This window comes from Streptomyces sp. Inha503 (genome assembly GCF_047215865.1).
Lineage (GTDB): Bacteria > Actinomycetota > Actinomycetes > Streptomycetales > Streptomycetaceae > Streptomyces > Streptomyces lycopersici.
The window spans coordinates 8953347-9011017 of record NZ_CP178360.1; the positions used below are offsets into that span (position 1 = coordinate 8953347).

At 72.3% G+C, this 57671-nt stretch carries 46 protein-coding genes (2 of these 46 cut by a window edge); 33 read left to right on the forward strand and 13 right to left on the reverse strand.

Annotated elements, in window-relative coordinates; translation table 11 throughout:
- On the reverse strand, positions 1-1772 hold the 5' portion of the coding sequence (locus ACJX2R_RS37965; RefSeq protein WP_413103761.1) for a glycoside hydrolase 5 family protein. The gene continues 214 nt to the left of window position 1, outside the view; the window shows 1772 of its 1986 coding nt (coding positions 1-1772); its start codon is at positions 1770-1772; its stop codon lies beyond the left edge, outside the window.
- A gap of 430 nt (positions 1773-2202) precedes the next feature.
- On the opposite strand from ACJX2R_RS37965, the gene ACJX2R_RS37970 reads away from it, so the two are divergent.
- The 14 genes from ACJX2R_RS37970 to ACJX2R_RS38035 all read left to right on the forward strand — a co-directional run bounded on the left by ACJX2R_RS37970 (position 2203) and on the right by ACJX2R_RS38035 (position 16858).
- Positions 2203-3882 carry an ABC transporter substrate-binding protein gene (locus tag ACJX2R_RS37970; protein WP_413103762.1) on the forward strand — a complete coding sequence of 560 codons (1680 nt, stop codon included), beginning with the start codon at positions 2203-2205 and terminating at the stop codon, positions 3880-3882.
- Between the two features lie 16 nt (positions 3883-3898).
- Positions 3899-4882 carry an ABC transporter permease gene (locus ACJX2R_RS37975; RefSeq protein ID WP_413103763.1) on the forward strand — a complete coding sequence of 328 codons (984 nt, stop codon included), beginning with the start codon at positions 3899-3901 and terminating at the stop codon, positions 4880-4882.
- Entirely contained in the window at positions 4879-5757 is an 879-nt protein-coding gene (locus ACJX2R_RS37980; protein ID WP_262699474.1) for an ABC transporter permease, read from the forward strand. The genes ACJX2R_RS37975 and ACJX2R_RS37980 overlap by 4 nt, the downstream gene beginning before the upstream one ends.
- Positions 5754-6860, forward strand: coding sequence for an ABC transporter ATP-binding protein (locus ACJX2R_RS37985; RefSeq protein WP_413103764.1), 1107 nt, complete (start codon positions 5754-5756; stop codon positions 6858-6860). Before ACJX2R_RS37980 ends, ACJX2R_RS37985 begins: the two co-directional genes overlap by 4 nt.
- Complete coding sequence (locus ACJX2R_RS37990; RefSeq protein ID WP_413103765.1) at positions 6857-7843, forward strand: ABC transporter ATP-binding protein; 987 nt, start codon at positions 6857-6859, stop codon at positions 7841-7843. The genes ACJX2R_RS37985 and ACJX2R_RS37990 overlap by 4 nt, the downstream gene beginning before the upstream one ends.
- A gap of 111 nt (positions 7844-7954) precedes the next feature.
- Positions 7955-8722 (forward strand): GntR family transcriptional regulator, encoded by a 768-nt coding sequence (locus tag ACJX2R_RS37995; protein ID WP_413106042.1) that lies wholly within the window; start codon positions 7955-7957, stop codon positions 8720-8722.
- 284 nt (positions 8723-9006) lie between these two features.
- Positions 9007-9999, forward strand: coding sequence for a sugar ABC transporter substrate-binding protein (locus tag ACJX2R_RS38000; protein ID WP_413103766.1), 993 nt, complete (start codon positions 9007-9009; stop codon positions 9997-9999).
- Positions 9996-11048 (forward strand): ABC transporter permease, encoded by a 1053-nt coding sequence (locus ACJX2R_RS38005; protein ID WP_413103767.1) that lies wholly within the window; start codon positions 9996-9998, stop codon positions 11046-11048. The genes ACJX2R_RS38000 and ACJX2R_RS38005 overlap by 4 nt, the downstream gene beginning before the upstream one ends.
- A complete protein-coding gene (locus ACJX2R_RS38010; RefSeq protein WP_413103768.1) occupies positions 11045-11902 on the forward strand; it encodes an ATP-binding cassette domain-containing protein in 858 nt (285 codons plus the stop codon). Before ACJX2R_RS38005 ends, ACJX2R_RS38010 begins: the two co-directional genes overlap by 4 nt.
- Before the next feature lie 319 nt (positions 11903-12221).
- Complete coding sequence (locus ACJX2R_RS38015; RefSeq protein WP_262699479.1) at positions 12222-13376, forward strand: ROK family glucokinase; 1155 nt, start codon at positions 12222-12224, stop codon at positions 13374-13376.
- Positions 13373-13999, forward strand: coding sequence for a hypothetical protein (locus ACJX2R_RS38020; RefSeq protein ID WP_413103769.1), 627 nt, complete (start codon positions 13373-13375; stop codon positions 13997-13999). The genes ACJX2R_RS38015 and ACJX2R_RS38020 overlap by 4 nt, the downstream gene beginning before the upstream one ends.
- 65 nt (positions 14000-14064) lie before the next feature.
- Entirely contained in the window at positions 14065-15351 is a 1287-nt protein-coding gene (pcaC, locus tag ACJX2R_RS38025; RefSeq protein ID WP_413103770.1) for a 4-carboxymuconolactone decarboxylase, read from the forward strand.
- Positions 15352-15388: 37 nt separating this feature from the next.
- Positions 15389-16036 (forward strand): MBL fold metallo-hydrolase, encoded by a 648-nt coding sequence (locus tag ACJX2R_RS38030; protein ID WP_413103771.1) that lies wholly within the window; start codon positions 15389-15391, stop codon positions 16034-16036.
- A gap of 42 nt (positions 16037-16078) precedes the next feature.
- Positions 16079-16858: an exodeoxyribonuclease III gene (locus ACJX2R_RS38035; protein WP_262705343.1), complete on the forward strand. Its 780-nt coding sequence runs from the start codon at positions 16079-16081 to the stop codon at positions 16856-16858.
- An 84-nt stretch (positions 16859-16942) separates the two neighbouring features.
- On the opposite strand, the gene ACJX2R_RS38040 is transcribed toward ACJX2R_RS38035, so the two are convergent.
- On the reverse strand, positions 16943-18757 hold the full coding sequence (locus ACJX2R_RS38040) for an SGNH/GDSL hydrolase family protein (protein WP_413103772.1): 1815 nt from the start codon (positions 18755-18757) through the stop codon (positions 16943-16945).
- A gap of 154 nt (positions 18758-18911) precedes the next feature.
- On the opposite strand from ACJX2R_RS38040, the gene ACJX2R_RS38045 reads away from it, so the two are divergent.
- From ACJX2R_RS38045 to ACJX2R_RS38065, 5 genes are all read left to right on the forward strand, one after another.
- Complete coding sequence (locus ACJX2R_RS38045) at positions 18912-19352, forward strand: DUF6278 family protein (RefSeq protein WP_413103773.1); 441 nt, start codon at positions 18912-18914, stop codon at positions 19350-19352.
- Positions 19353-20209: 857 nt separating this feature from the next.
- Entirely contained in the window at positions 20210-20956 is a 747-nt protein-coding gene (locus ACJX2R_RS38050; RefSeq protein WP_413103774.1) for an amino acid ABC transporter ATP-binding protein, read from the forward strand.
- A 101-nt stretch (positions 20957-21057) separates the two neighbouring features.
- On the forward strand, positions 21058-21936 hold the full coding sequence (locus ACJX2R_RS38055) for a glutamate ABC transporter substrate-binding protein (RefSeq protein ID WP_413106043.1): 879 nt from the start codon (positions 21058-21060) through the stop codon (positions 21934-21936).
- Between the two features lie 10 nt (positions 21937-21946).
- A complete protein-coding gene (locus tag ACJX2R_RS38060; protein WP_262705347.1) occupies positions 21947-22591 on the forward strand; it encodes an amino acid ABC transporter permease in 645 nt (214 codons plus the stop codon).
- A complete protein-coding gene (locus tag ACJX2R_RS38065) occupies positions 22588-23460 on the forward strand; it encodes an amino acid ABC transporter permease (protein WP_413103775.1) in 873 nt (290 codons plus the stop codon). The genes ACJX2R_RS38060 and ACJX2R_RS38065 overlap by 4 nt, the downstream gene beginning before the upstream one ends.
- Before the next feature lie 49 nt (positions 23461-23509).
- Here the strand turns inward: ACJX2R_RS38065 and ACJX2R_RS38070 are convergent, their stop codons facing one another.
- Entirely contained in the window at positions 23510-25138 is a 1629-nt protein-coding gene (locus ACJX2R_RS38070) for a CocE/NonD family hydrolase (protein WP_413103776.1), read from the reverse strand.
- A 509-nt stretch (positions 25139-25647) separates the two neighbouring features.
- Positions 25648-26358 carry a TetR/AcrR family transcriptional regulator gene (locus ACJX2R_RS38075; RefSeq protein WP_413103777.1) on the reverse strand — a complete coding sequence of 237 codons (711 nt, stop codon included), beginning with the start codon at positions 26356-26358 and terminating at the stop codon, positions 25648-25650.
- A 90-nt stretch (positions 26359-26448) separates the two neighbouring features.
- Between ACJX2R_RS38075 and ACJX2R_RS38080 the strand changes: the two genes are divergently transcribed.
- Positions 26449-27228, forward strand: coding sequence for an ABC transporter ATP-binding protein (locus ACJX2R_RS38080; protein ID WP_413103778.1), 780 nt, complete (start codon positions 26449-26451; stop codon positions 27226-27228).
- A gap of 65 nt (positions 27229-27293) precedes the next feature.
- The gene (locus tag ACJX2R_RS38085; protein ID WP_413103779.1) at positions 27294-28046 is read left to right on the forward strand and encodes an ABC transporter permease; all 753 of its coding nucleotides are present in this window, start codon (positions 27294-27296) and stop codon (positions 28044-28046) included.
- A 55-nt stretch (positions 28047-28101) separates the two neighbouring features.
- Here ACJX2R_RS38085 and ACJX2R_RS38090 read toward each other — a convergent pair whose 3' ends face one another.
- Positions 28102-28857 (reverse strand): hypothetical protein, encoded by a 756-nt coding sequence (locus ACJX2R_RS38090; protein WP_262705352.1) that lies wholly within the window; start codon positions 28855-28857, stop codon positions 28102-28104.
- 160 nt (positions 28858-29017) lie between these two features.
- Here ACJX2R_RS38090 and ggt point away from each other — a divergent pair, with 160 nt between their 5' ends.
- Positions 29018-30964 carry a gamma-glutamyltransferase gene (ggt, locus tag ACJX2R_RS38095; RefSeq protein WP_413103780.1) on the forward strand — a complete coding sequence of 649 codons (1947 nt, stop codon included), beginning with the start codon at positions 29018-29020 and terminating at the stop codon, positions 30962-30964.
- 86 nt (positions 30965-31050) lie between these two features.
- Here ggt and ACJX2R_RS38100 read toward each other — a convergent pair whose 3' ends face one another.
- The 3 genes from ACJX2R_RS38100 to ACJX2R_RS38110 are packed head-to-tail and all read right to left on the reverse strand — an operon-like array spanning position 31051 to position 33681.
- Complete coding sequence (locus ACJX2R_RS38100) at positions 31051-31608, reverse strand: isochorismatase family protein (RefSeq protein WP_413103781.1); 558 nt, start codon at positions 31606-31608, stop codon at positions 31051-31053.
- 49 nt (positions 31609-31657) lie between these two features.
- The gene (locus ACJX2R_RS38105) at positions 31658-33223 is read right to left on the reverse strand and encodes an MFS transporter (RefSeq protein WP_413103782.1); all 1566 of its coding nucleotides are present in this window, start codon (positions 33221-33223) and stop codon (positions 31658-31660) included.
- Complete coding sequence (locus tag ACJX2R_RS38110) at positions 33220-33681, reverse strand: MarR family winged helix-turn-helix transcriptional regulator (RefSeq protein ID WP_413103783.1); 462 nt, start codon at positions 33679-33681, stop codon at positions 33220-33222. Before ACJX2R_RS38110 ends, ACJX2R_RS38105 begins: the two co-directional genes overlap by 4 nt.
- A 164-nt stretch (positions 33682-33845) precedes the next feature.
- Here ACJX2R_RS38110 and ACJX2R_RS38115 point away from each other — a divergent pair, with 164 nt between their 5' ends.
- The 9 genes from ACJX2R_RS38115 to ACJX2R_RS38155 all read left to right on the forward strand — a co-directional run bounded on the left by ACJX2R_RS38115 (position 33846) and on the right by ACJX2R_RS38155 (position 46115).
- On the forward strand, positions 33846-35633 hold the full coding sequence (locus ACJX2R_RS38115) for a hypothetical protein (RefSeq protein ID WP_413103784.1): 1788 nt from the start codon (positions 33846-33848) through the stop codon (positions 35631-35633).
- Positions 35634-36242: 609 nt separating this feature from the next.
- Positions 36243-37085 (forward strand): nitrilase-related carbon-nitrogen hydrolase, encoded by an 843-nt coding sequence (locus ACJX2R_RS38120; protein WP_413103785.1) that lies wholly within the window; start codon positions 36243-36245, stop codon positions 37083-37085.
- A 5-nt stretch (positions 37086-37090) separates the two neighbouring features.
- Positions 37091-38452, forward strand: coding sequence for an aspartate aminotransferase family protein (locus ACJX2R_RS38125; RefSeq protein ID WP_413106044.1), 1362 nt, complete (start codon positions 37091-37093; stop codon positions 38450-38452).
- Positions 38449-39852, forward strand: a complete 1404-nt coding sequence (gene hydA, locus ACJX2R_RS38130) for a dihydropyrimidinase (protein ID WP_413106045.1) — start codon at positions 38449-38451, stop codon at positions 39850-39852. The genes ACJX2R_RS38125 and hydA overlap by 4 nt, the downstream gene beginning before the upstream one ends.
- 14 nt (positions 39853-39866) lie before the next feature.
- Positions 39867-40868, forward strand: coding sequence for a TIGR03842 family LLM class F420-dependent oxidoreductase (locus tag ACJX2R_RS38135; RefSeq protein ID WP_413103786.1), 1002 nt, complete (start codon positions 39867-39869; stop codon positions 40866-40868).
- A gap of 217 nt (positions 40869-41085) precedes the next feature.
- Positions 41086-42123, forward strand: a complete 1038-nt coding sequence (locus ACJX2R_RS38140) for a methyltransferase (protein ID WP_413103787.1) — start codon at positions 41086-41088, stop codon at positions 42121-42123.
- 118 nt (positions 42124-42241) lie between these two features.
- Positions 42242-43672, forward strand: coding sequence for an MFS transporter (locus tag ACJX2R_RS38145; RefSeq protein ID WP_413103788.1), 1431 nt, complete (start codon positions 42242-42244; stop codon positions 43670-43672).
- A gap of 155 nt (positions 43673-43827) precedes the next feature.
- Positions 43828-44655: an inositol monophosphatase family protein gene (locus tag ACJX2R_RS38150; protein WP_413103789.1), complete on the forward strand. Its 828-nt coding sequence runs from the start codon at positions 43828-43830 to the stop codon at positions 44653-44655.
- Positions 44656-44702: 47 nt separating this feature from the next.
- Positions 44703-46115, forward strand: a complete 1413-nt coding sequence (locus ACJX2R_RS38155; RefSeq protein WP_413106046.1) for a phytoene desaturase family protein — start codon at positions 44703-44705, stop codon at positions 46113-46115.
- Between the two features lie 61 nt (positions 46116-46176).
- Here the strand turns inward: ACJX2R_RS38155 and hemC are convergent, their stop codons facing one another.
- The 5 genes from hemC to ACJX2R_RS38180 all read right to left on the reverse strand — a co-directional run bounded on the left by hemC (position 46177) and on the right by ACJX2R_RS38180 (position 55514).
- Positions 46177-47109, reverse strand: coding sequence for a hydroxymethylbilane synthase (gene hemC / locus ACJX2R_RS38160; RefSeq protein WP_413103790.1), 933 nt, complete (start codon positions 47107-47109; stop codon positions 46177-46179).
- Positions 47110-47139: 30 nt separating this feature from the next.
- Positions 47140-51744 (reverse strand): SAV_2336 N-terminal domain-related protein, encoded by a 4605-nt coding sequence (locus ACJX2R_RS38165; RefSeq protein ID WP_413103791.1) that lies wholly within the window; start codon positions 51742-51744, stop codon positions 47140-47142.
- Positions 51745-51747: 3 nt separating this feature from the next.
- Entirely contained in the window at positions 51748-52755 is a 1008-nt protein-coding gene (locus tag ACJX2R_RS38170; RefSeq protein WP_413103792.1) for an AAA family ATPase, read from the reverse strand.
- Positions 52756-52837: 82 nt separating this feature from the next.
- On the reverse strand, positions 52838-55063 hold the full coding sequence (locus tag ACJX2R_RS38175) for a trypsin-like peptidase domain-containing protein (RefSeq protein WP_413103793.1): 2226 nt from the start codon (positions 55061-55063) through the stop codon (positions 52838-52840).
- A gap of 4 nt (positions 55064-55067) precedes the next feature.
- The gene (locus tag ACJX2R_RS38180) at positions 55068-55514 is read right to left on the reverse strand and encodes a CU044_2847 family protein (RefSeq protein WP_413103794.1); all 447 of its coding nucleotides are present in this window, start codon (positions 55512-55514) and stop codon (positions 55068-55070) included.
- A gap of 176 nt (positions 55515-55690) precedes the next feature.
- On the opposite strand from ACJX2R_RS38180, the gene ACJX2R_RS38185 reads away from it, so the two are divergent.
- The gene (locus tag ACJX2R_RS38185) at positions 55691-57166 is read left to right on the forward strand and encodes an AlkA N-terminal domain-containing protein (protein WP_413103795.1); all 1476 of its coding nucleotides are present in this window, start codon (positions 55691-55693) and stop codon (positions 57164-57166) included.
- Between the two features lie 16 nt (positions 57167-57182).
- Positions 57183-57671 carry the 5' portion of a methylated-DNA--[protein]-cysteine S-methyltransferase gene (locus tag ACJX2R_RS38190; protein WP_413103796.1) on the forward strand. It continues 15 nt past the right edge of the window, so only the first 489 of its 504 coding nucleotides appear in the window; it begins with the start codon at positions 57183-57185; its stop codon lies off the right edge, out of view.

The following is a 57671-nucleotide window of genomic DNA, read 5'->3' on the forward strand; positions in this document are numbered from 1 at the left end:
GCGACCCGGGGGTCCGCCACGGTGACCGGGCGGCGGACGACCGCGTGGGCGGCGAGCGCGTCGTAGAGGGCGCTGGTGGCCTCGGGGTTGACGCGCGGGGTGACCGCCGCCATGTGCTCGACCGGATAGGTGCAGAAGACCACCGACCCGGCCCCGGTCCGGCGCAGCAGCAGTGCCGGGCGGCCGCGGCCGTCCACCGCGAGGATCTCGGCGCCGTCCGGTTCGACGGGGAGGAAGACCCGGCCGTTGCCGGTGTCCGCGGTGCGGAAGGTGAGCCGGGCCCCCTCGGCGAGGGTGCCGAACGCCCGGGTGAGGGTGAACGTCACCTCGTCGTCCTCGATGGGGTTGACCAGGCCGTAGTCGAGCTGGTGGCGGACGCCGAAGAGCGCTCCCAGATGCGCGTACCACGGTCCGCGCTGCTCGTCGTGGGCGCCGGGGGAGTAGGAGACATAGACGGTGGCGCCCTCGTGGGCCAGCCGGTCCAGCGCGTACCAGGTCGGTGAGAGCAGCTGTTTGGTGGAGGGGACGAGCCACAGCCGCACCCCCGACGCCTCCTCGGAATCCAGCGTTCCGTCACTCTCGCGGACCACCGCCGCCGGTGCGTCCGCCAGCCGCGCGGCGACCCACGCCTGACGGCAGGTCCGCTGGACATGGGTACGGTCCTCGGCGCGGGTGAACGGGTAGACGGTGTCGAGGTACGAGGAGACCAGGAGGGCGGTGTCGGTTCCGGCGCGCGTACAGCGCTCGTAGTCCACCGCGCGCAGCGTCCCGGCGAACGCCCGTACCTCCTCCAGCTGCGGTTTCGGCTCGCCCTCCGCGGTCGTCAGGCCGAAGTGCAGCTCGAAGGCGTGGTGCCGGTAGGGGTCCTGCTCGCGAAGCTGGTCGTAGTCGGTGTTGTTCCAGGCGATCCAGCCGGTGGCCCCGGCCAGCAGGCTGTTGTGCAGCGTCTGCCGGTAGTAGCGGGCGGCGCCGCGGTCGGAGGCGAAGTCGGAGCTGACCCCGAACTCCTCCAGGACCACCGGCCGTCGATACGTGCCGGTCAGCTCGCACACCCAGGCCGCCGCGTAGTGCTGGCGCACCGGGTCGTCCTCCATGCGGTAGACGTGCGGGCCCAGGAAGTCGCACAGTTCGGCGGTGTCGCGGAGCCGGAAGCCGTTGTCCTGGCCGGAGTTCTCCAGGCCCCACGCGCCGTCGCCGAGCGAGACGGGCTGGGTGCCGCCGCCGGCCCGTACGGCGTCCACGACGAGCTGCGCCCAGGCGGCGACGGCCTCGCGCGCGGCCGGGGGTTCGCCCGGCGGGCGGCCGTAGATCGGCATCTCGTTGGAGACCAGCCAGGCGGCCACGGCGGGGTGGGCGGCGAAGCGCCGCACGGTCTCCCGGATGAACCACGCCTGCCGGGCGACCAGCCAGACGTCGCCGTACAGATCGCGGTCGCCGCGCCAGGCGGGATCCCAGTTCTCGCCGGACATATGGCCGACGAGGAAGGTGGGCACGGTGGTCATGCCGAGGGTGTGGTGGCGGTCGAGGAAGTCGGCGAAGCGGGCGCACATCTCCTCGTCCAGCCGGTCGGGGGCGGGCATGAAATCCGGCCAGTAGAAGAACGACCGGGTCATGGTCATGCCATGGTCGCGCAGGACGCGCAGTTCGGCGTCGACCACCTCCCCGTCGTACGACCGCCACATCAGCGGACCTCCGGTCCGGGACCAGTAGTTGGCGCCGAGCCAGATGACGGGGCGGTCGTGCGCGGTGAGCCGGGCGGAAGGACGCTGCATCGGCGGAGGACTCCCTCGGACGGGGGCGACGGCGAGACGGCGAGACGGCGAACCGGCGGACGGTACGAACCGGTGAACGGTGCGGACGGTGCGGACGGTGCGAACCGGTGAACGGTGCGGACGGGCATGCCGCTGGCTCAAGCAGTGAATTGCTTTACCGGTTTAGTGTCAACCTCGCCGACACCCTCCGTACCTTTCGCGATCCGGGGCCGAATCCAGGAGACAAGCCCCATCAAGTGGCCGTTCTACGGCCGGACCTGGGGATTCGACATATTCGACTGTCCCGGTTCAGTGATGAGGCCGTGCGAGCTCTCTTGACACCCTCTTCCGGCCGCCCTTAATTTCACGGCGCCGGGGTGTGCGGACCACCGTCCGGCGGCCGTCCTTCGCTCGCGTAACGCCACATCGCGTCAGGAAACGAGGGGACACCATGACCGTGGGAACAACGGCCGGTCCGCGCCGCGCGCTCGCCGCGGGGGCCGCGCTCGCCCTCACCGGAACGCTCGCCGCCTGCGGCGGGGGCGGCTCGGGCGGCGGTGGAGCGGGCGGCGTGCTCACCGTGTCCACCGGCTCCACCGGCAACTTCGTCCGCAACTTCAATCCGTACGCCCCACAGCCGCTCCAGGCGACCAACGGAATGATCTACGAGCCGCTGTTCCACTTCAACGCGGCCAGAACCGGGGATGTCGACCCCTGGCTGGCCACCAAGTACACCTGGTCGGACGGCGGGAAGTCGCTGCGCGTCCAGTTGCGGCCCAAGGTGACCTGGAGCGACGGCAAGCCGTTCACCGCCGAGGACGTGGCCTACACCTTCGAGATGACGCGGGACAACAAGGCGCTGAACCAATACGCCCTCCCCGTGGCCACCGCGACCGCCGAGGGCCGGAACACCGTGGTCATCACCTTCACCAAGTCCGCCTACGCCAAGGAGTATTTCGTCCTCGGCAAGCTGAAGATGCTGCCCAGGCACATCTGGTCCAAGCTCTCCGCCAAGGAGAAGACGACCACACTCAACACCGATCCGGTGGGCACCGGCCCCTGGAAGGTGAAATCCGTCAAGGGCACGACCATGGATCTCGTCGCGCGGAACGACTACTACATCAAGGGCCTTCCACACTTCAAGATCATGCGGTATCGCAACTTCACCGGGAACAACGCCGCCAACGCCGCCGTCACCTCCGGTCAGATCGACTGGGCGGGCGGCTTCATCCCCGAGATCAAGAAGAACTATCTCGCCAAGAACAAGAAGTACGACCTGGTCAATATCCCACTGGCGACCACTTCCCTGGTGCCCAACGCCCAGCGCGGTCCGACCGCCGACGTCCATGTCCGCAAGGCGATCAGCGCGGCGCTCGACCGGGACTTCATGAACCGGAGCGTGTACGACGGCCAGGCGCCCGCGGCCAACCCCATGGCGCTGCTGCTCCCCAATTACCGGGCCGTTCTCGACCCGTCCCTGAAGGACGCGACCATCGAGACCGGCCAGGACGAGGTCGACCGCCAGCTGACCGCCGCCGGATACGCCAAGGGCGCCGGTGGAATGTGGCGGAAGGACGGCCGTAAACTCTCGGTGACCGTTGAACTCGTCTCCGGCTGGACCGACTACATCAGCGTGGCCCAGATGGCCAAGGACCAGCTGAGGAAGGCCGGTATCGAACTCGTCGTCAAACCCGAGTCCTACAGCCAGTGGTCCAACAACCGGGCCCGCGGCCAGTTCCAGCTGCTGCTCGACAACGCCGGATACACCCCCGATCCCCGCGCCTACTACGCCCAGATGCTGGACAGCTCGATTCCCCCGAAGATCGGCGAGTCCACCAACGTCGGCAATTTCGGCCGCTACGCCAACCCCGCGATCGACAAGGCCCTCGACGAGATCGGCGCCACCACCGATCTCGAAAAGCAGAAGCCCTGGTACCACCGGATCCAGCGGGAATTCATCAAGGACATGCCGCTGATCCCGCTCTTCTCCGCCCAGAACGAGCAGGAATTCAACGGGAACCGGGTCACCGGCTATCCCACCGAGGACGATCTCTACGCCGCGCCCTCCATCTGGCTCGACCCGGACGGCGGCTGGGTCGCCGCCCGTATCAAACCGGCCACGGGCAAGTAGGGAGCGAGGCGACCGCGTGCGCTACGTCCTGCGCAAGCTGGGCTTCTACGCCATCGCCGGATGGCTGGCGATCACCGTCAACTTCTTTCTGCCCCGGCTCATCCCGGGCGACCCGGTGCAGCTGATGCTCGCCCGCATGGCCCAGTCCGGACCCGTACAGCCGGGCCAGGAGGAGGCCCTGGCCAATATGCTCGGCCTCGGCCACGGCAATCTGCTGATCCAGTACGGGGAGTATCTGAAGGCCCTGTTCCATGGCGAGTTCGGGCTGTCCGTCACCTACTTCCCGAGTCCGGTCACCGATGTGCTCGACGACGCCGTCCCCTGGACCCTCGTCCTGGTCGGCGGCGCCACCCTCATCAGCGTCGTCCTCGGCATCACCCTCGGCACCCTGGCCGGCTGGCGGCGCGGCGGCTGGTTCGACTCCCTCGTCCCCTCCACCACCTTCCTCGCCGCCATCCCGTACTTCTGGCTGGCGCTGCTGCTGCTCTACCTCTTCAGCCAGGTGTGGGGCGTGCTGCCGCTCGGCGGCGGCTACGACGAGACCCTCGACATGGGCTGGAACGGCGCCTTCCTCTCCTCCGCCGCCGAACACGCGGTGCTCCCCGCCGCCACCATCGTGCTCAGCTCGGTCGGCGGCTGGATGCTGGGGATGCGCAACATGATGGTCGCCACCCTCGCCGAGGACCATGTCATCGCCGCCGAGGCCAAGGGGCTGCCCCCGCGCACCGTCATGGTCGGCTACGCGGCGCGCAACGCCGTGCTGCCGTCGGTCGCCGGATTCGCCATCTCGCTGGGCTTCATCGTCAGCGGATCGCTCGTCATGGAGATCGTCTTCTCCTATCCGGGCATGGGCTTCACCCTGCTCCAGGCCGTCCAGAACACCGACTATCCGCTGATGCAGGCCGTCTTCCTCGTCATCACCTTCGCCGTGCTCGCCGCCAACTTCCTGGTGGACCTGGTGTACGGCCTCGTCGACCCCCGCACCAGGCAGGCCCGATGACCGCGATCGCCACCCCGCCCCGCCCGGCCGCCCCCGGACGCGGATGGCTGCGCCCCGCGCTGCGCTCCCGCCGCTTCACCGCCGGGCTGGCCGTGCTCACCGCCTTCGTCCTCACCGCCCTGCTCGGCCCCTGGCTGGTGGCCGACCCCGACCGCTTCAGCCAGGATCTGAGCGTGGGCCCCTCCGGGGCGCACTGGCTGGGCACCACCCAGACCGGACAGGACGTCTTCGCCCAGCTGGTGGTCTCCGCCCGGGGCACCCTGCTGATCGGCGGCGCCGCGGCGCTGCTCGCCACCGCCGTCTCCATCGTCGTCGGCATCGGCGGCGGCTTCCTCGGCGGGCTCGCGGACGAGACGTTCTCCCTGATCAGCAACGTCTTCCTGGTGATCCCCAGTCTGCCGCTGGTGATCGTGGTCTCCGCGTACGTCAAGGGCGACGGCTCCTGGGCCACCATCCTCGTCATCGCCCTCACCAGCTGGGCCGCCTCGGCCCGGGTGCTGCGCGCCCAGACGCTGTCGCTACGCACCCGCGACTACGTCCTGGCGGCGCGGGTCTACGGGGAGAAGCGGTGGCGGATCGTGCTGGTGGAGATCCTCCCCAATGAACTGGCCATCATCGTCTCGCAGTTCGTCTTCGCGGTGATCTTCGCGATCCTCACCCAGGCCGGGCTGGCCTTCCTCGGCCTCGCCGACCCCGCCACCCTCACCTGGGGCACGATGCTCTACTTCGCGCAGAACGCGGAGGCGCTGACCGGCGGCGCGTGGTGGTGGTTCATCCCGCCGGGCCTGTGCATCGCGGGGCTCGGCACGGCGCTGTCGCTGATCGGCTTCGGCCTCGACGAGGTCCTCGACCCACGGCTGAGGGGCACCCGATGACCGATGACCTGGTGCTGCGCGCCGAGCACCTCGACGTGGTGTACGACGGGCCCCGCCCCACCCGGGCCGTCCGCGACGTCGGCTTCGACCTGCGCCGGGGCGAACTGCTCGGCATCGCCGGGGAGTCCGGCTGCGGCAAGTCCACGCTCGCGTACGCGGTGGGCCGGATGCTGCGCCCGCCCGCGCGGCTCACCGGCGGGCGGGTGATCCACTACGGCCGCGACGGCACCGAGACCGATGTGCTGGCGCTGGAGGGCGACGCCCTGCGCGCCTTCCGCTGGTCCACGCTCTCCATCGTCTTCCAGAGCGCCATGAACGCGCTCAACCCGGTGACCACGGTGGGCCGGCAGTTCGACGACATCTTCCGCGCCCACCGGCCCGCGATGCGGCGCCCCGAGCGCTACGAGCGCGCCCGCGCGCTGCTGGACATGGTCGGCATCGACCCGGCCCGGGTCCGCGCCCATCCGCATGAGCTATCGGGCGGGATGCGCCAGCGCGTTGTCATCGCCATGGCCCTCGCGCTCGAACCGGACGTCGTGATCATGGACGAGCCCACGACGGCCCTCGATGTCGTGGTGCAGCGCGAGATCCTGGACGAGGTGCAGCGGCTCCGCGACGAGCTGGGCTTCAGTGTCGTCTTCATCACCCACGATCTGTCGCTGCTGCTGGAGATCAGTGACCGGCTGGCGGTGATGTACGCGGGGGCGATCGTGGAGCACGGCCCCGCCGAGCACATCGCGTCCTCCCCGGCCCATCCGTACACCCAGGGCCTGCTGCGTTCCTTCCCCGACCTGGCGGGGGAGCGCCGCGCACTGCGCGGTATCCCCGGCTCCCCGCCGGACCTCCGCGAGGATCTGCCCGGCTGCCCTTTCGTGGCGCGCTGCGACCATGCGCACGGCCGCTGCGTCACCGACCCGCCCCGGCCGCTGCCGGTGGCCCCTGCGGGCGCGGCGGCCTGCCATCTCCTGGCCCCGGCGGACGCGCGGGGAGCCGCCGCCCCCGCCGACGCGCGGGGCCCCGCACCCGCCGACGCGCCGGGCCCCGCCACACCCGCCGACGCGCCGGGCCCCGCCGCACCCCGCGAGAAAGGGCGCAAGCCGTGACCGTGCTCGATGTGACGGACCTGACGGTCGACTATCCCCAGCGCGGGCGCGGCACCTTCCGGGCCGTGGATCGCGTCTCGTTCTCGCTGGTGGCGGGGCGGACCATCGCGCTGGTGGGGGAGTCCGGGAGCGGGAAGTCGACCGTGGTGCGGGCGCTGGCCCGGCTGGTGGCGCCCACCGGCGGCGAGATCCGGCTGGGCGGGGCGCGGCGCACCCGCGGCGCGGCGTACCGCAGGGCCGTGCAGATGGTCTTCCAGGATCCGTTCGCCTCGCTCAACCCCGCCCATACCGTCGGCCACCATCTGCGCCGTCCGCTGCTGGTCAACGAGCGGGCGCGGCGCGGGGCCGATGTGGCGGCGAAGGTGGCGGAGCTTTTGCGGTCGGTGAATCTGACGCCCGCCGACGACATGGCGGACAAGCGGCCGCATGAGCTGTCCGGCGGCCAGCGGCAGCGGGTCGCGATCGCCCGCGCGCTGGCCCCGGATCCGGAGGTGCTGCTGGCCGACGAGCCGGTGTCGATGCTGGACGTGTCGATCCGGCTGGAGATCCTGGGGCTGCTGGACCGGCTCAAGGAGGAGCGGGGGCTGGCCCTGCTCTATGTCACCCACGATCTGGCCACCGCCCGGCACTTCTCGTCCGAGGTGATGGTGATGTACCGCGGTGAGATCGTGGAGCGCGGCCCCAGCGACGAGGTGATCCTGGCCCCGCGCCACCCCTACACCCAGCTGCTGGCCGCCGCCGCGCCCAGCTCCGGGGCGAGCCGGGAGCAGGCGCGGGCCGCGCGGGCGGCCCGGCTGGCGGCGCGGGCGCGGCGGGACGCGGAGCGGCGCGAGGTGGTGGCCGGGGACGGCTGCCGCTTCCGGCCGCGCTGTCCGTTCGCGATGGACGCTTGTACGCGGCGCCCGCCCGAGGTCAGGGTCGGGCCGGGGCACGGCTCCCGGTGCTGGCTGGGGGCGGACGGCGGTGGGCGGCCGTGGCCGTGACGGCTGACAGCGTTGTCGGCTCCGACTGATCACCTGTGCGTAGTTTGTCCTGACAACCGAACTTCACGACTTCCCGTCATGTGCTCATCCGGATACCCTCGGCGCGTGGCTATGGAGGAAGAAGACGCTTCGGGCGGGGCGGAGACGCTCCAGCTCAGCGTCGATCGCAGCAGTCCGGTCCCGCTGTACTTCCAGCTGTCCCAGCAGCTCGAGGCGGCGATCGAGCAGGGGCGGCTGGCGCCCGGGAGCCTGCTGGGCAATGAGATCGAGCTGGCCGGGCGGCTCGGGCTGTCCCGCCCCACCGTCCGGCAGGCCATCTCGTCGCTGGTCGACAAGGGGCTGCTGGTGCGCCGCCGGGGCGTGGGCACCCAGGTCGTGCACAGCCAGGTCAAGCGCCCGCTGGAGCTGAGCAGCCTCTACGACGACCTGGAGGCGGCCGGTCAGCGTCCCGCCACCCAGGTGCTGCTGAACACCACCGAGCCCGCGACCGCCCAGGTCGCCGCCGCGCTCGGCGTCGCGGAGGGTGAAGAGGTGGTGCTGATCGAGCGGCTGCGGCTGGCGCACGGCGAGCCCATGGCCCATCTGCGCAACCACCTCCCGGTGGGCCTGCTCAAGCTGGACAGCGCCGAGCTGGAGGACACCGGGCTGTACCGGCTGATGCGCGCGGCCGGGATCACCCTGCACAGCGCCCGCCAGGCGGTCGGCGCCCGCGCGGCCACCGCCGAGGAGGGGGAGCAGCTCGGGGAGCCGGCGGGCGCACCGCTGCTGACCATGGAGCGTACGACCTTCGACGACACCGGCCGGGCCGTGGAGTTCGGTTCGCACACCTACCGGGCCTCGCGCTACGCCTTCGAGTTCCAGCTGCTCGTACGCCCCTGAGCGCTGCCGCGCGCCTCGTGTCTCGTACGCCCCTGAGCCCTGTCTCGCGCCTTGTGCCGCGCCCTTTGTCCTTGACGTGTCCCGCGTCCCCGGCTACAAGTCCTCAAGCCGTACGGGCGCCGGGCCCCCGCCCACCCCGGCAGCCCCGGCGATGACCGGTGACGGATACTTGGGCGGCGGCCGGGACCGATCATGCGGTGCCCGGCCGCGAAGGTGACAGCGGGACGAACAGACAGTGAGAAGGGCGGGTCTTCGTGGCGACGGTGCGGAGAGGGGCACGTGCGATGACCGCCGCCGTGCTCGCGGCGGTGCTGGGTACTACGGCGTTGGCGGGGTGCAGCGATACGGGCGGCAAGCGGGCCGAGGAGCGGGCCGCCCGGGAGGCGGCCGCCGGGGGACGGGCGGCGGTCAACACCCCGAAGTGGACGTTCGCGATGGTCACCCACTCCGGCGATGGCGACACCTTCTGGGACATCGTGCAGAGCGGTGCCAAGCAGGCCGCGGTCAAGGACAACATCAAGTTCCTCTACGCCCACAACGAGGAGGGCAAGGAGCAGGCCCAGCTGGTCCAGTCCTACATCGATCAGAAGGTCGACGGCCTGATCGTCACCCTCGCCAAGCCCGACGCCATGAAGTCCGTGGTGAAGAAGGCCCACAAGGCCGGGATACCGGTGATCACCGTCAACTCCGGCGCCGAGGTGTCCAAGGCGTTCGGCGCGCTCACCCACGTCGGCCAGGACGAGACCATCGCGGGCGAGGCCGTCGGCGACGAGCTCAACAAGCGGGGCCAGAAGAAGGCCCTGTGCGTCCTCCACGAGCAGGGCAACGTCGGCCTCGAACAGCGCTGCGACGGCGCGGCCAAGACCTTCGACGGCAAGATGGAGAAGATCTACGTCGAGGGCACCAACATGCCCGATGTGCAGTCCTCGATCGAGGCCAAGCTCCAGTCCGACAAGGGCATCGACACCGTGCTGACCCTCGGCGCGCCCTTCGCGGACACCGCCGCCAAGTCCGCCGACCAGGCGGGCAGCAAGGCCGAGATCGACACCTTCGACCTCAACGCCAAGGTCGCCGCCGCGCTCCAGGACGACACCCTCGGCTTCGCCGTGGACCAGCAGCCGTATCTCCAGGGCTATGAGGCCGTGGATCTGCTGTGGCTCAACCGCTACAACGCCGATGTGCTCGGCGGCGGCAAGCCGGTGCTCACCGGCCCGCAGATCATCACCAAGGACGACGCCGCCGAGCTCGCGTCGTACACGAAGCGGGGGACCCGATGAGCGCGGAGGCACCTCCCGCCGAGGAGACGCTCTCGTCCCAGCGGCCGGTGCGCGGCTCGCTGCCGCGTCGGCTGGTGGGCCGTCCGGAGCTGGGCGCGGTCGTCGGCGCCGTCGCCGTCTTCGTCTTCTTCTCGGTCGTCGCCGACGCCTTCCTCCAGTGGTCCAGCTTCAGCACCGTGCTGTACGCCTCCTCGACCATCGGGATCATGGCGGTGCCGGTGGCGCTGCTGATGATCGGCGGAGAGTTCGATCTGTCGACCGGGGTCCTGGTGACCAGCTCGGCGCTGATCTCCTCGATGTTCTCGTACCAGATGACGGCGAACGTGTGGGTCGGCGTCGGGGTGTCCCTGCTGGCCACCCTCGCGATCGGCTTCTTCAACGGCTATCTGCTGGTCCGCACCAATCTGCCGAGCTTCATCATCACCCTCGGCACCTTCCTGATCCTCCAGGGCTGCAATCTCGGCTTCACCAAGCTGATCAGCGACACCGTCTCCACCAAGAGCATCTCCGACATGGAGGGCTTCCCCTCCGCCCGTAAGGTCTTCGCCTCGCATCTGACCATCGGGGACGTCGAAGTGCAGATCACCGTCCTGTGGTGGTTCGCCCTGATCGCGCTCGCCACCTGGATCCTGCTGCGCACCCGCGCCGGGAACTGGATCTTCGCGGTGGGCGGCGCCAAGGAGGCGGCCCGCGCGGTCGGCGTGCCCGTGGAGCGCACCAAGATCGGCCTCTATCTGGGCGTAGCGCTGGCCGCCTGGATCTCCGGCCAGCATCTGCTGTTCAACTACGACGTGGTCCAGTCCGGCGAGGGCGTGGGCAATGAGCTGCTCTACATCATCGCGGCCGTCATCGGCGGCTGTCTGCTGACCGGCGGCTACGGCTCGGCGGTCGGCGCGGCCGTCGGCGCGTTCATCTTCGGCATGACCAACAAGGGCATCGTCTACGCGCAGTGGGGCGCCGACTGGTTCAAGTTCTTCCTCGGAGCGATGCTGCTGCTCGCCACGCTGCTCAACTGGTGGGTCCGCAAGCGGGCGGAGGAGAGCAAATGAGCGCTTCCCAGACATCCAAGACATCCCAGGCATCTCCGGTGCCCCGGGCCGCCCTGGTCGCGCTGAACGGCATCAGTAAGTACTACGGCAACGTCAAGGCCCTGGAGGGCGTCTCGCTCGAGGTGCACGCCGGGGAGATCACCTGCGTGCTCGGGGACAACGGCGCGGGCAAGTCCACCCTCATCAAGATCGTCGCCGGGCTGCACCAGCACGACGGCGGCACCCTCGCCATCGAGGGGGAGGAGACCCGGCTGGGCTCCCCGCGCGAGGCCCTCGACCGCGGGATCGCCACGGTCTACCAGGACCTCGCCGTGGTCCCGCTGATGCCGGTGTGGCGGAACTTCTTCCTGGGCTCGGAGATCCACAAGGGCCGCGGACCGCTCCGCCGCCTCGACGTGGAGGCCATGCGCACCACGACCCACCGCGAACTGCTGCGCATGGGCATCGATCTGCGCGATGTCGACCAGCCCATCGGCACCCTCTCCGGCGGTCAGCGCCAGTGCGTGGCCATCGCCCGCGCCGTCCACTTCGGCGCGAAGGTGCTCATCCTGGACGAGCCCACGGCGGCGCTGGGCGTCAAGCAGTCCGGCGTCGTGCTCAAGTACGTCGCGGCTGCCCGGGACGCGGGCCTCGGCGTGGTCCTCATCACCCACAACCCGCACCACGCCTATCTCGTCGGCGACCGCTTCGTGCTGCTCAAGCGCGGCGCCATGGCGGGCAGCCACACCAGGGACGGGATCGCCCTGGAGGAGCTCACCCGGCAGATGGCGGGCGGCAGCGAGCTGGAGCAGCTCAGCCATGAGCTGGCCCGCACCCCCGCCCCCGATCTGTCGGGAGGGGTCGCCAAGGGCTGAGCGGGTTCGCCAAGGGCCGCGCTGAGCGCGGGTTCGTCAAGGGCCGCGCGGGTTCGTCAAGGGCTGCGCCGAGCGGGTTCGCCAAGGGTCGCGCGGCCGGGTCGTCGGCCGTGTTCCGGTGCCTCCCGGGGGCCGCGCGCCGTAGGCTCGCCATGCGGCATGAGGCGCGGGTGAGGCACAATCGCACGGCGGGCCACACCCGCCACGACCGACGCACCCGAGGCCCCGCGGCCTCCCGAGACCCCCGCAGGGACGACGAACTCTTGCGAGCACGTACCCGCAGCGACCGCACCCCCCACACCGGCGAGGGGGCCGGCCGATGAGCATCTACCGCGAACGAGTGCACCGGGGCTCGGCCCGGGCCACCGTGCTGCGGACCGTCGGCACCCGTGAGCGCCGCTCGCACCTCAGCGCGCCCCGGGTGCCCACGGTCGGCATCGACATCGGCGGCACCAAGGTGATGGCCGGGGTCGTCGACGCCGACGGCAACATCCTCGAGAAGCTGCGCACCGAGACGCCGGACAAGTCCAAGAGTCCCAAGGTCGTCGAGGACACCATCACCGAGCTGGTGCTCGACCTCTCCGACCGGCACGATGTGCACGCCGTGGGCATCGGCGCCGCGGGCTGGGTGGACGCCGACCGCAACCGCGTGCTGTTCGCCCCGCACCTGTCCTGGCGCAACGAACCGCTGCGCGACCGGCTCGCCGAGCGGCTCGCCGTCCCGGTCCTGGTCGACAACGACGCCAACGCCGCCGCGTGGGCGGAGTGGCGGTTCGGCGCCGGACGCGACGAGGACCACCTCGTCATGATCACCCTCGGCACCGGGATCGGCGGCGCGATCCTGGAGGACGGCCAGGTCAAGCGAGGCAAGTACGGGGTCGCCGGGGAGTTCGGCCATATGCAGGTCGTCCCGGCCGGGCACCGCTGCCCGTGTGGCAACCGCGGCTGCTGGGAGCAGTACAGCTCCGGCAACGCCCTCGTCCGCGAGGCCCGTGAACTGGCCGCCGCCGAATCGCCGGTGGCGTACGGGATCAACGATCGGGTCGGCGGCAACATCCAGGAGATCACCGGGCCGCTGATCACCGAGCTGGCCCGGCAGGGCGACGCCATGTGCGTCGAACTGCTCCAGGACATCGGCCAGTGGCTCGGCGTCGGCATCGCCAATCTCGCCGCCGCCCTCGACCCCTCCTGCTTCGTCATCGGCGGAGGCGTCAGCGCCGCCGACGACCTGCTGATCGACCCCGCCCGGAACGCCTTCCGGCGCACCCTCACCGGCCGCGGTTACCGGCCCGAGGCCCGGATCGTCAAGGCGCAGCTGGGCCCCGAGGCCGGGATGGTCGGCGCCGCCGACCTCGCCCGGCTGGTCGCCCGCCGCTTCCGCCGCGCCAACCGCCGCCGCGTCGAGCGGTACGAGCGCGCCGGGTCCGTCTCCCCGCTGCGGCTGGCGCCGCGCAGTCAGGCAGGCCGCGAATGACCGCCGCCGACCAGCGGCCCGGCGCCGCGATGCCCCCGGCCGACGGTATGCGCCCCGGCGGGCCCACACCGGGCGGCCCCACGTCCGGCGGGCCCGTGCCCGGTGGCGGCCGTCCGCCCCGCCGCTGGCTCAAGGCCGTGGTCGTCTTCCTGCTGATCACGATCCCGGCGGGCTATCTGGTGATCTCCGCCCTCCAGAGCCGCAACGGCGGTGAGGACAAGGCGGAGGCGGCGTCGGCCAAGGGCCTCAGCGCGGGCTATCCGACCCGGGTGCAGCGGCGCATATACGACGTGCCGGTGCCGCCGTACTCCAAGAAGGTCGCCTTCTACGAGACCAACTCCTGGAAGGTCAGCTCGCTGTATGTGCAGTTCGTCACGGACCGCGACGGTCTGGACTCCTTTCTGGCCAAGCTCGACACCCGCCGCTCCGCTCTGGACAAGGGCGAGGTGACCATCACCAAGGGGCAGGCGGAGAAGGTCGGTTGGCAGGTCGGAGCGCCCGGTCACGACTGGGCGGGGATGGTCATCAAGCAAAAGGATCCGCAACCCAAGCTGAGGATCACGGTCAAGTTCGACAACCCGGCGCATCCGAAGGTTTACGTGGTCTCCACGGTCACACCGTAAGGCCTTCACATCCTGGGTACATCGCGCCCGAAAACCCCGCCACCCGGGTCGGATACCGTTTTCGGGTGAGCGAGACGAAGACACTTCAGTACCGGACCGACGGCCCCGAGGACGGGCCCCTGCTCGTCCTCGGACCGTCGCTGGGCACCACCTGGCACATGTGGGACCGCCAGATACCCGAGCTCTCCCGCCACTGGCGCGTCCTCCGCTTCGACCTCCCCGGCCACGGCGGCGCCCCCGCCCATCCGGCCCCCTCCGTGGCCGAGCTGGCCGCCCGGCTGCTGGCCACCCTCGACCAGCTCGGCGTCGAGCGCTTCGGCTACGCGGGCTGCTCGATCGGCGGGGCCATCGGCGCCGAACTCGCCCTGCGACATCCCCATAGAGTGGGCTCACTCGCCCTCGTCTCCGCCTCCCCGCGCTTCGGCACCGCCGACTCCTTCCGGCAGCGCGGTGTCGTGGTCCGCACCAACGGCCTCGACCCGATCGCCCGCGCCACCCCCGAGCGCTGGTTCACCCCCGGCTTCGCCGCCGCCCAGCCCGCCATCGTCGAGTGGGCCGTCCAGATGGTCCGCACCACCGACCCCGGCTGCTACATCGCCGCCTGCGAGGCCCTCGCCTCGTTCGACATCCGCGCCGAGCTCAGCCGGATCGGCGTCCCCACCCTCGTGGTGGCCGGCGCCGACGACCAGGTCACCCCGGCCGCCGACGCCCGCGTCCTGGTCGCCGGGATAGCGGACGCCCGGCTCGCGCTGGTCCCCGGCGCCTCCCATCTCACCCCCGTCGAACAGCCGATGGCCGTCACCGATCTGCTGGTGCGCCACTTCTCCAGCTCCTGGCAGAGCCCGGACCACCCGACCGGGATGACCGCGATCCCCGCGCCCCCGCCCAAGCCCTTGCTCTCGCCCATGCCGCCCGGCGCCGAGGTCGTCGAATACGGCCACAACGTGCCCGGACCGCTGCTGGACGCCCGCGCCGACGCGTACGACCAGGGCATCAAGGTGCGCCGCGAGGTGCTCGGCGACGCCCATGTGGACCGGGCGCAGTCCCTGGCCGACGAGTTCACCGGCGACTTCCAGGACTTCATCACCCGCTACGCGTGGGGCGAGGTGTGGACCCGGCCCGGAATCGACCGGCGGATCCGCAGCGTGGTCACCCTCACCGCCCTCGCCGCCCGCGGCCACCTCGACGAACTCGCCTTCCACACCCGGGCCGCGCTGCGCAACGGGCTCACCCCCACCGAGATCAAGGAGGTGCTGCTGCACACCGGCGTCTACTGCGGAGTGCCGACGGCGAACTCCGCCTTCGCCGTGGCCCAGCGGATCATCCGCGAGGAGACAAGCCCCGAGGGCTAGTGCGGTCAACGGAGGCCGCGGTAGCACAATGATCTCCATGAAGCTCACCAAGAAGGGCCATGCCTGCGTCCGGATCGAGAAGGACGGGCAGACGCTCGTCATCGACCCCGGGACCTTCAGCGAAGAGGACGCCGCGGTCGGCGCGGACGCGATCCTGGTCACCCACGAGCACTTCGACCACTTCAACGAGGAGCGGCTGCGCACGGCGCTCGACGCCAACCCCGCCGCCCAGATCTGGACGCTCCGCAGCGTCTCCCACCACATCTCCTCGGCGTTCCCCGGGCGGGTGAACACCATCGGGGAGGGCGACAGCTTCAACGCGGCGGGATTCGACGTCGAGGTCCACGGTCAGCTGCACGCCGTCATCCACCCCGACATCCCCCGGATCACCAATGTGGGCTATCTGCTGGACGGCACGCTCTTCCACCCCGGCGACGCCCTCACCGTGCCCGCCGGGCGGCGGGTGGACACGCTGATGCTGCCGGTGCACGCCCCCTGGAACAAGTTCGCCGAGATCCTCGACTACGTCCGCGCGGTCGGTCCGCGCCGGGCCGTCGACATCCATGACGCCCTGCTCTCCGACATCGCGCACATGGTCTACGGCCGGATGCTCGGCCCCGACGGCCCCGGCACGGAAGGCGCCGAGCACCTGCGGCTGACCCCGGGCGAATCCCTCACCCTCTGAGGACCGGGCCGGCTGTCAGAGCCGGGATGTAGGTTGTGCCCTATGCGCATCGCGACCTGGAACGTCAATTCGATCACCGCCCGGCTGCCCCGGCTGCTGGCCTGGCTGGAGAGCAGCGGCACGGACGTCCTGTGCGTCCAGGAGACCAAGTGCGCCGAGTCCGCCTTTCCGCACGAGCCGCTGCGTGAGCTCGGCTACGAGGCCGCGGTCAACGCCACCGGCCGGTGGAACGGGGTGGCGCTGCTCTCCAAGGCCGGGCTCACCGACGTCACCGTGGGCCTCCCCGGCGGCCCGGACTACGACGGCGGCCAGGAGCCGCGGGCGATAGGCGCCACCTGCGGCCCGGTCCGCCTCTGGTCGGTCTATGTGCCCAACGGCCGGGAGATCGGCCACCCCCACTACGACTACAAGCTGCGCTGGCTGGAGGCGCTGCGCACGGCCGTCGCCGGGGACGCGGCCGGGGAGCGCCCCTTCGCGGTCCTCGGCGACTTCAACGTCGCGCCGACCGACGAGGACGTCTGGGACCGCTCCGCCTTCGACGGGCTGACCCACGTGACGGACCTGGAGCGCGAGGCCCTGACGGCGCTGCGCGAATCGGGCCTCTCGGACGTGGTGCCGCGGCCGCTGAAGTACGACCGCCCCTTCACCTACTGGGACTACCGCGAGCTGGGCTTCCCCAAGAACCGCGGTATGCGCATCGACCTGGTCTACGGGAACGAGACGTTCGCCAAGGCGGTCGGCGACGCGTATGTGGACCGCGAGGAGCGCAAGGGCAAGGGCGCCTCCGACCACGCCCCGGTCGTCGTCGACCTGGAGGTGTGACCCGGCGGCGGGATGTCCTGGCGAGGAGGGGGAGCCCCGGGTGCCTGGGCTCCCCTTACCCCATCAGCTTCCGCAGATCGATCCTTACCCCATCAGCTTCCGGAGGTCGATCGACTCCGCCATCGCCCGCAGCCCCGCGTCGCCCGGGTGCAGATGGTCCCCGCTGTCATAGGCGGGCAGGATCCGCGCCGGGTGCTCGGGGTCGCGTACCACCGCGTCGAAGTCCAGCACGGCGTCGAACACCCCGCCGCTGTCCCGGATGAAGGCGTTGACGGCCGAGCGCCGCGCGTCCGCGTCCGCCGTGCACAGCGACTCGCCCTCGCACGGGGCGATGGTCGCCCCGACCACCCGCAGCCCGCGCTCCCGCATCCGCGCCGCGACCGACCGCAGACCCGCGATCAGCTCCTCGGCCGAGCTGCCCCACCGCAGATCGTTGATGCCCTGGAAGACGACGACCGTACGGGCCCCGGTCTGGGCGAGCACATCCCGCTCCAGCCGGTGCTGGGTGCTGACCCCGCCGGTGTCCGTGGAGACGCCCTCGCCCGGATAGCGGTCGGCCACCACGCGGTTGGCGGAGATGCCCGCGTTGAGCACCCCGTACGCCGGGACCTGGGACTGGCCGCGCAGCCGCCGCGCGAGCACATCGGGCCAGCGGCGGTTGGCGTCATTGGTGGACTTGGTGCCGTCGGTGATCGAGTCGCCGAGCGCCACCACCGAACCCGGCCCGCCCCGCACATCGAGCCCGGTCAGGAACGGCCAGGTGGTGAGGGTGCCGGTGTAGGACTCGGCCCCCGGCTCGGCGGTACGGTCACCGCTGCCCGCCGCGCTCAGATACGACCGCTGGGTGGCCTGGCTGTGCACCGGCACCGCCGCGACCGGACCCGGCAGATGGAAGCTCACCAGCAGATTGGCGTCCGCCGGAACCGGGAAGTCCACCGGATCGCTGAACACCTGCGCGCCCGCGGGGATCGAGGTCCCCGGCCGCCCGCCGAACGTCAGCGGCACCGGTGACCCCTGCGCCGCCGCGCCGCTCGCCTGGAGCGCGACCGTGGCATGGCCGATCTCCACGGGGGACGCGGCGAAGGTGTTCTCCAGCCGGACCCGGGCCCCCGGCCCGCCCGCGCTGGTGTGCACTACCAGCCGCAGCGTCTGGTCGGTCCACGGCCCCACCTTGGTGTACCCGGCGGTGCTCGCCGCCCAGCTCCCGGTCCAGCCGTATGCGGGCTGCCGCAGCGACGCGGCGAAGACATGGAGATCGGCCGCCGGGCCGGGGTCCCTCGGCAGTACCACCGACGCGACCTCGTGGCCGCGCTTCAACGGCACCGTCACCGCGTACAGCCGGGCCGTCTCCTGTCGCTGCCCGGCGGCGGTGTTGAGATGGGGGAGGCCCACGGCCTTGGTGGCGGCGGGGCCCGCCCGCCAGTCCGGTGCGCTCAGCGTGTACGGATGGCTCGACCCGTCGCGGTAGCGCACCGTTCCGACACCGCTCGCCCCGGCGCCGGGCCCGTTCGGCGAACTGCTCGCCACCAGGAAGGTCAACGCCTCGCCCCGGCCGCGCAGCCGCACCGCCTGACCGTCGGCGATCACATTGTCCGGCCGTGCCCCCGCGCTCCTCGGCCAGGTCAGCCGCGACGCGTCCAGGGCGATATCGCGCCCCGGCGTCCAGCCGGCGGCCCGCAGATCCTGTGCGGAGAGCGAGGCGCCCGCGCCGTCGAAGTCGGCGTCGCCCGGGCGGGTGTCATCGCTGACCGCCCGGTTGTCGAAAAGCCGCTCCAGAGGGAGCGGCTTGTGGGTCGGCCCGGCGGCCGGTGCGGCGGAGGAGGGTGGTGGTGCGACCAGTGCGAGGGTGACACCTCCCGCGACGATCCCGGCGGTCGTCCACGGTCTCGCGACGCGCATATGTGTCCCCTCTCGCAACCAACCCGACCGGCGATTCGACAGGTGCCCGGAGAACGTATGGAGGCGGTTGGGTGTCGTCAAGACAAGCATCGGGTCACAGCTCATACCGCGCGCCCTGTGGTGCGCCGGTGGCCTGGATGCCACGCTGAACGGTATGAACATCTCCTTCTTGGGCAACTGGCGCAAGCGACGTGGCCCCGCCTCGGGCGCGGCCCTGACGGGTGCCCAGGAGGAGGACCCCCAGGGCGTCGCCCAACTGCTCTCCGAATGCGAACTTTTGCGTGCGCGGGCCTCCGACGCGGGTATCGGGCTCGATGACTCCACGGCCTCCCTGGAGGCGCTGGACCAGATGGCGCCGCGCTGGCGCGACGACCCGGACGAACTCCCCTGGCTCGGTAACGACGCCGGTCTCTATCTGGGCACGGTCATCGTCCGCACCGTGCCCGGGGCCGTCTGGCAGGTGTGGCCCGACGGCCGACCCATCGTCAGGCTGGCCTCCGGCCGCGAGGTCGACGTCGTGGAGGCCGGTCAGCAGTGGGCGGCCGACGGCGCGCCCGAACTCTGCCAGCGCTATGCGGAGGTCGCCGAGGCCTAGGGGTGGGCCCGGGGACTTTCCCCTCCCCGCCCCTTCCCGAACCTGGGGCTCCGCCCCAGCCCCCGGACGGGGCTCCGCCCCAGGCCCCGTTCCGGGGCTGTGCCCCAGTTCCCGGCCTCGGGGTTGCGCCCCAGCTCCCGTTCCGGGGCTTTGTCCCGGGCCCTGTGTCGGGGCTGCGCCCCAGCCCCGTCCCGGGGCTCCGCCCCAGCCCCGTCCCGGGGCTCCGCCCCGGACCCTGTGTCGGGGCTGCGTCCCGGACCCCGGATGGGGCTGCGTCCCAGGCCCTGTGCCGGGGCTGTGCCCCAGTTCCCGGCCTCGGGGCTGTGCCCCAGCTCCCGTTCCGGGGCTTTGTCCCGGGCCCTGTGTCGGGGCTGCGCCCCAGCCCCGTCCGGGGGCTCCGCCCCGGACCCTGTGTCGGGGCTGCGTCCCGGACCCCGGACGGGGTTGCGTCCCAGGCCCCGTTCCGGGGCCATGCCCCAGCTCCCGGCCCCGAGGCTTTGCCGTGGGCCCTGTGTCGGGGCTGCGTCTCAGACTCCGTGTCGGGGCTGCGTCCCGGAAGTCGGTCGGACGGTCCGGAGGTGGGTGGGCGCTCGGGCGCTGCGTCGGGGTGCCGGCCGCGATCAGCTCGCCGGTGCCGGGGTCCAGGGGCGGAGCCCATGCCACGCGGCGGAGCCGCATATCGACGCCGCGGGAAGGGGCGGTAGGGGACAGCCCGCCGCAGGCGTCAAGACCCCCGTACCCCCGTAGGCCCTGTCGGGCGGTATCCGCCCATGAGTGCGTGTCCGTACTCAAAGCTCCGCAGTTGTCTGGATAGCTTGCGCTGACCGGGACACAGCGGAAGGCGGGTGGGGCCGGGTATGGCCGTCGGTGAGCCGTTGATCGAGCTGCGCGGCGTCAACAAGCACTTCGGCGCGCTGCACGTTCTGCGGGACATCGAGCTCACCGTCGATCGCGGCGAAGTCGTCGTGGTCATCGGCCCCTCCGGCGGCGGCAAGTCCACCCTGATCCGGACCATCAACCGGCTGGAGACCGTCCAGTCCGGCTCCATCGTGGTCGACGGCCGTCCGTTGCCCGAGGAGGGCAAGGAGCTGGCGCGGCTGCGGTCCGAGGTCGGCATGGTCTTCCAGTCGTTCAACCTCTTCGCCCACCGCACCGTGCTGGCCAATGTGATGCTCGGTCAGGTCAAGGTTCGCCGCCGCCCCAAGCAGGACGCCGAGCGGCGCGCCCGCGAGCTGCTGGGCCGGGTCGGACTCGCCGACCAGGCCGGGAAGTTCCCCGCCCAGCTCTCCGGCGGCCAGCAGCAGCGGGTGGCCATCGCCCGCGCGCTGGCGATGGACCCTCAGGTGATGCTCTTCGACGAGCCGACCTCCGCCCTCGACCCCGAGATGATCAACGAGGTGCTGGAGGTGATGCGCCAGCTCGCCCAGGAGGGGATGACGATGGTCGTGGTCACCCATGAGATGGGCTTCGCCCGCTCCGCCGCGAACCGGGTGGTCTTCATGGCCGACGGCGGGATCGTCGAGGACCGTACGCCGGATGAGTTCTTCCGATCCCCGGAGAGCGAGCGCGCCCGGGACTTCCTGTCCAAGATCCTCAAGCACTGAGCCGGGTGATGACGGACATGAGGCGTCTGCGCCGCGCGACCGCCGCCCTCACCACGGCCCTGACCACGGCCCTCACCACAGCCCTGACCACAGCCCTGACCATGGCCCTGGTCCTGCTGCTCGTGCCCGGCTGCGGCAAGGAGGGCAGCCCGCCCGCCAAGGGCCCCCGGGCCGAGAAGCTGCCCACCTACAAGGTGGACACCCAGTTCCGGCTGCCCGCCTCGCCCACCTGGCGCCGGGCCGAGCGCCGCGGCCATCTCACCGTGGGCGTCAAGGAGGACCAGCCGTACCTCGGCGAGCGGGACCCGGCCACCGGCCGCTACTCGGGCTTCGACATCGAGATCGCCCGCATGATGTCCGCCTCCCTCGGCTTCGCCCCGAGCACCATCCGCTACCAGACCATCGCCTCCGCCAACCGCGAGACCGCCCTCCAGAGCGGCCAGATCGACTACTACGTCGGCACCTACACCATCAATCCGCTGCGAAGGCGGCTGGTCGGCTTCGCCGGGCCGTACTTCATGGCCGGTCAGTCGCTGCTGGTGCGCACCGGCGAGAACGACATCCACGGCCCGGGAGACCTCGCGGGCAGGACCGTCTGCTCGGTGGCCGGCTCCACCCCGCTCCAGCGCATCCAGGCCGACTACCCCAAGGCCCACGCGGTCGCGTACGACACCTACTCGGTGTGCGTGGACAACCTGCTCAGTTTCCAGGTGGACGCGGTGACCACCGACAACACCATCCTGCTCGGCTACGCGGCCAAGGCCCCCGAGGAGCTGAAGGTGGTGGGCCGGCCCTTCTCCAAGGAGCCGTACGGCATCGGCGTGCCCAAGCGGGACAACGCGCTGCGCTTCGCGCTGGACGACGCGATCCTCTTCCACGAGCGCAATGGCGACTGGAAGAAGGCGTACGACGCGACCCTCGGCCTCTCGGGTGTGCCCGCCCCCAAGCCGCCGCCCATCGACCGCTACCGCACCGGCTGAAGGCCATCCCATGGACGTGCTCACCCAGAACTTCTCGCTCTACGGCAAGGGCTTCCTCGGCACCGTGCAACTGACCGTCTACGCCTCGCTGCTCGCCCTCGCGCTCGGCATCCTCATGGCCGCCTTCCGGGTGGCGCCGGTCGCCTCGCTGCGCGCGTTCGGCACCGTCTGGGTGTCGGTGCTCCGCAACACCCCGCTGACGCTGCTGTTCTTCGCGGTGATGCTGGGGCTGCCGCGCTTCGGTCTTGTGCTGCCGTTCACGGTCTTCGCCGTGATGGCGCTCGGCTGCTACACCTCGGCCTTCATCTGCGAGGCGGTGCGAGCGGGCATCAACACGGTGCCGGTGGGGCAGGGCGAGGCGGCCCGCAGCCTGGGCATGACGTTCGACCAGACGCTGAGCGCGGTGGTGCTGCCGCAGGCGTTCCGCACGGTCATCCCGCCCATCGGCTCGACCCTGATCGCGCTCGCCAAGAACTCGGCCATCGCCGGGTCGTTCAGCGTCACCGAACTGCTCGGCACCTACAAGCCCCTCAACGAGCGGGGCTACAGCATCATCTGGTCCTTCGTCTGGATCGCCGCCGGATACCTGATCATCACCCTCGCCATCAGCGCGATCTTCGCCCTGCTGGAGCGGCGCTGGGGAGTGCCGCGATGACCGCTCCCTCGACCACCAGCGCCCTCTACGACGTCCCCGGGCCCCACACCCGGCGCAGGCACCGGATGTACGCGCTGGCCGGGACGGCCGTGCTGCTGGCCCTGCTCGGCTGGATCGTCTATCTCCTCATCCACACCGGCCAGTTCGCCTACCGCAAGTGGATGCCGTTCGAGTACAAGGGCATCCAGGAGCTGCTGCTGAACGGGCTCGCGGGCACCCTCAAGGCGTTCGGCATGGCCGCGGTCCTCTCGCTCGCCCTCGGCGGGGTGCTCGCCGCCGGGCGGCTCTCCGAGCGCCGCCCGCTGCGCTGGGTGGCGACGCTGGTGGTGGAGTTCTTCCGGGCGATGCCCGTACTGGTGATGATCTTCTTCGTCTTCGTGGCGCTGCGGGTCCAGCCGCTGCCCGCGCTGGTCACCGGGCTGACGCTCTACAACGGCTCGGTGCTGGCCGAGGTGTTCCGGGCCGGGGTGAACTCGGTGGACCGTGGTCAGCGCGAGGCGGCGTACTCGCTCGGCCTGCGGAAGACCCAGGTCATGATGTCCGTGCTGGTGCCGCAGGGGGTGCGGGCGATGCTCCCGGCCATCATCAGCCAGCTGGTGGTGGCCCTGAAGGACACCTCGCTCGGCTTCCTCATCACCTATGAGGAGTTTCTGCACGCCGGAAAGCTGATCGCGTCCAATCTCGACTACGACCTGCCGTTCATCCCGGTGGTCATGGTGATCTCACCGATCTACATCGGGATGTGCATGCTGCTGTCGTGGTTCGCCAACTGGGTGGCCAAGCGGGAGCGGCGCAGTGTGAAGACCCGTCAGGTGGAGGTCGCCGCGGCGGAACCGGCCGCCCCGATGCCGGGGGACACCCGCGGCTGAGCCGGGGCGGCCGGAGGCTGTCCCGGTCGCTTCTGTGGCTCCAGTGGCTTTAGTCGCGGACCGGGATCGTGAGGTGGGACGGGTCGGCGTCCGGGGACGAGAAGGTGAGATGGGCGCCGTCGGGGTTGTGCTCGATGTAGAGCGGGTCGACGGTGTCCATCACCAGCGCCAGCCGGTGACCTGCCGGAACGTCGTACGCGGTGGAGAACAGCTCCAGGTCCACTCCGAAGGGCGTGCCCGGGGTGCGGTCGTGGAAGGTGAACGGGGCGTGGGTGATGAGCTTGCCGACGCCCAGCGGGCCCACGTCGTACAGATACGCCACCGCCGTACCGTCGGAGCGGTCGCTGGTCACGGTGGTGTGGAGCTTCACGGTGCCGCGTACGCGCTGTTCGCGGTCGTAGGCCCCGGTCTGCCAGATGGCCGCGTAGGACCGGGGCAGCAGCGGGATCGACGCGAGCGGCGGGAGCTTCAGGAACTGGTCGAGGGCGCCGCCGAGCAGCACGGTTCCGGCGTTGGCGCCGGAGTCGTGGTTGGCGGTGACCTTCTCGGTGGCGGCGAGCGGGACGCGGCGCTGCTCGGAGGGGACGGCCGACCAGCTGGGGTAGCCCTCGTAGTCGTCACCGTCCGCCGTACGGGACGTCAGCTGCACCGGCTGCTCGCTGTCGATGCCGTTGCGCTCGCCCTTGAGGTAGCGGTCGAGCCACTGCCGGGCGTGGGTCCAGGTGGTGTTGGGCAGTCCGAGCAGCCCGGTGAGCTCGGAGGTGGCGTGGTCGCCTGGCCGCAGCTCCAGCCGCTTGGGGCCGGTCAGCTTCTCGAAGAAGTCGGCGTAGCTGTTGGGCGGGAAGATCGAGTCGCCCCAGGAGTTGCCCAGCATGATGGCCGCGCCATTGGCGTTGATCCGGTCGAGGTAGGTGGCGGCGGAGCGCTTCTTGCCCCAGGCGATCAGATCCTTCTCCTTGGCGAGGTTGGAGGAGAAGAAGTCGTCGAGGATCTGCTGGAACTCCTCGCTGGGCCGGCCGGTCAGCGCCCCGGCCCCGGCGAGCAGCCCGGCGGCCTGGGCGTGCTGGGTACGGCCGCTGTAGATCGAGCCGACCAGGTCCGTCCAGCCGCTCATGGCCACCACGGCCTTGATCCGGGGGTCGGCACCGGCCGCGAGCAGGCTGATCCCGGCGCCGTAGGAGAGCCCGGCCATGCCGATGTGGTCGGGGTCGGTGGGGGTGTTGGCGAGCGCCCAGTCGATGACCTTGGACGCGTCGGCGATATCGGGCGGCCCGGCCGTCTCGATCTTCCCGCCGGACTGCCAGAAGCCGCGGGTGTTGTAGGTCAGCACCACATAGCCGGTTTCGGCGAGCTTCTTGGCCTGGGCGAGATATTCGACCTGGGGCAGTGACCAGCTGGTGGGCAGGACGACGAGGGGGAGGCGGTGCGAGGCGTCGGCGTTCGCGGGTGCCACGACGTTCGCGGCGAGGTTGACGCCTCCGTCGCCGGGGATGTCGACGAAGCGGATGGAGACGCCGGAGGAGGCGGCTGTGGAGGCGGCTGTGGCGGCTTTGGTGCCGGTCGGGGCCGGTGCCGCGGCGGCGGTGGAGGGGGCGAGGCCGAAGGCCGCACCGGCCATGACGGTGACGGAGAGGGCGGCGGAGGCCGTGGGGCGGAGGGCTTTTCGGGCAGGGGTCACGATGGCTCCTGGTGGGGGATGCCGTGGGGGCAGGGGAGCACCGGTGCTTGTGACCTGACGGTAACTCGGGTGTTTACCGGCGGTAATAGTGCGGTAAGTTACGCATGGGTAACGATAGAGGGCCGTGGTCGGCTGCCGGGGTCGGCCCGGCCCGGGGCGCTATCCGGGGGCCGGATCCGCCAGGGTCCGGCCCCGCACAATTCCGCTGGTGCGGAAGGTCCCGTTGGCCGCCGGGCTTTGGCCTCGGGCCGAGCACTGGACCCCGCGCTCAGGAGGTGTCCGGCGGTACGCGTACGCCTGCTGCGGGCCACGCGGCGGAGCCGCATATCGGTGCTTCCCCCTCCCCGCCCCTTCCCGCAACTGGGGCTCCGCCCCAGGCCCCGGGGCCCAGGGGGGCGACGGTCGCATCTGCTGACGTGGTCGACGCCCCGGGCGGCGGCCGCTGGGCGGGGCTGGGTGCGGACGCGTTCGGGCTGGGCGTCACGGGGGACGGCACTGCCGAACGCAAATCAAGCCCGTCCGGCGCTTGGGGACCGGGGGCCAGGGGCGGAGCCCCTGGTAGCGGGAAGGGGTGGGGAAGGGGGTCCCTCTCGTACGGCGTAGTCGAGCATCGGCGCTCCGAGCATCTCCTCGATGGCGTCGAGGAGTTCCGTCACGGCCTTGGCGATGGCGTCGGGGTGCTCGCCCGCCGTGACGCGCCGTCCGATCTCGCCGAAGATCAGTGAGTGATAGCCGCTGATCTGGGCGGCCACCACGCGCGGCAGCGGATCCTCCGGCGCCGCGCCGGTCTCCTCGGCGAGTACGGCGGCCAGTTCGTCGTTCATCCGGTGGCCGAGCTCCTCCAGCCGGGCCAGCAGCGTGGGGGCGGCCCGCATCATCGCGAAGAACGGGCCGAAGCCCTCGGTCAGCCCCAGCGAGCGGTCGCGCCGCTCCACCTCCTCGCGCAGCCGGTCCAGCACCGCCAGGGCGGCGGACCGGCCGGGCGGGCGCTCGCGCACGATGTCGGCGAGCCGGTGCGGGGACGCCTGGTCGGGCGGCAGGACCAGGTCCTCCTTGGCCGGGAAGTAGTTGTAGACCGTGTTGACGGACACCTCCGCGGCCTCGGCGACCTCGGCGACCGTGACCCGGTCGAAGCCGCGCTCCAGGAACAGGCCGGTGGCCACGTCCGCGATCCGCCGGCGCGTACGGCGCTTGTGCTTCTCCCGCAGTCCTTCGCTCATGGCCGTAAGTGTAGCCCGCTGCAAACTTGCACTCGCCTTGAAGCTTTAAGTCGATTGCAAGTTTGGCGTGCGTTGTGCTCTGATCGGGGCATGTCCTCATCCGTCATCCGCGTTCGCGGCCTCACCCGGACGTTCTCGCTGGGCAGCGGCCCCGTGCACGCCGTCCGCGGGATCGATCTGACCGTCGGCCGCGGCGAGATCCTCGGCTTCCTGGGCCCCAATGGGGCCGGTAAGACCACGACCCTGCGCATGCTCACCACACTGTTGCCGCCCAGCGGGGGCGACGCCGAGGTCGCCGGGCGCGATCTGCTCCGCGATCCGGCGGGCGTGCGCCGGCGGATCGGCTATGTGGCCCAGTCCGGCGGCCTGGACCCCGGGTGCTCCGTACGCGAGGAGTTGGTCACCCAGGGGCGGCTGCATCTGATGTCCAAGGGCGCGGCGGCCGGGCGTGCCGAGGAACTCGCCGGTGAGCTCGGCCTGTCGGGGCTCATGGACCGCCCGACCGCCGCCCTGTCCGGCGGCCAGCGCCGCCGGGTGGAGATCGCGCTGGGCCTGGTCAACCGGCCGGAGGTGCTCTTCCTCGACGAGCCCACGACCGGTCTCGACCCCGGAAGCCGGGCCGAGCTGTGGGACCTGGTGCGGCGTGTCCGCGGCGAGCACGGCACCACGGTCTTTCTCACCACCCACTACCTGGACGAGGCCGACGCGCTCGCCGACCGGATCGTGGTCGTGGACGCCGGGCGGATCGTCGCCGAGGGCACCGCCACCGAGCTCAAGGCCCGCTATGCGGGCGATCCGGCCGCCAGTCTCCAGGACGCCTTCCTGGCCATCACCGGCCGGGGCACAGCCGAGCAACCCCTCGCCGTCTAGGGGTGGCCGGCGGCGGGCTGTTCAGCATCCAGAAACCCCCGACCCACCCCACTCAAGGGCCTCCTATGACTCTTCTCGCCCACACCGGCATCGTCTTCGGCCGCTCCCTGCGCTCAACGCTTCGCTCGAAGACCAATCTGTTCTTCGGAATGCTCCAACCGCTGCTCTTCCTCGCCCTTTTCGGCCCGCTGCTGACCGAACTCGACATGGGCGTCAGCGGATCGTCCTGGCAGACACTGGTCCCCGGTGTGCTCGTCCAGCTCGCCCTGCTCGGCGGGTCTTACGTCGGGCTCGGTCTGCTGATGGACCGTAACCTCGGTGTCCTGGACCGGATGCGGGTCACTCCGGTCAGCCCGCTGGCGCTGCTGCTCGGCCGTACCCTGCGCGATGTCGTCCAGTTGGTGGCCCAGTCCGTCCTGCTGGTGCTGCTCGGTCTGGCCTTCGGGCTGCGCGCGCCGCTCCTCGGCGTGCTGCTCGGGCTGCTGTTCGTGGCCGTGCTCGCGGCGGCCCTTTCCGCGCTCTCCTACGGGCTGGCCATGAACGTCCGTACGCCCCCGGAGTTCGCCGCCATCGCCAATACGGCGGGCATGCCGCTGATGCTGCTCTCCGGGCTGCTGCTGCCGATGACCCTGGCACCCGGATGGCTCGCGGGCGCCTCGCGCGCCGTGCCGTTCCGCTACACGGTCGACGCGGTGCGCCAGGTGTTCCTGGGGCACTACGCCAACACCACGGTCGCCGTCGGTGCGGCCGTCACCCTGGCCCTGGCGGCGCTGTGCCTGATGTGCGGGGCGCGGCTGTTCGCCCGGGTCCGCGGCTGACTCAGCCGTCCTTGCCGGCTGAGTCGTTCTGGTTGCCTCAGCCGTTCTGGTTGGCTCAGTCGTCCTTCGCCGCCGCCTTCGCGGCGGCGCGGGGCCCGACCGAGGTGGTCGCGGGCTTGGTCACATCCGCGACCACCTCGACCAGATCCGGGCCGTACGCCTGCGAGTTGACCACCTTCAGCAGCAGGCAGAAGGAGCCCTGCGCGCCGTACTTCCGGGCCAGCCGGGCGCGGTTGCGGACGAGGTGGCGGATGGCGGCTCGATGGGTGACCGGGCGCTGACCGGCGGCGATGAAGACCGGGCGGCTGTCGTCGCCCGCCGTCAGCCGGGCCAGCAGCACATGCTCGACCGCGCCCGGGTCCGGGCGGTAGTGGGTACCGGCGATGGTGAACATTCCCCGGTCCGTACCGGAGTCGTCCCCCGCGTGCACGGTGACGCCCGGCAGCAGATTGGCCATATGGGCGGCGAGCCTGCGGTGCGCGGTCGGATCGCCGACGCAGAACTCGGTGCGCGCCCCGAAGCCCTGTAGCCCCGTGTCATGCGGGGCCACCTCGGCGTGCGCCCCGCAGTTCTCCACGACCGACGCCAGCCCCAGCAGCGCCAGCGCGTCATGGCGGGGGATGCTCCAGTGGGCCGAGGTGCTGTCCCGGTGGGTGACCATCACACACTCCGAACCGTCCGGCAGACCGAAGAAGCGCTGCTCGCGGGCGCGCTTGCGGCGCGCGAACGCGGAGTGCACGGCCCAGCCGACGGCCAGGCCCACGATCAGGGCGGCCGCGGAGGCGATCAGGTCCTGAAGGGTGTCTGTCATGGCCGCGCATCGTAGCGGCCGACCGGGTACACGTTCGAGCGTACGGATGAACGAACACCGAAACGGACACATGAACGGATGGGGGACCGATGCACCCCTGTTGGGGGTGCGTGGCTCGCGGGTAGGCTCCGGCCCCTGTCGTTTCGCTTGGAGGTCACGGATGGGGCACGCCGCACGACCAGCCGCATCGTCAACCAGGTCAACCACCGCCGGGTCCGCCGCATCCGCCGCGCCCGCCGGGTCCGCCGCATCCGCCGCGCCCGCCGGGTCCGCCGCATCCGCCGCGGCGGCCGTCCGGCGCCGGCTGCCCGCGCTCGCGGCCGCCGCCGGAATGGTCGCGGTGCTGGGCGTCGCCCCGGCCGGTGCCGCCGGGCACGAGAGCGCCGACAAGGGCGCTCCGGCCAAGACGCCCGTGGCCGTCGGCTACGGGGGCGCGGTCTCCAGCGTGGACCCCGACGCCTCGGCGGCCGGGATCGACGTACTGCGGCACGGCGGCAACGCGGTGGACGCGGCGGTGGCGACCGCCGCCGCGCTCGGGGTCACCGAGCCGTACTCGGCGGGTGTCGGCGGCGGCGGATACTTCGTCTACTACAACGCCAAGCGGCACAAGGTCTATACGCTCGACGGCCGTGAGACCGCGCCCCGCAGCGCGGACCAGAAGCTCTTCCTCGACAAGGACGGCAAACCGCTGCCGTTCGCCGACGCCGTCACCAGCGGGCTGAGCGTCGGCACCCCCGGCACCCCCGCCACCTGGAACGACGCCCTGGAGGACTGGGGCACCCGTTCGCTGGGGCAGGTGCTGGGGCCCGCCGAGCGACTGGCCCGCGACGGGTTCACCGTCGACTCCACCTTCCGTCAGCAGACCGCCGACAACCAGGCCCGCTTCAAGGACTTCCCGGCCACCGCCAAGCTCTTCCTGCCCGGCGGCGAGCCCCCGGCGGTCGGCTCGACCTTCCGCAACCCCGACCTCGCCCGTACGTACGCGCTGCTGGCCGAGAAGGGCGTCGGCGCCATCTACAAGGGCGAGCTTGGCCGCGACATCGTCGACACCGTGCGCAAGCCGCCCGTCGACCCGAAGTCGCAGCGCGTCGTGCGCGCGGGCGATCTGACCGACGAGGATCTGCGGTCCTACGGAACGAAGCGGCAGGCCCCGACCAGGACCGACTACCGCGGGCTGGACGTGTACGGCATGGCGCCCTCGTCCTCCGGCGGCACGAGCGTCGCCGAGGCGCTCAACATCCTGGAGAAGACCGACCTCTCCAAACTCAGCGACGTCGACTATCTGCACCGCTATATCGAGGCCAGCCGGATAGCCTTCGCCGACCGGGGCCGCTGGGTCGGCGACCCCGCCGCCGAGGACGTCCCCACCAAGGGGCTCACCTCACAGCGGTTCGCCGACTCCCGGGCCTGCCTGATCAAGGACGACGCGGTGCTCAAGAGCCCCGTACCGCCCGGTGACCCGAACAACCCGTCCGGGCCGGGCTCCTGCGACACCCGGGGTCACGCCGCCCCGACCACGTACGAGGGCGAGAACACCACGCATCTCACGGTCGCGGACAAGTGGGGCAACGTCGTGGCCTACACCCTCACCATCGAGCAGACCGGCGGCAGCGGAATCACCGTCCCCGGCCGTGGCTTCCTGCTCAACAACGAGCTGACCGACTTCTCCTTCGCGCCCGCCGACCCCGCCGTCCACGACCCGAACCTGCCGGGCCCGGGGAAGCGGCCGCGCTCGTCCATGTCGCCGACGATCGTGCTGGACGGCCACAAGCCGGTGCTGGCGCTGGGCTCCCCGGGCGGGGCGACCATCATCACCACCGTGCTCCAGACCCTGCTGAACCATCTCGACCGGGGCATGCCGCTGGTCGACGCGATCGCCGCACCGCGCGCCAGCCAGCGCAACGCCGCCCAGACGGAGCTGGAACCGGGGCTGTGGAACGGTCCGGAGCGCGCCAAGCTCGAGGCGCTCGGCCACTCCTTCAAGCAGAACCCCGAGATCGGGGCGGCCACCGGGGTGCAGCGGCTGTCCGGCGGACGGTGGCTGGCGGCTGCCGAGACGGAACGGCGGGGCGGCGGCTCGGCGATGGTGGTGAGTCCGAAGCGCTGACCGCTGAACGCTGAGCGCTGACCTCTGACCAAGTGCGGCGGGTTCCGGTTCCGGAGCCCGCCGTACCTCTGTCTACCGGCCGTTCATCAGCCCAGCAGGCTGATCAACGCGTCCGTGGAGTCCGTCTCCCCGAGCCGGGGGAAGATCTTCTCGACGCTGTTGCGGTGTGCCTCGGCGTCCATGTCGGTCATGGCGTCGGTCGCGAGGGTCACGTGATACCCGTGCGCGTACGCCGCGCGGGCCGTGGACTCCACCCCGATGCTGGTGGCGATGCCACCGAGCACCACCTGCGTCACCCCGCGGCGGCGCAGCTGGAGATCGAGGTCGGTGCCGTGGAAGGCGCCCCAGGTGTGCTTGGTGACCACGATGTCGCCGTCCTCCCGGCCCAGTTCCGGCGCGAGGTCGGCGAAGTCGGCCGGGAACTCCCCGCCGCCCCCGCCCCGCTGCGCCTCGGTGCGGCCCGGGGCCCCGGCCACCACCCGGACCAGGACGACGGGCAGCCCGCGCTTGCGGAAGGCGGCGGCCAGCCGGGCGCCGCGCTCGACGACCTCGGCGGTGGGGTGGACGGTGGGCAGTCCGGTGATGCCCTTCTGGAGGTCGACGAGGACCAGGGCGGTGTTCGGGTCGAGCGTGGTGGCGGGCACGGTGCCTCCTGGGGTGGGTCCGCGGGGCGTATGGGGGAACGGAAGGTGGTCAGGTGCGGGTACGGGCGCGGCCGCGCAGGGCCCGGTCGGTGGCGGTGAGCACCAGCACCCCGAGGCTGAGCGCACCCGCCACCATGGCGATGCCGTGCAGCCCGGCGGCGGTCGCCCGCTGCCCGTAGAAGAGCCCGATCAGCCCGGCGGCGGTGATCGCGCCCAGGTATTGCGAGGTGCGCTGGAGCCCGGCCGCCGCGCCGACGCTCGTCGCCGGGGCCTGGGTGTAGACGGCGGCCTGGTTGCCGGTCGAGGACAGCCCCTGCGGCAGCCCGAAGAGGACCGCGGCCAGCAGCAGCGCGACCAGCGGGGTGGACTCGTCGGCGAGCAGCAGCACCCCGCTCCCGGCGGCGAGCAGGACGGCCGCGAGGACGAGCGGTGCGTAGATGCCCTTCGTACGGGCGCCGAGCAGGGAGCACACGGCGGCCGCGCCCGACATGGGGAGCATGATCAGGCCCGCGCGGGAGGCGGAGTAGCCGTGCCCCTCCTCCAGCCACTGCGCGTATCCGTACATGACCATGTAGATGACCAGGTACGCCGTGCCGTGCCGGAGGTAGGTGAGGGCGAGGGAGCGGTTGCGGCCGATCATCCGCAGATCGATGAAGGGGCGGGGGCGGCGCAGCTGCCACCAGGTCAGGACGGCCGCGAGTACCAGGACGGCGGGCAGCAGCGCCCAGTTGGGCCGCGCCAGGTCCATCAGGAAGATCATGAGGGTGGTGAGGGTGGCGGTGAACAGCGCGATCCCGAGCGGATCGAACGCCGCGCCGGCCGCCCGTTCCCCGGCCGCGCCCGCCGCCCGTTCCCCGGCCGCGCCCGCTGTCCGGTCCCCGTCTGCACCCGCCGCCCGTTCCCCGGCCGCGTCCGCCGTCCGTTCCCCGGCCGCGTCCGCCGTCCGTTCCCCGGAGCCCGCGCCGTCCTCCGTGCCCGTGATACGGGTCTTGGGCAGCCAGAGCAGCGCGAGCGCGATGCCGATGAGCGCCAGCGGCACATTGACGGCGAAGATCGCCCGCCATCCGGCCGTCGCGGTGAGCACCCCGCCCAGCACCGGACCGACCGCCGCGCTGCCGAGCGCGGCGAGCGAGAGCCGGCCGAGCACGGGACGCGGCGTCTCCCGGCCGGTGGCGAAGGACTGGGCGCGCAGCAGCGCCATCGCCGCCGGGTACGCCGCGGACGTACCGATGCCGAGCAGCACCCGCGAGGCGATCAGCCAGCCGAACGCGGGCGCCAGCGCGCCCACCAGCCCGGCGGCGCACACCACGAGCAGCCCGGAGAGGAAGATCCTGCGCGGACCGAGCAGATCCGCGAGCCGCCCCATCGCGGGCTGCGCCACGGCGCTGGCGAGGTAGAGGGAGGCCACCAGCCAGGCCGTCCGGGCGGCCCCGACCCCGAAGTCATGGCCGATGGCCACCAGGCCGGTGGCGATCATCGTGGAGTTGACGGGGTTGAGGACCGAGCCGATGAGCAGCGGGGCCATCAGCCGGGGGCCGAAGGGATCGGCGGGGGTGCGGCCCTCGTCCGCCGTTCCGGCCGCCGGTATGGCGGGCTTTCCCGCCGTGTCGGTCATTCCTGGACCAGTCGCTTGAGCAGGTCGGTGGCCTCGGCGAGGGTGCGGCGCTCATCGGCGTCGAGACGGGTGTCGATCGCTTCCAGCAGCCAGCTCTGCTTGGCCTGCCGTACGGAGGTGATCGCCTGCCGCCCCCGCTCGGTGCTCGAGAAGACCACCTGCCGCCCGTCGGTGGGGTGCGGGGCCCGCTCCACCAGCTCCTGCTCCTCCAGCGCCGCCAGGATCATGCGCATCGACTGCGGCCGGACCAGCTCGGCGCGGGCCAGCGCGGCGGTGGTGGTCGGCCCTTCGTTGTAGAGCCGGCTGAGCACGGCGCGCTGGGAGGGGGTGAGCGCCCCCTGCGACGAAGCCGCCCGCATACGGCGCATCAGCTGGGTGACGACGCCGGCGAGGTCGACGGCGAGGAGCTCCTCCGGCCGTGGGTCGGCCGCGAGGTGCGTTTGATCATGCGGGACCATGGCTGAAGCATAGGAAATCGACAGCCAAACTTGCAAGTTTGACTGTCGTGTGCGGAGCCGGAAAAGCGCCCGTAGCACGGCCGTAACCGGCCCCGTAACACGCAGGGTGTCAAATGCGTTGCCTCGGGTTGTGCATCGTCCATCGTCCGAGGGGGAGGGTGGCCATGGCGAGCGGGCAACTCCCGGCCGAGGTCGAGGAGTTCGCGACGTATCTGCGGGGGCTGACGAGACGGCTGGACGCGGGGGCGGGCTGGTACGGCGTCTTCGCCCTGCGCGACCCGGACGGGCTGCGGGCCTGTCTCGACGGTCTCGAGGTGCCGCCGTGGGACCTCGTCCAGTCCCTGCTCCAGGACCTCTCCGCCCAGCACGGCCCCGGTGCCGCCCAGGAGGCGGCGTCCCGCGCGGCGACCCTCTACCGCGCCTCGGTCGCGGCCCACGACGCGGGGCCCGGCCGCCGCGAGGGCCTTCAGGACCGCCTGGACGGCATGCTCCGCCAACGCCACGGCGCCGCCCGACGCGCCGCCGATCTCCGGTCGGCCCTGTCCACCGCCGAGGACCCGGCCGCCCGGCACCGCCTGGCCGCGGACCTGGCCTGGGCCCACGACGACTACCAGCGCGCCACCGCCCGCGCGGAAGAACTCCACGCCCGCCTGGCCGCGCTTCCGGGTGTGTCCCGTCCCGCGCAGGCCACGACGGCGGGGCCCACGCCACCGAACCCGCTCACGGGTGCGCCCGCGCCCGCGACGGGCGGGGCCGGCCGGGGAGTGCATCCGCAGGGGATGGCGGGGACCGTCCCGGGGGCGTACGAAGGGGAGGGCAGCGGCACGGCAGGGGCGGCCACCAGTCCTGGCGCCGCGCCCCTCGGGCACGCCGCGCGGGAGGGTGGCGGCGCGGAGGTGGCCACCGGGCCTGGCGCCGCGTCGCTTGGGCATGGCGTGTGGGAGGGCGGTGGTGCGGAGGTGGCCACCGGGCCCGGCGTCGCGTCGCTTGGGCAGGCTGCGAGCGACGGGGCGTCGGCCGGGCCCGGCAGCAAATCGGCAGTCGCCGGGGGCGACGAGCCCGCCCAGCCTTCGGCGGCGTCCCCCGGCCCTGGCCCCGGCCAGCACACTCCTGCCCCCGTGCGACCCCGGCCGCGCGGGGCGCGGTTCGCGGGAGTGGAGGAGGCGGACGCGGCTCCCCGGCCTCGCGGGGCGCGGTTTGCCGGGGCGGGGGATGAGGGTGCCGCGGTGGTGCCGACAGTGGCCCCGCCCGCGCATCCCTCGGCGGAGAGCGGCGCCGAGGCCCGTGCGACCCCGCGTGGGGCGCGGTTCGCGGGGGCGTATGAGGGCGAGGACGGTGGCAAGCGCCGTAAGCGGGACAGGGTTGCGGACGACGGGCGGCGGCTTGCCCGCGAGGCGGCGGAGCGCGCGGCGGCGCGGCGTGCCGCTCAGGAGGCGGTCGCGCGGCTGGGTCGGCTCCGGGCGGAAGGCCGCTCCGGCGAGGCCCATGTCGTGCTGTACGAGGCCGCCGTCTGGCCCGCCCCCCGGCTGCCGGTGCTCGCGGAGGAACTGGAGCGGGCCGGACTCGGGGCCGATGTGTCCACGCTGCTGTGGGAGACGGCGTGTCTGCCGCCCGCACAGCTTGCCGCGGCCGCCGAGGCGCTGGTCGCGGCGGACCGCGAGGCCGACGGCGAGGGGCTGCTGCGGCAGAGCGTCTCGCGCCCCGTCCCCGAGGTGGCCAACACCGTGAAGGCGCTCCTCGCGGCGGGCGCCCCGAGCAGGGCCGCGTTCCTGCTGGAAGCGCTCGTACGGGCCCGTACGCCGGAGGACGCGGCGCAGGCGGCGGCCGAGGATCCCGCCACGTTGGTGCCCCTGCTGCTCGATGTGGCCGCCGAGGTCTCCTCCAGCGCTCACCACGACCTGGCCCACGCCCTGCGCGCCGCGCGCCTGCCGGGTGTTCCCGGCCTCGCCTGACGTGGCTGCGGGGGTGGGGTTGGGTGCGGGGGTGGGGTTGGGTTGGTCGGCTCGGTCGGGTGCGGGTTTCGTCTCGCGCCTTCGGCGCGTTTGAGCAGCGGCGGCGGGGGTGGGGGGCGCGGCGCCGTCGCCGGGTGCCGGGCCGGTGGGCGCCGGCGCCGGTGGCGGCTACCCCAGCCGAGGGCTGGGGGTGACGCCGGACAGCGGGAGGGGTTGGGGTACCCCTCCCGAAAACGTTTGACAAATTAGTTGCTTCAGATCAAGCGTTTTTTCGAGGGGTACCCGGAGGGGCCGTCAGTCCGGCGCCGTCCCCAGCCCCCGGGTGCGGGTGCCGCCACCGGCGGCCACACCCATCGACCCGGCGCCCGGCGACGCGGCGCGCGCCCCCCACCCCGCTGCCCCGCTGCTCAAATGCGCCGAAGGCGCGAGACGAAACCCGCACCCGACCGCGCCGAGAAGCTCATCCCGCCTGCACCCAGACCCGACAAAACACGAAACGTGATCGTCTTCGTTGAGTAACGGCGGCGGTATTGCCAGAGTGGTCAGTGCGCTCTTACGTTCTTCACAGCCCGGATTCTACGTGCGTAGACACAGGTTGAGGAGCTCATCATGGCCAACCTCGTACGTGCCGCCCTCGTCCAGGCCACCTGGACCGGCGATACCGAATCGATGATCGCGAAGCATGAGGATTACGCCCGGCAGGCGGCCGCTCAGGGCGCCAAGGTGATCGGCTTCCAGGAGGTGTTCAACGCGCCGTACTTCTGCCAGGTGCAGGACGCGGAACACTACCGGTGGGCGGAGGCGGTGCCGGACGGGCCGACCGTGGGGCGGATGCGGGAGCTGGCCCGGGAGACCGGGATGGTGATCGTCGTCCCCGTCTTCGAGCTCGAGCAGTCCGGCTTCTACTACAACACCGCCGCCGTGATCGACGCGGACGGCAGCTACCTCGGCAAGTACCGCAAGCACCACATCCCCCAGGTCAAGGGGTTCTGGGAGAAGTACTACTTCAAGCCGGGGAACGTGGGCTGGCCGGTGTTCGACACCGCCGTCGGCAAGGTCGGGGTGTACATCTGCTACGACCGCCACTTCCCGGAGGGCTGGCGCGAGCTCGGCCTCGCCGGGGCGCAGCTGGTCTACAACCCCTCGGCCACCTCCCGTGGCCTGTCGGCCTACCTCTGGCAGCTGGAGCAGCCCGCCGCGGCCGTCGCCAACGAGTACTTCATCGCCGCGATCAACCGCGTCGGCACCGAGGAGTACGGCGACAACGACTTCTACGGCACCAGCTACTTCGTCGATCCGCGCGGCCAGTTCGTCGGCGGTGTGGCCAGTGACAGGAAGGAGGAGCTGGTCGTCCGCGACCTCGACTTCGGCCTGATCGACGAGGTACGCCAGCAGTGGGCGTTCTACCGCGACCGGCGGCCCGACGCCTACGAGGGGCTGGTGCAGCCATGAGCAGCATGAGCAGCGACAACAACGACCTCAACGACGTCAAGGGCGGCCCCCACGCCACCCTCCACGCCCGCCACCAGGCCGTACTCCCCGACTGGCTCGCCGTCTACTACCAGCGCCCCATCGAGATCACCCACGGCGAGGGACGCCATGTCTGGGACGCCGAGGGCAACCGCTACCTCGACTTCTTCGGCGGCATCCTCACCACGATGACCGCCCATGCCCTCCCCGAGGTCACCAAGGCGATCAGCGAGCAGGCCGGCCGGATCCTGCACACCTCCACGCTCTACCTCGACCGGCCCATGGTCGACCTGGCCGAGCGGGTCGCCGCGCTGTCCGGCATCCCGGACGCGCGGGTCTTCTTCACCACCTCCGGCACCGAGGCCAATGACACGGCCCTGCTGCTCGCCACGGTCCACCGCCGCTCCAACCAGATCCTGGCGATGCGCAACAGCTACCACGGCCGCTCCTTCTCGGCCGTCGGCATCACCGGCAACCGCGGCTGGTCGCCGACCAGCCTCTCCCCGTTGCAGACGCTGTACGTACACGGTGGGGTGCGCACCCGGGGGCCGTTCGCCGGGCTGTCCGACGGCGAGTTCATCAAGGCGTGCGTGGCCGACCTGGAAGACGTGCTCGGCCAGGCGCACGGCAATGTCGCCGCGCTGATCGCCGAGCCGATCCAGGGCGTGGGCGGCTTCACCTCCCCGCCCGACGGGCTGTTCGCCGCCTTCCGCGAGGTGCTCGACCGGCACGGCATCCTGTGGATCACCGATGAGGTGCAGACCGGCTGGGGCCGCACCGGCGACCACTTCTGGGGCTGGCAGGCGCACGACGGCTCCGGGCCGCCCGACATCCTCACCTTCGCCAAGGGCATCGGCAACGGCATGTCGATCGGCGGTGTCGTCGCCCGCGCCGACGTCATGAACTGCCTGGGCGCCAACTCCATCTCCACCTTCGGCGGCAGCCCCATCACCATGGCCGCCGGTCTGGCCAACCTCAACCATCTGGTCGAACACGATCTCCAGGGCAACGCCCGCAGGGTCGGCGGACTGCTGATCGAGCGGCTGCGCGCCGCCTGCGCCGGTCTGGACGGTGTGCGCGAGGTCCGCGGCCGGGGGCTGATGATCGGCGTCGAGCTGGTGGACCCGGGCACCGGTGAACCGTCGCCCGAGGGCGCGTCCGCCGTGCTGGAGGCCGCCCGGGAGGGCGGACTGCTCATCGGCAAGGGCGGCGGGCACAACAGCAGCGTGCTGCGGATCGCCCCGCCGCTCAGCCTCACCGTCGCCGAGGCCGAGGAGGGCGCGGAGATCCTCGAAGCAGCCCTCAAGTCCGCCCTGGAGACCACCCGGTCCGGAAGGAGCGCGAACTGATGTCCCGTACCGTGATCCGCGGCGGGCTGGTCGTCACCGCCGCCGAGGAGACCCCGGCCGATGTGCTGATCGAGGACGGCAAGGTCGCCGCCCTCGCCGCGCCCGGCAGCGAATGGGCCCAGGGCTGGACCGCCGACCGTACGATCGACGCCACCGGCAAGTACGTCATCCCGGGCGGGGTCGACGGGCACACCCATATGGAGATGCCGTTCGGCGGCACGTTCGCCTCCGACACCTTCGAGACCGGCACCCGGGCGGCGGCCTGGGGCGGCACCACCACCATCGTGGACTTCGCCGTCCAGACGGTGGGCCACGCCCTGCGCGAGGGGCTGGACGCCTGGCATCTCAAGGCGCGCGGCAACTGCGCCATCGACTACGGCTTCCACATGATCCTCTCCGATGTGAACGAGAGCACCCTCAAGGAGATGGATCTCCTGGTGGGGGAGGGCGTGAGCAGCTTCAAGCTGTTCATGGCCTATCCGGGGGTCTTCTACAGCGACGACGGCCAGATCCTGCGGGCCATGCAGCGCGCCTCCGGCAACGGCGGGCTGATCATGATGCACGCCGAGAACGGCATCGCCATCGACGTTCTGGTGGAGCAGGCCCTGGCCGAGGGCAGGACCGACCCCCGCTACCACGGTGAGGTCCGCAAGGCGCTGCTGGAGTCGGAGGCGACCCATCGCGCCATCCAGCTCGCCCGGGTGGCCGGCGCCCCGCTGTATGTGGTCCACGTATCGGCCGAGGAGGCCGTCGCGGAGCTGACCCACGCCCGTGACCTGGGGCTTCCGGTCTTCGGCGAGACCTGTCCGCAGTATCTGTTCCTGTCCACGGACAACCTCGCCGAACCGGACTTCGAGGGCGCCAAGTACGTCTGCTCCACCCCGCTGCGGCCCGCCCTGCACCAGGCCGCGCTGTGGCGGGGGCTGCGGAGCAACGACCTCCAGGTGGTCTCCACCGACCACTGCCCGTTCTGCTTCACCGGGCAGAAGGAGCTGGGCCGGGGCGACTTCTCCAAGATCCCCAACGGTATGCCGGGCGTGGAGCACCGGATGGACCTGCTCCACCAGGCCGTGGTGGACGGCCATATCTCCCGCCGCCGCTGGATCGAGATCGCCTGCGCCACCCCGGCCAGGATGTTCGGCCTCTACCCGCGCAAGGGCACCATCGCGCCCGGGTCCGACGCCGACATCGTCGTCTACGACCCGGGGGCCCAGCAGACCCTGTCCGCCGAGACCCACCACATGAACGTCGACTACTCGGCGTACGAGGGCAAGCAGATCACCGGGCAGGTCGAGACCGTGCTCTCGCGCGGTCTGCCCGTCATCGACCGGCGGGAGTACACCGGACGTGCCGGGCACGGCCAGTTCCTCATCCGCGACACCTGTCAGTACCTGAGCTGACCCAGGGAGCGAGCATGGACTTCGGACTCGTGTTGCAGACCGATCCACCCGCCTCGGCCGTCGTCGAGCTGATGCGCCGCGCCGAGCGCAATGGCTTCGGCTACGGCTGGACGTTCGACTCCGCCGTGCTGTGGCAGGAGCCGTTCGTCATCTACAGCCAGATCCTGGCCCGGACCGAGCGGCTGATCGTCGGCCCCATGGTCACCAACCCCGGCACCCGCACCTGGGAGGTGACCGCCTCCACCTTCGCCACGCTCAACGAGATGTACGGCAACCGCACGGTCTGCGGGATCGGCCGTGGCGACTCCGCGCTGCGGGTGGCGGGGCGCAGGCCCAACACCCTCGCCCGCCTCGAGGACGCCATCGACGCCATCCGCGATCTGGCGGAGGGCCGGGAGGCCGTCGTGGACGGCAGCCGGATGCGGATCCCCTGGATCGAGGACAGCAGGCTGCCGGTGTGGATGGCGGCGTACGGCCCCAAGGCGCTCGCGCTGGCCGGGCGGAAGGCCGACGGCTTCATCCTCCAGCTCGCCGACCCGTTCCTGACGGAGTGGATGGTCAAGGCGGTGCGCTCCGCCGCCGCCGGGGCCGGGCGCGATCCGGACGCGGTCACCATCTGCGTCGCCGCCCCCGCGTATGTCGGGGACGATCTGGACCACGCCCGTGAGCAGTGCCGCTGGTTCGGCGGCATGGTCGGCAACCACGTGGCCGACCTGGTCTCCCGCTACGGGGAGCACTCCGGCGCCGTGCCCGAGTCCCTGACCGCGTACATCAAGGAGCGGCAGGGGTACGACTACGCCCACCACGGCCGGGCCGGCAACCCGGACACGGCGTTCGTGCCCGACGAGATCGTGGACCGGTTCTGTCTGCTCGGCCCGGCCGAGGCGCATATCGAGAAGCTGGAGCGGCTGCGCGAGCTGGGGGTCGGCCAGTTCGCGGTCTACGCGATGCATGACGCGAAGGAGCGCACGCTCGACGCGTACGGCGAGCGCGTCATCCCCGCACTCAGCGGCTGATCGCCTCCCCGGCTCAGCCGCGCACCGGCAAAGCATGGCCCCTTTTCCCAAGGACGGGTCAATTCCGTTTTCCCGGCCGCTCGTCGGCTATCGGCGGGCGGCCGCGGAGAACAAAAAGCGGACCCCCGAAAACCTTCGAACATGGTTACAATCACCTCGGTTTTTGTGCTCTGATGTCCGGTCGGCCGAACGACTCCTTGTCACAGAAGGGTTGGGCATGACACAAACCGAGGTACCGATAGATGTGGAGCTCCGGGGGCTCTACAAGGCCCACTATCGGTTTCAGTTCCTGAGCGCGGCATTCCAGTTAGGGCTCTTCGCGCTCGTGGAGAAGGAACCCGGCCTGGCCGTGGATGAGATAGCCACCCGGCTGGGCCTCAAGGAGCAGCCCACCCGTATCCTCCTTCTCGGCTGTACGGTATTCGGGCTTTTGGACAAGAAGGGCGACGGCTACCACACCACCCCTCTCTCGAAGCCGCTGACCGCCAACTTCGACGAGGCGCCCGCCTCCAACATTCCCTGGGAACAAGACGGTATCTACCGGGCGATGTCCTGGTTCTGTGAATCCCTCAAGGAAGACACCAACGTCGGTCTGCGGCGTGAGATTCCGGGAACGGCGTCCACCCTCTACGGGCGGCTCGCCGAAAATCCCGAACTGGAAGCCACATTCCACACCATGATGTCCTCGGTGAGCAGGCTCGTGGGCGCCGAACTGGGAGAGAAGCTCGACCTCTCCGAGTGCACCCACCTCCTGGACATCGGCGGCGGAACGGCCATCAACGCCGCCAACTTCGCCGCCCGCCGGCCGGAACTGCGCATCACCATCGGCGATCTGCCCTCCATCGCGGCGGCCGCCAACGAGAAGATCGAGAAGCTGGGGCTGGCCGACCGGGTGCGGGCGGTGAGCCTCGACGCCTTCCACGACGAGTTCCCGACCGGCTGCGACGGGGTGCTCTTCGCGCACTTCCTGGAGATCTGGTCCCCCGAGCGGGTCCGGGAACTCCTCGCCAAGGCCGCCCGCGCCCTCCCTCCCGGCGGCGCGGTCTACGTGGTCACCCCGCGCCAGGACGACGACGGCACCGGACCGGAGCGGGCGGCGCTGCTGTCCGCGTACTTCCACACCATCGCCTCCGGCGAGGGCATGGTCTACACGGGCGCCGAGTACGAGGAGTGGTTCCGCGCGGTGGGCATCGAGCCCACCGGACGGGTGCCCCTCGGCGCGGACACCGTCGTGATCACCGGCCGCAAGGCGTAGGCCGTAAGGCATAGTCCGGAACCAGGCGAGGACACCCCCGGCGGGCGCGCCGTGCGATGCGGAGGTCGCGACGGCCCGTGCGCCGGGGGCACGACCCGCCCCGATCGGGAGGCGAACCATGGCCGGCGCCACGAGAAAGTGGCTGATCCTGGGGATCTGCTGCATCAGCCTGTTCATGGTGGGCCTCGACACCACCATCGTGAACCTCGCCCTGCCGTCCATCCAGGAGGATCTGGACGCCACGCCCTCGGGGCTCCAGTGGACGGTGGACGCCTACACCGTGGTGCTCGCCAGCCTGTTGATGCTCTCCGGCTCCATGGCCGACCGATTCGGCAGGCGCAGAACGTTCCAGACCGGGCTGCTGCTGTTCAGCCTGGGATCGCTGCTGTGCGGGCTGGCCTCCGACACCGGTTCGCTGATCGCCTTCCGGATGGTGCAGGCCATGGGCGGCGCCATGCTCAACCCGGTCGCGGTCTCGATCATCGCCAACACCTTCACCGACCTGAGGGAGCGGGCCAGGGCGATCGGCATGTGGGGCGCGGTGGCGGGTGTGAGCATCGCGCTGGGGCCCGTCGTCGGCGGTGCGCTGGTGGACTCCACCGGCTGGCAGGCCGTCTTCTGGGTCAACCTCCCGGTCGCCGCCCTCGCCCTGGTCCTCACCGCGCTGTTCGTCCCCGAGTCCAAGGCCCCGCGGCCGCGCAGGCTCGATCCGGTGGGGCAGCTGCTGGTGATCGTGGCGCTGGCGACGCTCACGTTCGGCATCATCGAGGGCCCGGTCAAGGGCTGGGACTCGGCGCCGATCGTCGGCTGCTTCACGGTCGCCGTGGCCGCCGCCGTCTCCCTCATCCGCTATGAACTCCGCCGCGCCGAGCCGCTGCTGGACGTCCGCTTCTTCCGCAGCCCCTCCTTCAGCGGCGCCATCGCCTCGGCGGTCTGCGGCTTCGCCGCGCTCGCCGGGTTCCTCTTCCTCAACGCCCTGTACCTCCAGGACGTCAAGGAATTCTCCCCGCTGCACACCGGGCTGCTCACACTGCCGATGGCGGCCATGACCCTGGTCTCCTCACCGCTCGCGGGCCGTATCGTCGGCGCCCGCGGCCCGCGTATCCCGATGGTGATCGCCGGTGCCGGTACGGCGGCGTGCGGACTGCTGCTGACCCAGGTGCGGGCGGACACCCCGATCTGGTACCTCGTCATCGCCTATGTGGCGTTCGGCATCGGCTTCGGCATGCTCGACGCCCCGCTGACCTACTCGGCCGTCTCCGGGATGCCGCGCTCCCAGGCGGGGGTGGCCGCCGCGGTCACCTCCACCGGCCGCCAGGTGGGGGCGGCGCTCGGCGTCGCCGTCCTCGGCTCGGTCTCCACCGCCCGGGTGCACGGCCCCTTCAGCTCCGGGTTCCCCGGGGCCAGCCATCTGGGTTGGGCGATCATGGCCGGGTGCGGGCTCGCCATCGTGACGCTGGGCCTGCTCACCACCGGCGCCCGGGCCCGCCGCCCGGCGGAGCCCAGCCCCGAACCGGCCCCCGGCCAGCCCGCCGAACGCGTGCCGTGACCCCGCTCCCGTTCCCGCGTATCGACGATGCGCGCCGGAATGACGGTCTAAAGGCGGATCCGCGCCTTTCATGCGGATCCATCCCTTCACCTCGATGACACCTCCCCGCGGTCGCCGCGCCACCCGCTGTCGCGGAGACATGATTCGATGAACGTATGATCGATGAATTTCTCGCCGATGATCTCGGCGCGGTGGAGAAGGCGGTCCGCGCGGCGGTCGCCGAAGAGGTCATGCCGCGCTTCCGGCAGCTCGCCGCCCATGAGATCGTCGAGAAGCGGGGCCCGCACGACCTGGTCACCACCGCCGACCGGCTGGCCGAGGAGCATCTGACCGACGCCCTCACCAAGCTGCTGCCCGGCTCCGTGGTGGTGGGCGAGGAGGCGGTGCACGCCGACCCGGCCGTGCTCACCGCCCTCGGCGGCGACGCGCCCGTATGGATCGTCGACCCGGTCGACGGCACCCGGCAGTTCGTCCACGGCGACCCCGGCTTCTCGACGCTGGTCACCCTCGCCCACCGGGAAGAGCTCCTCGCGTCCTGGACGTACGCCCCGGCGCTCGACCTGATGGCCATCGCCCGCCGTGGCGGGGGCGCGCTGCTGAACGGCGAGCCGATCCACAGCGGCTCCCCGGAGCCCGGCGCGGCCCTCCACGTCGCCATCTCCCACTTCGACTTCACCACCGACGCGGAGAAGCGCACCCTGTCGGGCCTGCGGGCGCCGGGGGCCGAGGTGCGCCCCTGCGGTTCGGCCGGTCTCGAGTATCTGAACGTGGCCCGGGGGCTGCTCGACGCCGTCGCCTTCACCTGGGAGAACGCCTGGGACCACGCCGCCGGTCTGCTGCTGGTCGACGAGGCGGGCGGCGCGCACAGCACGCTCGGCGGCAAGCCGTTCCGGATCAGCGGGGGCAACGCCCTTCCTTTCACGGCGGCCAGGGACGAGGCGGCCGTTCGGCATATCCTGGGCCTGCTGGCCGACGCCGGCTGATCGTTCCACTGATACCTCGAGGACGAGGGGGAGCCGACGTGCCGTCCATGCTCGACGCGGTCGTTGTGGGTGCCGGACCGAACGGGCTGACCGCGGCCGTCGAACTCGCCCGCCGCGGCTGCGCGGTGGAGATCTTCGAGGCCGCGGACACCATCGGCGGGGGCTCACGCACCGAAGAGCTGACCCTCCCCGGCTTCCGGCACGACCCCTGCTCCGCCGTGCACCCACTCGCCATCGGCTCCCCGGCCTTCGAGCGGATGCCGCTGGCCCGGTACGGCCTGGAGTGGCTCCACCCCGAGCTGCCGCTGGCCCACCCCTTCCCGGACGGCACGGCCGCGGTGCTGGCCCGCTCGGTCGGCGAGACCGCCATGTCGCTCGGCCCCCGCGACGCCGGCACCTACCGCCGGCTGCTGGCCCCCTACCTCGGCCGCTGGGCCACCCTCGCCCCCGATCTGCTGCGCGCCCACTGGGACGGGGTGCCCCGCGACCCGATCACCTGGGCCCGCTTCGGGCTGCACGCGCTCCAGCCGGTCTCGCTGCTCGCCGGTCCGCTCCGCTTCCGCGACGAGAAGGCGCGCGCTCTGTTCGCCGGGCTGGCCGGGCACGCCATCGCGCCCACCAGCGCGCCGGCCACCGGCGGCCCCGCCCTGATGTTCGCCGTCGCGGCCCATGAGGTCGGCTGGCCGATCCCGCGCGGCGGCTCCCAGTCGATCGTGGACGCGCTGGGGGCGTACTTGCGCGCACACGGCGGGACGATCCACGTCTCCACCGAGGTCAAGCGGCTCGACGAACTGCCGCCCGCCCGCGCCTACATCTTCGACACCTCGCCGCGCGCCCTGGCCCGTATCGCCGGTCTCGGCAACGCCTACCGCCGCTACCGTTACGGGGCCAGCGCCTTCAAAATCGACTACGCGCTGTCCGGCCCGGTCCCCTGGACCTCGCCCGACGCCCGCCGCGCGGGCACCGTCCATGTCGGCCCCACCTCGGGCGAGATCGGCGCGGCGCTGCGGGCCGCCGTCGAGGGCCGCGACCCCTCCGTCCCGTTCCTGATCACCGCTCAGCCCAGCCTCCTGGACCCCTCCCGAGCCCCGGAGGGCAAGCACACCTTCTGGGCCTACGGCCATGTGCCCAGCGGCTGGAAGGGCGACGCCACGGAGGTGATCGAGCGTCAAATCGAGCGCTTCGCCCCGGGCTTCCGCGATCTGGTCCTGGCCCGTGCGGTGGCCGGCCCGCCCGAACTCGCCGCCCGCAACGCCAACTACATCGACGGTGACATCGCCTGCGGCGCCTTCGAGGGCCTCCAAGCCGTCATACGCCCCAAGCTGGCCCGCGTCCCCTACGCCACCGCACACCCGGCGGTCTACCTCTGCTCCTCCGCCACCCCACCGGGGCCCGGCGTCCACGGCATGTCGGGCCACCACGCGGCGCGTGCGGTGTGGCGGAGGCTACGGGCGCGGTAGGCCCTGGGAGGGGCCTGCGGCCGCCTGAGCGTGGGATGGCGCCTCAGTGCGGGATGGTGCCTCAGTGCGGGATGGTGTCGATGACCTCGCGGGCGCCCTGCCGGAGCAGCGCCACCGCGACCGACGTGCCCAGGGTGGCCGGGTCCAGGGGGCCCGCCCATTCATGGGCGTCCAGGACCGTCTTGCCGTCGGGGCTGAAGACCCGGGCGCGCAGCGAGAGCCGGCCGTCGCGCTCGGCCCTGGCGTAGCCCGCGATGGGGGAGTTGCAGTGGCCCTGGAGCACATGCAGCAGCATGCGCTCCGCGGTGATTTCCTTCCAGACGTCGGCGTCGCCGAGCCCGGCCACGGCCTCGATCGTCTCGGCGTCGTCCTCCCGGCACTGGAGCCCCAGCACCCCGGCCCCGATCGGCGGGCACATGGCGTCCACCGGCAGGATCTCGCTGATCCGGTCCGCACGGCCGATCCGCTCCAGCCCCGAGACGGCCAGCAGCAGCGCGTCGCAGTCGCCCGCCTCCAGCTTCTCCAGCCGGCGGTTGGCGTTGCCGCGCATCGGCACGCACTCCAGCTGCGGGTGGGTGATGGCCAGCTGGGCGACGCGGCGGACCGAGGAGGTGCCGATCCGGGTCCCCGCGGGCATCTCGTCGAGGGTCAGCCCGCCGGGGTGGATCACGGCGTCGCGGATGTCGTCCCGCTTGAGGTAGGCGGCGAAGACCGTGCCCGCGGGCAGCGGACGGTCGGCGGGCACGTCCTTGATGCAGTGCACCGCGAGATCCGCCTCACCCGCCAGCAGCGCGGCGTCCACCTCCTTGGTGAACGCGCCCTTCCCGCCCAGCTTCGACAGATCGCCCATCCACCGGTCGCCGGAGGTGGTGACCGGTACGACCTCCGTACGGATTCCCGGCCGCAGCGCGGCAAGCTCGGTACGGACCCGTTCGACCTGGGCGAGGGCCATGGGGGAGGAACGGGAGACGATGCGGATCAAATCGGCGGACATGGCGTAGAGGATAGGCCCTCCCCGCGGGCGCTATGTCCCGGCCCCGGGGAACCCCTCCGCGACCAGGGCGGCGAGGTCGATGCAGGCGTCGAGGGTCTCGCGGGTGAGCTGTTCGAGGCGGAAGCCGCCCTCGGAGGCCAGGTGGTCGTCCTGCGGTATGGCGACCACGCCTCGGCAGCGGGCCCGGAAGTCCGCCATGAACCGATCGGTCGGGGGCTCGCCGCGGCGCGGAGCCCGGTTGACCACGACGATGCTCCGCTCCACCAGCTCCGCGTAATCCCCGGATGACAGCTCCTCCAGGTCGTCGCTGGTGGATTGCAGGTGTGCCTGATTGGCGGAGGTCATGATGATGAGCTGGTCCGCGAGATCGAGCGCACCGCGCGTGTAGCGGTGAACCGGAGGGGACCCCACGAGGGTGAGCACGATGGGGTAGGTGCCGGTGAGCACGTCGATGACGCGTCGGTACTCCGTTTCGCCGATCGGGTCGGCGCGGTACATGTCCGGCCCCGTGGACGTACGGACGATCGACAGCCTGGGATCGGCCCCCCGGCCGATGAGGGGCCCGTCCACGGAGGACAGCAGCTCGGGGTTGGCCAGGGCCTCGAATGCGAGGTACTTGTCGAGACCGTCCTGGGACCAGTGGTAGTCGAGCGCCACGACGCCGCCCCCGCGCTCGGTCGCGAGGATCGAGCCGAGGGCCGCGGTCACCGCGGCCTTGCCCATCCCCCTCGGCAGTCGGCTGATCACCACGATGCGGTGACAGGACGGCAGCGGCCTACGGATGAGGTCCAGCTTGTGCTGTCGCCGCTCCGACCTGGCCGACCGCCCGCCGAGCCCCACGAGCGCGGCCAGGCGCGAGCGGGTGGAGCGAGGGGGCCGCTGCTCGGGAGCCGTCGTGGGGGCGGGCCCGGCGTCCGGTGTCCCGTCCGGCGGTGGGGTGGGGGCCGAGGACGGCGCGGCAGCCAGGCACTCGACGAGGACGTCCGCCACCCGGCCCGCGGACGGCCGTCGGCTCGGCCGGTCGTCCAGACAGGCGGAGATGATCGAGATCAGCTGGGGCTCGCGCCATATGGCTTCCGCCTGGAAGAGCTGAGCGGTCGGCTGTGCGTCGCTCAGGGCACGGAGGATTTCGCCCAGGGCGTGGACGTCGTCCGCGGCGGTGGGGGCATTCGGACGGCGGTCGTTGAGGCTCGTGCCGGTCCAGCCGATGAGTTTCACCGTATGGCCGACGACGAGCACGGTGTCCGCCGTAAGGGCCCCGGGTGCGACGCCCTTGAGCGCGCACATGTTCACCGCCTCGGCGATGCGGAGGCCGATGGTGGCGGCGCGCACGGCGTCCAACTGGGGTGAGCCGTCGGGCCCGCGGCCCAGGAGCGAGGACAGCGGTGGGGCCGGTGAGCCGTCGGGGAGCCGGACGCATTCCATGACGAGCCACGGAGGGGTGCCGGAGGAGGCGTCGATGAGGAGCCGGGGCGCGTAGTGCCCGGACATCCGTCTCAGTGCCTCCGCCTCGGCCCGCAGCTTCCCACTGGCGCCCGGGGCGACGCGTATCACCACATCGTTCGACGCGCCCGATCGACGGGCCAGATAGACGTCCTGCCCCCGGCTGCCGCCCAGCCTCCGGTAGGCCCGGTACCGGTCGAACGACGGCAGGCCGCTCTCCGGCTCCGCGCGGCCCCGGGGGGCTTCGGCGGAGTCGGCGGACGCCGGGGCTTCGGCGGACTCGGCGGATGCCCACTGTGGCGGTGCCGTGGCCGGATCCGTGCCGCACGCCTCGCAAAAGCGGTCGTACGGGTCCAGCGGGTTTCCGCACAGCGCGCAGGCGGTGGGCTGCTCGGGCCGGGGGCTCCGGGGGTGGGCTCGCGGCGCCCCGGCGTCCGGTCGGAAGTCGGTGAGGAACTCCCAGACCCGCGCGGCCGTCGGGCGGCCCTGCCGCTCCAGGCATGCCATCACCATGTCCCGGACCGGCTGCCACGCGTCGCCGCTCCAGCGCGGCATGTCATAGATGTCCCGGCCGTACGTGTACATCTGCCCCCCGCCGCCGAGGCACAGCAGGATGTCGCCCAGCTCCCGGACGTTGTCCTCGGGAGTGGGCGGGCGGCGCCCGAGGGCCGACGGGGACGGCGCACCGTCGATGCGGGCCGAGGACCAGCCGGTCACGAAGACGTCCTCACCGGCGATGTGCACGGTGTTGATGGTGAGGTCGCCGTGTGCCATCCCCTCGGCCGCGCACACGCGCACCGCGTCCGCGATCCGCCGGGCGATCGCGAGGGCGGTATGGCCGTCCCATTGATGGGCGCGCTCGAAAAGGACGTCGTGCAGCCGATGGCCGAGGAACGCCTCTTCCGCCACCCAGGGAACGTCCTCGTCCAGTCCCTCGCGCAGCAGCCGGGGAGCATGGCGGCCGTCCATCCGGCGCAGTGCCTCCGCCTGTACCCGGAGCAGGGCCGCGGCCTGCGGTGCGGGAAGCTCGGGGACGACGGTGACGACGGCCTCCTCGCCGTAGGCGTCAAGGCCCAGATAGGGCACGACGCGCGCGCCCCGCGGTCCGGCCCTCCGCAGCCGGTACGGGCCGAGCGTCCGCGGATCGCGGGATGCCAAGGGATGCCACCACACGGCAGCCGTCGGCGACGTGAACACCGATGGCCGCGGCGGCGCCCCCAGCCGGGCCGCCAGCCGTAGCTCCACCGTGCTGAAGGGCCGGGCGCCGGGCGGGAGCCGGTCGCTGCCGCCCGGGTCGGCCAGCCAGGCCGGGAAGTCGGGGGAGCGGCCCGCCAGTTGCTCAAGACGACGGCCGATGAGCCGGCTGGTCGCGACCAGCTCCGCCAGCGGCACCGCGCCCAGCAGCGCCCGCTGGGCCGCGTCGGTGAAGGTGAAGGGGCGGTGTTCGGGCGGCAGCGGGTCCGAACCCGCCGAGGCGGGCGGTTCGACGGGGCGCATCAGCCCACCCAGGAACACCTCGGCCAGCCGTCCGGTGTCGCTCCGGCCGTCCACCGCTTTCTGCACCATCCGCATCACCGGCACCGGCAGCGGGGCCACGGCGGCGAGATGGGCCGCCAGCCGGTACGCCTCCGGGGACGCCGCGTCGCGGAAGCGCTGGAGACGGCCGAGCTCATCGGCGGGATCGGGGACGGCGGTGGGGCCCGGGGCGGCGGCTGGGCCGGGGACGGCGGTGGCCGGGGTGGCGCGGGGGCCGTCGTGGCGGCCATTGCGCGGGCCGTCGCGCGGGCCGTCGCGCGGCGGGACCAGCAGCGGGAGGACCGCCGTACCGCTCGCGGAGGCGATCAGCCGGGCCCAGTCGGCCAACGGCCCGGCGTCCGGCTCCAGCACCGGAACCGGCACCCCGTCGAAACGCGCCAGGGCGGCGGGCAGCACCGGATCCGCGACCGTCCAGTCCGCGTTGGCCGAACCCGGTCTGCGGGTGCGCACCTGCCAGCGCCGCGTCCGGATCCCGGAACCCTCCCACAGCCGGGGCGGCAGCGCGTGCACCACCGCCGTGGGACCAAACCCCGCCCAGCGCGCCAGCACCTGGCCCATCCGCCCGTTCCGCCACGCCGCGCCCACCCCGTCGCTCACCACGAGCACTAGCGTGTGCCCTGAGGGGTCCGAGAGCGCCGTCGTGGGCAGCAGGGGCGCCTCCGGGGCGTAGGGGCGGGCGCGCAGCGCGGGTGCGCCGCCGCCGCGCGTGTGCAGGCCCAGCACCCGGACGACCCGGAAGGCGCCCGAGCGCTGAAGCACGGTGCGCAGCTCGACGGCGAGCCGCCGCCACAGCAGCATCGACATCCCGTCGTCGATGACGAGCGCGAGATCGAGCCAGCGTTCGCGCGCGGGGCGGGTCACCACGTCCGGCAGACCGGTCTCGGCGAGCGCGGTGGCGGTGGCGGCCTCGTCGAACTCCCGCCTGAGCGGATTGGGGCGGTGCTGTTTGAGCGGGCGCAGGGCGCGGCCGATGGAGAGCTCCTGGTGCAGCGCCTTGTCCTCGGGCACGCGCAGCGGCAGCGCGCGCCGCGCCTCCGCGGATGTGCCCTCCGCGCCCTCCGCACCGGGCACCTGGCTGCCGCCGTACAGACCGCGCAGCCGCTGATCGCCACCGCGCGCGGGCGGGGCGGGGCGCTGCTCCGGCGGGTCGTCCGGCCGCGCCTCGGCGGGGGCGTACGGCCGGGCGCCGGGCTCGCCGCCGTTGGCCCGCGCGGTACGGGCGGGCGCGGTCGGCTGGTCGGTCCGCCGGGCGGACGCGGCCGGGGAGGCCGTGGTCGCGGTACGGGGCGCGGGCTCGGGGCGCGCGGCGGGCAGCGCCGTGCCGCCGCGGGTCACCGCGCGGGCCAGGGGCGCCCGTTCCGCGCCATCCTCGGGCAGCCGTCCGGCCAGCCAGAGCGCGTCGAGCAGTTCCTCCCCGGACAGCTCGAGACCGCCGGCGGCGAGCACCGCGACCGCCTCGTCAAGCCGTCCGAGCCGTCCGAGCCGCCCGGCGCCGCCTTGCCCGCCCCGGCCGCGTCCGGCACTGCCGAGCCCGGCCCCGCCGCGTCCGGCACCGCCCTGCCCATCGCCGCCGCGCTCGGTGCCCCCGGGCTCCGCGCCGCCCCGTTCGGCGTCACCCGGTGCTGCGCCGTCGCGTTCCGCGTCCCCCCGGCCCACGTGTCACACCGCCCCGCCCAGCCGGTGCAGCACCGCTTCCAACAGCCCGTCCGCCGCGGTCACGTCCATGCCGCCCGCCCGCAGGAACACGGCGTTCAGCAGCTGGTCGGTCGCCAGCTCGCGGGCCGCCCGGCGCCGGAGGAAGGCGTCCAGCAGCTGGTCGACGTCCTCCAGCGCGTCGTCTCCCAGATGCGCGGTGACGATCGCCCGGAGCCGCGCCTCGTCGGGGGTGGGCAGCTCCAGCCGGATACAGCGGCGGAGGAAGGCGGGCGGGAAGTCGCGCTCACCGTTGCTGGTGATCACCACGACCGGGAACTCCTCGCACATCAGCCGGCCCCGCCGCACCGTGGCCCGCTCGCCCGCCCGCTCGGTGAGCACCTCCACCACCGACTGCTCCTCCGGCAGCCGGGCCAGCTCGGGGATCTCGAACTCGCCCTCCTCGAAGACGGTCAGCAGATCGTTCGGCAGGTCGACATCGCCCTTGTCGAGCTCGTCGACGAGCAGCACCCGGGGGCGTCCGCCTGGCACCAGCGCGGTGCCCAGCGGCCCGAGCCGTACGAAGCTGCCGATGTCGGGCTCGGCCTCGCCACGGTCGCGCGTCAGGGCCGTCTCGCGCAGCCGCCCGATCGCGTCGTAGCGGTAGAGCGCGTCCTGCACGGTGGAACGGCTGTTGACCGGCCAGCGCAGCACCTCGCCCAGGTCCATCTCATGCGCGATCGCCCGCGCGAGCGAGGACTTGCCGGTTCCGGGGCTGCCGGTGACGAGCAGCGGACGCCGCAGATGGAGGGCCGCGTTGACCACGTCCGCGTGTTCGGGCTCGATCAGATACGGCGCCGGGCGCGCCGGACCGGAAGCGGACGGCGTCCGCTCCCCGCCGGGGGCCGCCCCGTCAGGCGCCGCCCGCTCCCCGGCGCCGAAGCGGCGCCACGGCGGGGCGGGCGGCATCTCCATGTGCCGGGGCACGCCGTCCCCCCGGAACAGCCGCCAGTCGGGCTCTCCAAGCGGATTCATCGGGGAACCTCCCTCTCGGCCCGCCTCAGCGGACATCGCGCGCCTCCTGCCGTCTCTCTCACTGCCGCCGCGGATCCCACCGTCACTCCGTGGGGTCCACAAGGTCCAGCCGTGGCAGCGCCCGCCCGGCATCGGCCCAGGCGAGCACCGGCCGCCCGGTGTACTCGTCGGGCCGTTGCAGGGTCTTCGTACGGTAGGTCCGTACGGCCTCGGGCAGTTGACGGGTGCTCGCCCCCGCCGCGTGGCGCACGGCCGGGGAGCCCTGCTCCCCGCTGCGGTCCCACAGCACCACCGGAACGCCCGCGGCCAGACACATCTGCACCACACCGGTGCGCCGGTGGGCCGCCACATCGACGGTGACCCGGGCGGTGAGCCGCTCCATGAGCAGACCGCACACCGCCTCCGGGTCCGGGGCCATGGTGTCGTCGATATGCACGGGCTCCTCGGCCTCCAGCCGGGCCCAGCGCTCCCGCCACTGGTCCAGCATCGTGCCGCCGTTCAGCTCCCGCAGCTCGGGGCAGTTGACGACCAGGGGGTACGGGGTGCCGAGCCGGATGGGGAGCACCGCTCCCGGCCCCGCGGCCTTCCAGCGGTCCACGGGCACCTCCAGGGCGTCCCGGTCCACGATCAGCTCGATGACGGGCCGCGGCCCCGAGGGGTCGGGGCGGCGCAGCGAGCCCACGGCGGCGAGGATCTCCTGGGCCACCTCCTGCGCGCCGCGCGGCCGTTCGCTGTCGTCCGACACCTGGCGCAGCCCGTCCCCGTCGTCGCACCACAGCCGCAGCCGGTAGCGCTCCGGGCCGTCCTCCCGCGCCGCCACCGGCGTACCGACCGGTGCGGCCCCGCAGCGGTCCAGCTTGGCCACGACGCGGGGCGCGGCGCCCCGGGCGGCGTTCCTGGCCCACTGCTCGGCGTCGTGGCGGCGGTCCATCAGGGCGGCGTCATGGACACCGAGACGGCGGGCGACCGCCGCGTTCCACCGCCGCAGCGCGGCACGCTGCTCCGCCGGGCAGCATCCGGCGGCCACGAACTCCACGGCCCGCAGCAGGCCGGGCACGGCGGGCAGGACCCCGTCGTCGGCCGCCGCGCTGTCCCCGTGCAGCCCTTCCACATGGGCGATCAGCGCCTCGAACCGCCCGCCGCGTCCGGTGTCGTCCCCGCTGTCCCCGTCGTGGTGAGCGTCGTGGTGCCCGTCGTGCTGACCGCCGTGGTGCCCGTCACCGCCGGTGAGCAGCGCCGCGGGCAGGGCCGCCAGCGGCAGCGCCGCCCGTACGGCGCCGGGGACACCGGCCGCGGCGGCCGCGGGCAGGGCGCGCAGCTGGACCAGCAGCCGCTCGTGCTCACCCGGCGAGAGCAGCTTGGGCAGCCCGTGCCGGCGCCCTATGGCGAGGAGGTCGTCGGCCACCGGGCCCGCCGTGCCGCGCACCGCCTCGACCAGCGCGGGCAGCGCACGCCCCCGGGTGAGCAGCAGATGGGCGAACTCCTCGGCGGTGGGCACGCCGTCCGCGCGATGGCCGAGGCCGCACTGCCGGGCGACCGTACGGCAGCAGCGGACCCACCCCTCGGACAGCGGCAGCGGCCCGTCCAGCAGGGCGACGAGCTCGGCGTAGGCGGGGTGGTCGCGTACGTCCTCCGCGGGCTGCCGGGGCAGCAAGTGGCCCGCCCCGGCGTCGTCCAGCTCCCGCGTCACGCGCTGCCAGGGGATCCCCCAGGCGCGGCGCAGCGTCCCATGGACGCGGAGCTTGGCCGTGACGAGCCCGACGACGGCGCCCTCCTCGTTGGACCACAACGGGCCGCCGCTGTAGGCCGGTTCGATGTCCAGGGCGCGCTCGGCCCCGTCGAAGTAGCCGAACCGCCCGTCGCACGCGCTCACTTCGGCGTCCGCGAACACCCCCGGCTCACCGCTGCCGTGCCAGGCCCGTACGAGCTGCCGCTTGGCCATCGGGTGCCAGCGCGGTGGCTCGATCGCGGGCGGCAGGGCCCCGTTCAGCCGCAGGACGGCGAGGTCGCCGTTCCACTCGAAGGCGCCCAGGCCGCCGTCGTCGGTCCGGGGCGGTATCCAGACCGCCAGCTCTGCGTGGGCCTCGACGGTGTGCTCCGGTCCGTGGAGCCGTACGGACACCGCGATCGGGCCCGGGTGGTCCGGGGCCAGCATGTCCTTCCCCAGTGCGCTGTTGACCACATGAGCGCATGTCAGCAGATGGCGGCGCGGCAGCAGGACGCCCGCGCCCGCCGGTCTTCCGTCGGCCTTGGCGAGAATGGACACCGCGGGCCGTGACGAGACCCCGTGCGCGTGGAACCAACCCATGGCTTCAGGCCGCGGGGCCGGGCCGGGACGGCGGCACCGCCGGTACTGACGGCTCGGATGGCTCGGACCGCCCGGACGGCTCGGACGGCCGCCAGGTGGCCGAAATGGTCAGGTTGGCGTTCCCATTGGCGCCCACGATGCCGAGTTTGAGGTCCTGGCCGACCTGCACCCCGAACTGCACGGTGAACTCCTGTGGCGGATGCGGGGCCGAGCTGACGGCGTCGTGTACGTCCTGGAGCACCGGCCCCAGCCCTCGCAGGATGACGCCCAGACCGGCGTTGGCGAGCGTGGCCGCGGCCCGCGCCCCGCGCCCCACCGGGGTCACGCCGCCGACGCCACCGACGCCGCCGTACTCGTCCTCGGGGGAGGCGTCTCCTACGGGGGCCAGTTCCAGCCGTACGGTCGTGCCGTCCGCCAGGGGGATCTCACGGTGTTCCGTCACATTCCTCATCATGCCGATCATCAGGCGTCCGGTCTGCCCCTTCGCACCAAACGCCGCCGGAACGACGGGCGGGGGAACGGGGCGCGGCCACGGGGCGCGGGGCCACGGGGCGCCCGCCCCACCGCGTGAGGTCGATGTCGGATTCCCGCGAGCCTGCCCCCACCCCGCTGGCGGATGCTTGACCCATGCACACCGACACCGACCGGTGCCTCCGCGCCGCACAGGCGAAGGACGCCCGCTTCGACGGGTGGTTCTTCATCGCCGTCGTGACCACCGGGATCTACTGCCGGCCGAGCTGCCCGGTCGTCGGGCCCAAGCCCGAGAACATGCGGTTCTACCCCAGCGCCGCGGCCGCCCAGCAGGCCGGGTTCCGGGCCTGTAAGCGGTGCCGTCCGGACGCCAGCCCCGGCTCGCCGCAGTGGAACGAGCGGGCGGACTTGGTAGCCCGCGCCATGCGGCTGATCGCCGACGGTGTGGTGGACCGGGACGGGGTCCCGGGCCTCGCGGCCCGGCTGGGATACAGCACCCGGCAGGTCGAGCGACAGCTGCTCGCCGAGCTCGGCGCGGGCCCGCTCGCGCTCGCCAGGGCCCAGCGGGCACAGACCGCGCGGCTGCTGATCGAGACCAGCGCCCTGCCGATGGCGGACATCGCCTTCGCGGCCGGATTCGCCAGCGTCCGCGCGTTCAACGAAACCGTACGGGAGATCTTCGCGCTCTCCCCGACCGAGCTGCGGCAGCGGGCCGGCCGGGGGCCGCGGACCAGCGTGCCCGGCGCGCTCACGCTACGGCTGCCGTTCCGGGCGCCGCTGTGCCCGGACAACCTCTTCGGCCACCTCGCCGCCACCGCCGTCCCCGGCGTCGAGGAGTGGCGCGACGGCGCGTACCGGCGCACCCTGCGGCTGCCGTACGGACCCGGGGTGGTCGCCCTCAGCCCCCGGCCGGACCACATCGCCTGCCAGCTCTCCCTCGCCGACCTGCGCGACCTGGCCGGGGCGATCAGCCGCTGCCGGCGGCTGCTCGACCTCGACGCGGACCCGGCCGCCGTGGACGACCTGCTCCGTACGGACCTCCAGCTGGCCCCACTGGTCGACAAGGCCCCGGGGCGGCGGGTGCCGCGCGCGGTGGACGCGGACGAGTTCGCGGTGCGCGCGGTGCTCGGCCAGCAGGTGTCCACGGCGGCCGCCCGCACCCACGCCGGGCGCCTGGTGGCGGCGCACGGCGAGCCCGTGGAGGACCCGGCGGGCGGTCTGACCCACCTCTTCCCGACCGTCCAGGCCCTCGCCGGGCTCGACCCCGAGAAGCTGGCCATGCCCCGCACCCGCCGCACCACCCTCACCGGGCTGATCGACGCGCTCGCCGAGGGCCGGGTCGCGCTCGGCGTAGGCAGCGACTGGGACGAGGCCCGCACGCGCCTCGGTGCGCTGCCGGGGCTCGGCCCCTGGACCGTCGAGGTGATCGCGATGCGCGCCCTCGGCGACCCGGACGCCTTTCTCCCCACCGACCTCGGAGTGCGCCGGGCCGCCGCCGAACTGGGCCTGCCCGCCACGCCCGGCGCCCTCACCCGCCACTCGACCCACTGGCGCCCGTGGCGCGCCTACGCCGTCCAATACCTATGGGCCACAGACGCGGCCCACGCCATCAACCGCCTACCGGCGGCATAACGGCCCGAGGAACACCATGACCCGCACCCACACCACCATCGACAGCCCCTACGGCCCCCTAACCCTCGTAGCCACCGGCACCGACCTGTCCGGCCTCTACATGCTCGAGCAGCGCCACCGCCCACCCGAGGAGACCTTCGGCGGCCCCGGCGACCCAGCCGACACCCCCTTCGCCGAAACCATCCGCCAGCTCACGGCGTACTTCACGGGCGAGCTGACCGAGTTCGACCTGCCGCTGCACCTGGACGGCACGCCCTTCCAGCGCCGCGTCTGGGCCGAGCTGCGGGCCATCCCGTACGGCGAGACCTGGTCGTACGGCCGACTGGCCGACCGCATCGGACAGCCGACCGCCTCCCGCGCGGTGGGCCTGGCCAACGGCAAGAACCCGATCGGCATCATCGTCCCCTGCCACCGAGTGGTGGGCTCATCCGGCAGCCTCACCGGCTACGGCGGCGGCCTGGACCGCAAACGACGGCTGCTGGAGTTCGAGGCACGGCAGGAACTG

Excerpts from the sequence above, each read along its gene's own strand:
- ACJX2R_RS38115 (WP_413103784.1), top strand. The coding sequence starts at position 33,846 with ATGGCGAGCGGGCAACTCCCGGCCGAGGTCGAGGAGTTCGCGACGTAT.
- ACJX2R_RS38035 (WP_262705343.1), top strand. The coding sequence starts at position 16,079 with ATGCGCATCGCGACCTGGAACGTCAATTCGATCACCGCCCGGCTGCCC.
- ACJX2R_RS38120 (WP_413103785.1), top strand. The coding sequence starts at position 36,243 with ATGGCCAACCTCGTACGTGCCGCCCTCGTCCAGGCCACCTGGACCGGC.
- ACJX2R_RS38050 (WP_413103774.1), top strand. The coding sequence starts at position 20,210 with ATGGCCGTCGGTGAGCCGTTGATCGAGCTGCGCGGCGTCAACAAGCAC.
- ggt (WP_413103780.1), top strand. The coding sequence starts at position 29,018 with ATGGGGCACGCCGCACGACCAGCCGCATCGTCAACCAGGTCAACCACC.
- ACJX2R_RS37980 (WP_262699474.1), top strand. The coding sequence starts at position 4,879 with ATGACCGCGATCGCCACCCCGCCCCGCCCGGCCGCCCCCGGACGCGGA.
- ACJX2R_RS38005 (WP_413103767.1), top strand. The coding sequence starts at position 9,996 with ATGAGCGCGGAGGCACCTCCCGCCGAGGAGACGCTCTCGTCCCAGCGG.
- ACJX2R_RS38040 (WP_413103772.1), bottom strand. The coding sequence starts at position 18,757 with ATGCGCGTCGCGAGACCGTGGACGACCGCCGGGATCGTCGCGGGAGGT.
- ACJX2R_RS38155 (WP_413106046.1), top strand. The coding sequence starts at position 44,703 with ATGCTCGACGCGGTCGTTGTGGGTGCCGGACCGAACGGGCTGACCGCG.
- ACJX2R_RS38080 (WP_413103778.1), top strand. The coding sequence starts at position 26,449 with ATGTCCTCATCCGTCATCCGCGTTCGCGGCCTCACCCGGACGTTCTCG.
- ACJX2R_RS38140 (WP_413103787.1), top strand. The coding sequence starts at position 41,086 with ATGACACAAACCGAGGTACCGATAGATGTGGAGCTCCGGGGGCTCTAC.
- hemC (WP_413103790.1), bottom strand. The coding sequence starts at position 47,109 with ATGTCCGCCGATTTGATCCGCATCGTCTCCCGTTCCTCCCCCATGGCC.
- ACJX2R_RS38185 (WP_413103795.1), top strand. The coding sequence starts at position 55,691 with ATGCACACCGACACCGACCGGTGCCTCCGCGCCGCACAGGCGAAGGAC.
- ACJX2R_RS38125 (WP_413106044.1), top strand. The coding sequence starts at position 37,091 with ATGAGCAGCGACAACAACGACCTCAACGACGTCAAGGGCGGCCCCCAC.
- ACJX2R_RS38000 (WP_413103766.1), top strand. The coding sequence starts at position 9,007 with ATGACCGCCGCCGTGCTCGCGGCGGTGCTGGGTACTACGGCGTTGGCG.
- ACJX2R_RS38060 (WP_262705347.1), top strand. The coding sequence starts at position 21,947 with ATGGACGTGCTCACCCAGAACTTCTCGCTCTACGGCAAGGGCTTCCTC.
- ACJX2R_RS38010 (WP_413103768.1), top strand. The coding sequence starts at position 11,045 with ATGAGCGCTTCCCAGACATCCAAGACATCCCAGGCATCTCCGGTGCCC.
- ACJX2R_RS37995 (WP_413106042.1), top strand. The coding sequence starts at position 7,955 with ATGGAGGAAGAAGACGCTTCGGGCGGGGCGGAGACGCTCCAGCTCAGC.
- ACJX2R_RS38015 (WP_262699479.1), top strand. The coding sequence starts at position 12,222 with ATGAGCATCTACCGCGAACGAGTGCACCGGGGCTCGGCCCGGGCCACC.
- ACJX2R_RS38020 (WP_413103769.1), top strand. The coding sequence starts at position 13,373 with ATGACCGCCGCCGACCAGCGGCCCGGCGCCGCGATGCCCCCGGCCGAC.
- ACJX2R_RS38135 (WP_413103786.1), top strand. The coding sequence starts at position 39,867 with ATGGACTTCGGACTCGTGTTGCAGACCGATCCACCCGCCTCGGCCGTC.
- ACJX2R_RS38105 (WP_413103782.1), bottom strand. The coding sequence starts at position 33,223 with ATGACCGACACGGCGGGAAAGCCCGCCATACCGGCGGCCGGAACGGCG.
- ACJX2R_RS37985 (WP_413103764.1), top strand. The coding sequence starts at position 5,754 with ATGACCGATGACCTGGTGCTGCGCGCCGAGCACCTCGACGTGGTGTAC.
- ACJX2R_RS38145 (WP_413103788.1), top strand. The coding sequence starts at position 42,242 with ATGGCCGGCGCCACGAGAAAGTGGCTGATCCTGGGGATCTGCTGCATC.
- ACJX2R_RS38150 (WP_413103789.1), top strand. The coding sequence starts at position 43,828 with ATGATCGATGAATTTCTCGCCGATGATCTCGGCGCGGTGGAGAAGGCG.
- ACJX2R_RS37970 (WP_413103762.1), top strand. The coding sequence starts at position 2,203 with ATGACCGTGGGAACAACGGCCGGTCCGCGCCGCGCGCTCGCCGCGGGG.
- ACJX2R_RS38170 (WP_413103792.1), bottom strand. The coding sequence starts at position 52,755 with ATGAATCCGCTTGGAGAGCCCGACTGGCGGCTGTTCCGGGGGGACGGC.
- ACJX2R_RS38175 (WP_413103793.1), bottom strand. The coding sequence starts at position 55,063 with ATGGGTTGGTTCCACGCGCACGGGGTCTCGTCACGGCCCGCGGTGTCC.
- ACJX2R_RS38045 (WP_413103773.1), top strand. The coding sequence starts at position 18,912 with ATGAACATCTCCTTCTTGGGCAACTGGCGCAAGCGACGTGGCCCCGCC.
- ACJX2R_RS38030 (WP_413103771.1), top strand. The coding sequence starts at position 15,389 with ATGAAGCTCACCAAGAAGGGCCATGCCTGCGTCCGGATCGAGAAGGAC.
- ACJX2R_RS38110 (WP_413103783.1), bottom strand. The coding sequence starts at position 33,681 with ATGGTCCCGCATGATCAAACGCACCTCGCGGCCGACCCACGGCCGGAG.
- ACJX2R_RS38075 (WP_413103777.1), bottom strand. The coding sequence starts at position 26,358 with ATGAGCGAAGGACTGCGGGAGAAGCACAAGCGCCGTACGCGCCGGCGG.
- ACJX2R_RS38090 (WP_262705352.1), bottom strand. The coding sequence starts at position 28,857 with ATGACAGACACCCTTCAGGACCTGATCGCCTCCGCGGCCGCCCTGATC.
- ACJX2R_RS38065 (WP_413103775.1), top strand. The coding sequence starts at position 22,588 with ATGACCGCTCCCTCGACCACCAGCGCCCTCTACGACGTCCCCGGGCCC.
- ACJX2R_RS38055 (WP_413106043.1), top strand. The coding sequence starts at position 21,058 with ATGGCCCTGGTCCTGCTGCTCGTGCCCGGCTGCGGCAAGGAGGGCAGC.
- ACJX2R_RS38085 (WP_413103779.1), top strand. The coding sequence starts at position 27,294 with ATGACTCTTCTCGCCCACACCGGCATCGTCTTCGGCCGCTCCCTGCGC.
- ACJX2R_RS38180 (WP_413103794.1), bottom strand. The coding sequence starts at position 55,514 with ATGAGGAATGTGACGGAACACCGTGAGATCCCCCTGGCGGACGGCACG.